The sequence below is a fragment of the Azospirillum sp. FG154 genome, from assembly GCF_057809575.1.
This window is the reverse complement of sequence record NZ_JBMDKF010000034.1, coordinates 1-54,747: the sequence shown is the minus strand read 5'-3', so window position 1 is coordinate 54,747 and position 54,747 is coordinate 1. Positions and strand designations below refer to the sequence as shown.

The window sequence follows — 54,747 nt, the reverse complement described above, 5'->3', positions numbered from 1 at the left end:
GGATTGCGCCGTCCGGCGCGCTCCGGCGTCGTCGCGTATGGAACAAGTGAACAGGGTCGTGAAAACCGTTTCACGGTGTTTCAAACGTTCCACTCGCCCGGCCCAACGGCCCGCGTGTGGAACAAGGGGCGGGGATGGCGCCGTCCGTCACGCCTCCGCCGCGCCATCCCCCGTTCCGCGCCCGCGCCGCACCAGCGCCGCCGCCTGGATCAGCACCTCCGGCCCGGCGCCGGGCAGATGGGCGTTCTCGCTGATGTGGCGGCGCCACGCCCGTGCGCCGGGCAGGCCCTGGAACAAGCCCAGCATATGGCGGCTGATAGCGGCCAACGGGGTTCCGCGTGTCCGCCGCGCCTCCTCGGCGTAATCGGCCATCGCCGTGACCACGGCGTGACGGTCGGGGCCGGGCAGGCCGCCAAACAGGCGGCGGTCGGCGTCGGCCAGCAGATAGGGGGTTTCGTAGGCCGCTCGCCCGATCATCACGCTGTCCAGCGCGGGCAGATGCGCCGCCGCCTCGTCCAAATTGCGGATGCCGCCGTTGATGGCGATGGTCAGATGCGGGTTTTCCTGCTTCAGCCGGTGGACCAGATCGTAACGCAGCGGCGGCACGTCGCGGTTTTCCTTGGGGCTGAGGCCCTTCAGCCAGGCCTTGCGGGCGTGAACGATGAAATGGTCGCAGCCGGTCGCTGACACCGTGCGGACGAAACGCTCCAGTGTCGGCCACTCCTCCATTTCGTCAATGGCGATGCGGGATTTGACGGTGACGGGGATGGACACGGCCTCGCGCATCGCGCCGATCAGGCGGGCGACCAGATCGGGTTCGGCCATCAGGCAGGCGCCGAAGCGGCCCGACTGCACCCGGTCGCTCGGGCAACCGACGTTCAGGTTCACCTCGTCATAGCCCCACTCCTCGGCGATGCGGGCGCAGGCGGCCAGATCCGCCGGGTCCGACCCGCCAAGCTGCAAGGCGACCGGATGCTCCGCCGCGTCGAAGCCAAGCAGCCGCTCCCGGTCGCCATGCAGCACCGCGCCGGTCGTCACCATTTCGGTGTAGAGCAGCGTGTTGCGCGACAGCAGGCGATGGAAATACCGACAATGGCGGTCAGTCCAGTCCATCATCGGGGCCACGGAAAGCGGAATGGCGGTCATGCTGGCGGTCGGTCCAAGGGCGTGAAGAAGGAAAGAAGCGCCTTCATCTGGACGATCCGGCGCGCGAAGTCCAGCGCGCCCGCCGCAATCCTGTCCCCACCGCAATCCTGTTCAAGACGGCGCGCGCAGCGGGCTGGTAGACTGACGGGCATGGACCAGCACGACGCCCTGACACGCGCCCCGCTGAGGGGGCGGGATTTCGCCCGGCTGTGGCGCGAGCGGCGCTTTGACGGCATGGAGTGCCTGAACGCGCGCTTTCACCATCACAGCTACGCCCCGCACACCCACGACACCTATGTGATCGGCGTCATCACCGCCGGAACCGAACTGTACCGCTGCCGGGGCGTGGAGCGGGTGGCGCGGGCCGGTCAGGTGGTGGTTCTCAACCCCGACGTTCTGCACGATGGCCGCCCGGCGGACAGCGGTTACGCCTACCGCATGTTCTACCCATCGGTCGGGCTGTTGGGACAGGCGGCGTCGGAGGCGCTGGGACGAACCGTCCAACCGACCTTCACCGACGCGGAGTTGGACGATCCGGCGCTGTTCGACGCCATCCGCTCCCTGCATCTGGGGCTGGAGGATACAGCGCGCGAGACTCTGCGCATCGACACCGACGCCCTGCGCGCGTTGGCCGCCGTGGCGCTGCGCCATGGCGATCTGACCGGCGGCCTGCCTCCGGTCGGGCGGGAGCCGTTGGCGGTGCGGCGCGCCCGCGATTTCCTCGACAGCCACCTCGACGCCCCGGTCGAACTCAGCGATCTGGCCGACGCGGTGGGGCTGAGCCGTTTTCACCTGCTGCGCGTCTTCCGCGCCGCCGTCGGAACCACGCCGCACGGCTATTTGACGGGGCGGCGGGTGCGGCGGGCGAAAGATCTGCTGGTCGGGCCGTTGCCGCTGGCCGACATCGCCATGGCCTGCGGCTTTTGCGATCAGGCGCATTTCAGCCGGGTGTTCAAGGCGCAGGTCGGCGTTTCCCCCGGCCAGTACCGACGCGGCAGCAATCCTGTGCAAGACGGGGTTGGCCCGGCGGCGTAGCGTGCCGGGCATGAGCACGATCACCCTTCCATCCCCGACGTCCGTCCCGCGCGAAGTCGCGCTCGGCGCCGTTCACGCTCTGCCGATTTTGGCGGGGGCCGTTCCCTTCGGGCTGTTGCTGGGCAGCCTCGCCGCCAAGGCCGGATTGACGCCGCTCGACATGGGGCTGATGAGCGGCGTCGTCTTTGCTGGAAGCTCGCAATTCGTCGCGGTGGAGCTGTGGGGCCATGGCGCGCCCGGTCTGGCCGTGGTCGCCAGCGTGCTGCTGGTCAATCTGCGCCATCTGCTGATGGGGGCGACTCTGGCCCCGCGCTTTCGTGGCGTGCCGCCGCTGCGCGCCGGTCTGGCGCTGTTCTTCATGACGGACGAGGTGTGGGCTCTGGCCCTGCGGCGCGGGCAGGGCTTGACCTTCGGCTATTGGTTCGGCGTCGGGTTGACGCTCTATGTCGGCTGGCTGAGCGCCACGGTGGCGGGGACGCTGGCCGGGGCGTTGGTGGCCGATCCCGCCGCCTGGGGTTTGGATTTCACCTTCATCGCCGTCTTCCTCTGCCTGCTGGCCGGGCTGTGGACCGGCGTCGGCTCCCTGCCGCCCTGGTTGGCGAGCGCGGGCGCGGCGCTGGCGGTCAACGCCCTGACGCCGGGCGGTCCCTGGCACATTCTGGCGGGCGCGGTCGCTGGCGGCGCGGTCGCCGCGTGGCGTGGAAAGGCGTCGTCGTGATGGATGGGATGATCTTTGATAGCGGGCTGCTGGCGGTGATCGTCGCGGCGGGTTTCCTGACCTGGTTGACGCGGGTCGGCGGGCCGTGGTTGATCGCCCGAATCCGGCTTGGCCCGGCGGCGAACGCGGCGTTGGAGGCCACGCCCGGCGCGGTGCTGGTCGCCTTGGTCGCCCCGGCGGCGCTGTCGCGCCCGTCCGACGCGTTGGCGACCTTGTTTGTTTGTCTGATTGCGCGGCGCGTGCCGATGGCCGTCGCGGTGGCGCTGGGGGTGGCGGCGGTGGTCGTGCTGCGGCGGGTGATGTAGCGCTTCGCAGCCTCGCCCCAGAAAAAATCGGGATGATGGGGGAATAGCGGCGGGGCGCCCCGCGTTGATGTCGATGTCCGGCGACCGCCAAGGCCGCCCCCAGCTCAGGGCATCGCGAACTCCCCATGAACACCCCGAAGAATCCGGTGCGGCGCGCCGCCATCGCCGCCGCCCTGTTGGCTGTGACCGCTGGCCATGCCGGCGTCTGGTCCTGGCGCAACGCGCCGACGGCGGTGGAGGCTGAACCCGGCCGCATCGAATCGGTGTCCTACTCCCCCTCGGGACGCGATTACGACCCGACCCATTCCCCAATCGTCGCGCGGGCCGATCTGGAAAAGGACATGAGCGCCATCGCCGGTTTCGCCGACGGGGTGCGCACCTACTCCACCCTCGGCTCGCAAGGCCAAGTGCCGGAGATCGCGGCGGCCAAGGGGCTGGACGTGACGCTCGGCGTGTGGCTGAGCCGCGACGCCGCCCGCAACGAGCAGGAGGTCGCCCGCGCCATCACGCTGGCGAAGAGCGTGCGCGGCGTCCGGCGGATCGTCGTCGGCAACGAAACCCTGCTGCGCGCCGATCTGACCGACGCCGAGCTTGCCGGATTCATCAAGCGGGTGCGCGCCGCCGTGCCGCGTTCGATCAAGGTCGGCACCGCCGACGTCTGGTCGGAGATGGTCAAGGCCAACGCCACCGTCGCCGCGTCGGACTTCATGGGCGTCCACGTCCTGCCCTATTGGGAGGGCGTGCCCGCCGACAAGGCGCTGACCTGGATTCGCGACCGGCTGGACAGCGTGCGCAAGGCCCATCCCGGCAAGAAGCTGTTCGTCGGCGAGGTCGGTTGGCCGTCGGGCGGGGAGAATTTCCACGACGCCTACCCGACGCCGCAGGCCCAGGCCGCCGTCGTGCGCGGCTTCGCGGCGGAAGCCGGGGCGCTGGGCATTGATTACAACGTGGTCGAGGCGTTTGACGGCGTGTGGAAATCCACCATCGAAGGTTCGCCCGGCCCAAGCTGGGGCGTGCTCGACGCCGACCGCGCGCCGAAATGGGCGATGTCCGGGTCGGTCGGCCCGTCCTATGGCGACCGCGTCGGCGCGGGCGTGGCGCTGGCGGTTGGTTTGGTTTTGTCGGCCCTCGCCGTCTTCCGGCGGCGCAGCAATGGGGCCTACGCGCTGGCGGCGGCGCTGGGCGGCAACGTCGTCGGTTTCGCCGTCGGCGGCGCGGTGGCGGCGGCCTATGGCGAGTATCTGACCTTTGGCGCGCTGACCACCTGGGGGTCGGCTTTCGCGCTGGGCGCGCTGATGATGGGCGTGGCCTTCGCCGATCTGGCCGACGTCGCCCGCCGCCTGCTGACCGGGCGCGCGCCGGAACTGCTGCCCCGCGCCCCGCGCGCCAGCGGTTGCGCGCCGATGGTCTCCATCCACGTCGCCGCCTGCCGCGAGCAGCCCGACGTTCTGGCCGCGACGCTGACCTCGCTCGCCCATCTCGACTACCCGAATTACGAGGTCGTCGTTCTGGTCAACAACACCGAAGAGGAGCGTCTGGTCCGCCCGGTGGAGGAGCTGTGCGCGGCGCTTGGTCCGACCTTCAAGTTCCACTGGTACAAAAAAATCTCCGGCTTCAAGGCGGGCGCGTTGAACGCGGCGCTGCGCCACACCGACCCGGCGGCCTCGGTCATCGCCGTGCTGGACGCTGATTACACCGTGTCGCGCGACTGGCTGTCGAAGCTGGTTCCGGTCTTCGCCGATCCGTCGGTGGGCATCGTCCAGGCCCCGCAGGAACACCGCGACGGCCACGAAACCGCGCTGAAAGCGGCGATGACCGCCGAATACCGGCCCTTCTTCGACGTCGGCATGCAGGATGGCGTGGCCAGCCAGGCCTTCATCTGCCACGGCACGATGATTATGCTGCGGCGCGCGGCGATGGAACGGGTGGGCGGCTGGTCGGAAGCGGGCATCTGCGAGGACACCGAGCTTGGCCTGCGCATCCTGTCGGCGGGCTACCGCGCCGCCTACACCGACGAACGGCTGGGCGAGGGGCTGGCGCCGGACAATTTCACCCAGTTCCGCAAGCAGCGCGACCGTTGGGTCTTCGGCTCCACCCAGATTGTCCGGGCGCATTGGCGGAAGTTCCTGCCCCAGGCCGTCGGCGGTGAAGCCGGGCTGTCGGCGGGGCAGAAGCTGGGCTATGTCGGCAACTGGATCCGCTGGTGGTCGGACGCGGTCGGCCTGATCGCCGCCGTCGCCGCTGTGACCTGGACCTTCGCCGCGCTGGTTCTGCCGCTGCATCTGCCGCCGGTGGCCGCGACCGCCGCCGTGTTGGGCGCGCTGGTCCTGCGCGCCGGGTCGAGCCTGCTGGCCGCCCGCTACGCTTCGGGCAACCGTTGGGGGGAGAGCGTCGGGGCCTGCGCCGTCGGCATGGCGCTGTCCACCACGGTGGCGCTGGCCGCGCTGCGCGGCGCGGTGCGGCGCAAGGACGCCTTCCGCGTCACCGCCAAGGGGGGCAAGCGCGGGCAAAGCCGCTTCTGCGCCCGTCCCGAAGCCATTCTGTCGGCGTCGCTGGTCGCCGCGTCGCTGACCGCCGCGCTGGTCAACCCGCTGGGCACGCTGTCGCTGCAACTCTGGGCCATCCTGCTCGCCGCAATGGCGGTTCCCAACCTGATGGCGGTTGGCTTCGCCATCCACGACACGCTGCCGGATCGCAAGCCGCGCGCCCTGTCGGTCCCCGTCCAGGCGGCGGAGCCAAGGCGGGAGGCCGCGAGGGCAATCGCAATCTGATACGTTGCAAAAGCGATGAGAGGCGGGGCGTCAATCCGCCTGTTCGTATCGTTACGGATACGGATACGGGATTGACGGTTCCTATTGTGCATCTATTCTGAGCGGGTTGTCTTTTTCGCGAATGCTCGCCTTTTGGGATTTTATTTGCGCGATAATGGTTGACCGCGGCAGCGAGGGATCGTACAAGGCGTAACCTTTGGGTGATTGCCGTTGAGACGATCCTTTTCACCATAAACACATGCAGCGTAACTCATGCCAATCCCGCTGAATCAGGCTCTTATCGAGGAGTTTGAAAAACTCCTTCGCAATAAGGGCATTCGTGATGTGTCTCGTTGGATTCTTCCAAACGATGATGTCCCATTTGACGAAGCCGTAGCGCTTGAAGCGTATGAAGCCTCTCTCGACGAAGAATTTAATGCCTCCCAGGAATGCATGAGCGATGTTGCAGCTAGTGAAGCGGCGGCAGAAGCCAGCAATTTAAACAAATCCGGCTCTGATTCGGTTTGAATAGCATGTTTGATTATACAGAAGATTTTATTGAATCAGCAGATGAAGTTGCAGAAAGCGCCCGAATTGCAAAGCGGGCGACATTTTTCTGTCAAGCATTTGATTCATATAATAAAAAACTTGTAACTTCTGGGTTGGACAGCGCGGTTATGAATAAGGCCTTGCTTCTCAACGCCGTGGAAAGTTATTTCATTGATGTGCGCCGGATCAAAAAATTCCATGGCATGGAACGCATAGATCGTTATAAGATCGCCAGCTACACCCTTAAATGGCTTTGCAACATTCGCCCCATTCAAGTTGGCGTTTTAGGAAATTTAAAGCCAAATCTTCAGAAGCATGGATTGTTGATTAATGCTGACTTTGCGTTGACCCAAGCCTTTGCGGTTGCTGGGGTGCGCAGTGTGATGATTGGCAAACGTTTGCGCAGCAGTCTTTTGTATTCAGCACATTACCGCGATTTTGACGGGGGTGTGATGGCTGTGACAATGCAGACATTAGCTGAGATGACGGCCATGAAATCTGCGCTTTCATCTGCTCAATCCGCTGTTGACTTGAATACTGGCGGCAACTGACCCAAATCAAAAAACATGTAGTAAGGTGAACTTCATTTCCCATCTAGTCAGTCGGGAAATGTAATGTTTTTTTGCGTTGTTCGCTGTAGGGCTTCGTGCTTACCATTTCAGACGCCCAGCGTGGATGAAGGGGGTAGGCCGTGCCTGACGCGAACCCGTCCGTTCCACAAGCCGACACGCTGTTGACCGATGACAGCCGGCGCCGCCTGGAAGGCTGGCTGGCCGCGCAGGCCGGCGCCTCCCGCGTCGCGGTGACGGCGGATGGGGCGTTGGGCGGCGCGGCCAACCGCGCCATCACGCTGGACGTCGCCGACGGGCCGCAGGCCGGGCGTCACGCCTGCGTGCTGCGGGCGGAATCGGCGGGGCGGGTGTCGGCCAGCATTGGCAAGCGGCGGGAGTTCGCCGCGCTGTCCGCCGCCTTCCACGCCGGGGTGACGGCGCCGGAGCCGCTGTTCGTCTGCGACGATCCGGCTGTTCTCGGTCCCGATTTTTTCATCATGCGGCGGGTGGACGGAATCGGCGCCGGTTTCGCCGTGGTCAAGGGCGACGCGCCGCAAGCGGATTTGGCCCGCGCCCTTGGTCGGCAGCTTGGCCGCCTGCACCGTCTTACCCCCGCCACGCCGGGGTTGGAAGCGCTGGCCCCGCCGCCCGATTGCCCGGCGCAAGAGGCCATCCACCAGTTCCGCGACTGGATCGGCGACGTCGCCCAGCGCGATCCGGTGCTGGCCTGGGGCTTGCGCTGGCTGCACGTCAACGCGCCGCTGCCGGGCGCTGTCGTGCTGTGCCATCGCGATTTCCGCACCGGCAATTATCTGGTCAAGGACGGCGCGCTGGCGGCGATCCTGGATTGGGAGTTCGCCGGGTTCAGCGACCCGATGGAGGATCTCGGCTGTTTCTGCGCCCGTTCCTGGCGCTTTCGCCGGATCAACCGCGAGGCGGGCGGCATCGCCGACCGGGCCGATTTTTACGCCGGGTATGAGGAAACGGCGGGCCGCAAGGTCGATCCCCAGCGGGTCGCCTATTGGGAAACCGCCGCCTATCTGCGCTGGGCCGCCATCGCCTTGCAGCATGGCCGCCGCCACAGCTCCGGCGCGGAACCCTCGCTGGAACTGGCCTTGACCGGGCGGATGCTGCCGGAGATCGAAATGGATCTGCTGCGCCACCTGAAATCCGCCGCCGCCCGCGCGGTGACGCCTGTGGAAAGGATCGGCTGATGCGCGCCGGACCCGACGCCTTCGCCCTGCTCGACATCGCCGCCGCGACCCTGCGCCGCGACGTGCTGCCCCATCTGCCGCCCGAAGGCCGCTACGCCGCGCTGATGGTCGCCAACGCGCTGGCGATCGCCGACCGCGAGCTGCGCGGGTTGGACGAGTCCGGGCGGGCGATGCTGCTGGCGCTCGCCCCGCTCTATGGCGAGGACGCCGACGCCGCCCTGTGCGGCGAGGAACTGGCGACGCGGGTGGACGCCCTGCAACACCGCCTGTGCATCGAAATCGCCACCGGGGCTTTCGACGGCGACGGCCAGGACACGCTGATGGCGTCGCTGGAGGCCATCGTCCGCGCGCGTCTGGCCATCGCCAACCCGAAGGCGGCGCAGGGGGCGTAACCGCCGTGCCGGGGGGGGCGGAGCCGATCCAAACCGGCGCGTCTGTCTTTCGGTCTTATTATGTCGCAGGGAAAACCCTAAAAGAAATTTTGCGAAAGCGCGCGCATGCTCTGACTCTGAGGAATATTTCTGGGAGGAAGTCATGGCTTTGCGCGCAATCGCGGTCGGTCTGGTCGCAATGTTTTTGTCAACCAACGCGCTGGCGCAGACTGTGGTGCGGTACAACGCACCGGAATCGAACCGCGACCCCCGGCACGAATACCCGCTTGCGGTGCTGGAACTGGCGCTGAAAAAGACCGAAGCGACCGATGGACCGTATCGGTTGCAGGCGGTGGACACCAAGGCGCCCGGGCCGCGACAGATTGAAATCCTGGAGGCGGGCGATACGTTCGACCTTATGGTCGCGTCAACGACCAAGGAGCGTGTGGATCGGCTGTTGCCGATTCACTTCCCGCTCGACAAGGGGCTGTTGGGCTACCGGGTCTTTCTGATCCGCAAAGAGGATGCGCCGCGTTTTGCGGCGGTCAAGACGTTGGATGATCTGCTGAAACTGTCGGTGGGGCAGGTGTTTTCCTGGGCCGACACTCAAATCCTGTCGGAGGCGGGCTTCACGGTCGAGAGAACGACCGGTTACGCCAACTCCTTCTCGATGCTGCAAGCCGGACGTTTTGTCGGGTTCCCGCGCGGGGCCAACGAAGCCTTTGCGGAGTTGGACAGCAACGGCGGTGAGGCCAGCGGGATCGAGGTTGAATCCACCATCGCGCTCTATTACCCGCTGACCCGGTATTTTTACGTCAACAAGAAGAACACGGCGCTGGCCGACCGTTTGATGCGCGGTTTGAAGACGGCGCAGGCGGATGGTTCCTTTGACGCCTTGTTCAACAGTCACCCGCAAATCAAGTCGGTGCTGGATCAGGTGCATTTTGAAAAGCGGAAAATCTTCCGCATCAAGAATCCGATTCTGCCCGATGGGGTGCCTCTCGACAACGCCGCCCTGTGGTTCACCCCGGTCGGCGCCTCGTAGCGGGCTGGGCGATGCATGTGTGGCAATGACCCGACCGAGGCCGTTTTGCGGGCGATGGCGCCGCATCGCTCGACAGACGGTCCCGGTCGGCCCATATAATCGGTTCCTGTTCCGTACCACCGACCCGGACCGATCCGCGCCATGGCCAACCCCGTCCTGTCCCCCATCCCCGCCAAGTCCTTCGCCAAGCTGGAGGCCGGAAAACAGTTCGTCATCGTGTCGGATTACGTCCCGGCGGGCGACCAGCCGCGCGCCATCGGCGAATTGACCGAGGGGTTGGGGAAGGGGGAACGGGATCAGGTGCTGTTGGGCGTCACCGGGTCGGGCAAGACCTTCACCATCGCGCATGTGATCCAGACGGTGCAGCGGCCAACCCTGGTGCTGGCGCCCAACAAGACGCTGGCCGCCCAGCTTTACGGGGAGATGAAGAGCTTCTTCCCCGACAACGCGGTGGAGTATTTCGTCTCTTACTACGACTATTACCAGCCGGAAGCCTACGTCGCCCGCACCGACACCTACATCGAGAAGGAATCCTCGATCAACGAGCAGATCGACCGGATGCGCCACGCCGCCACCCGGTCGCTGTTGGAGCGCGACGACGTCATCATCGTCGCCTCGGTGTCCTGCATCTACGGCATCGGGTCGGTCGAAACCTATTCGGAAATGACCTTCGACCTGCGCAAGGGCGAGGTGATTCCTCAGCATGACCTGCTGCGCAAGCTGACCGAGCTTCAGTACAAGCGCAACGACGCCGCCTTTGGCCGTGGCCTGTTCCGCGTGCGCGGCGACACGGTGGAGGTCTTCCCGGCCCACATGGAGGATCGCGCCTGGCGCATCTCCCTGTTCGGCGAGGAGATCGAGGCGATCCATGAGATCGACCCGCTGACCGGCGAAAAGCTGGCGGCGCTGGAGGCCGTGCGAATCTACCCCAACAGCCACCACGTCACGCCGAAACCGACGCTCAACCAGGCCATCGGCGAAATCAAGAAAGAGCTGAAGCTCCGGTTGGAGGAGTTCAACGCGCAGGGCAAGCTGTTGGAGGCGCAGCGGCTGGAGCAGCGCACCACCTTTGACATCGAAATGATGGCGGCGACCGGGGCCTGCGCCGGCATCGAAAACTACTCGCGCTTTCTGACCGGCCGCGCGCCGGGCGAGCCGCCGCCGACCCTGTTCGAGTATCTGCCCGACAACGCCCTGCTGATCGTCGATGAAAGCCACGTCATGGTGCCGCAGATCGGCGGCATGTACCGGGGCGACCGGATGCGCAAGGAAACGCTGGCCGAATACGGCTTTCGCCTGCCCAGCGCCAAGGACAACCGACCGCTGAAGTTCGAGGAATGGGAGGCGATGCGCCCGCAGACGGTCTTCGTCTCCGCCACCCCCGGTCCGTGGGAGTTGGAGCGCACCGGCGGCGTGTTCAGCGAGCAGTTGGTCCGCCCGACCGGCCTGATCGACCCGCCGGTCATCGTCCGTCCCACTGAGACCCAGGTCGATGATCTGATTGGCGAGTGCAAGGAGGTGGTGGCCAAGGGCTACCGCATCCTCGTCACCACGCTGACCAAGAAGATGGCGGAGGCGCTGACCGAATACATGCATGAATCCGGTTTGCGCGTCCGTTACATCCATTCCGACGTCGAAACCTTGGAGCGGATCGAGATCATCCGCGATCTGCGGTTGGGCGCTTACGACGTGCTGGTCGGCATCAACCTGTTGCGCGAGGGGTTGGACATCCCGGAATGCGCGCTGGTGGCGATCCTCGACGCCGACAAGGAAGGCTATCTGCGCTCAAAAACCTCGCTGATTCAGACCATCGGGCGGGCGGCGCGCAACGTCGAGGGCCGGGCGATCCTCTACGCCGACAAGATCACCGACAGCATGAAATACGCCATCGACGAGACGGCGCGGCGGCGCGAGAAGCAGACCGCCTACAATCTCGACCACGGCATCACGCCGGAATCGGTGAAGAAGGCCATCGGCGACATCATGGAAAGCGTGTACGAGCGCGGCGACCATGTGACGGTGAAAACCGGGTTGAACGCCACCGAACTGGTCGGCCACAATCTGAAAAGCGTCATCGCCGATCTGGAAAAGCGCATGCGCGCCGCCGCCGCCGATCTGGAGTTCGAGGAAGCCGCCCGTCTGCGCGACGAGCTGCGCCGGTTGGAGGCGATGGATCTCGGCCTGGAAGCCCCCGGCAGCATCGGCATCAGCAGCGCCCGCCAGGGCCGGGGCATCCCCGAAGGCGCGCCGAAAAAGCAGGGGCGTCGGCGCAAGGGGCCGTGAGATTGCAGGGGCTTTGCCCCCTCCCTCCCGCTTCGCGGGTCCCTCCCTCCCCCGCCTGCGGCGGTGGAGGGCAATCCGGCGCTGGCTCCCTCTCCCGCCGCAGGCGGGGGAGGGTTGGGGAGGGGGCCGGTTTTAAGAGAGCCGCCGCTCACTCCTGCCCGGACAGGTCCTCGATCAACGCCTTGGGCAGCTTGAAGACCACGTTTTCGGTCGCCGTGCGCAGTTCTTCCACCGTCACGTCGAACCGCGCGCGGGCGTCGTCGATGACCTCTTCGACCAGGATTTCCGGGGCGGACGCGCCCGCCGTGATGCCCAGGCGGCGGATGCCGTCCAGCGCCGTCCAATCAATATCGCTGGCCCGTTGCACCAGTTGCGCCGCCGGACAGCCATGGGTCTTCGCCACCTCGACCAGCCGTTTGGAGTTGGAGGAGTTCGGCGCGCCCAGCACCAGCAGCGCGTCCACCTTCGCCGCGATGGCCTTCACCGCCGCTTGGCGGTTGGTGGTGGCGTAGCAGATGTCTTCCTTCTTCGGCCCGGCGATGGCCGGGAAACGGGCCTGGAGCGCGGCCAGAATATCCGCCGTTTCGTCCACCGACAGGGTGGTTTGCGTGGCGAAGGCCAGATTGTCCGGGTCGGCCACCGCCAACGTCGCCACGTCGGCGACGGTTTCCACCAGAACCACCGCGCCGTCGGGCAATTGCCCCATGGTGCCGATGACCTCCGGGTGTCCGGCGTGGCCGATCAGCACGATCTGGCGGCCTTCGGTGTGGTGACGTTCGGCCTCGCGGTGGACCTTGCTGACCAGCGGGCAGGTGGCGTCGAGATAGAACAGGCCGCGCGCCTCCGCCGCCTGCGGCACCGATTTCGGCACGCCATGGGCGGAAAACACCACCGGCACGCCGTCCGGAACCTCTGACAACTCATCGACGAAAACGGCGCCCTTGGCTTCCAGGCTTTCGACGACGAAGCGGTTGTGCACGATCTCGTGCCGCACATAGACGGGCGGGCCGTAACGGTCCAGCGCCGTTTCGACGATCTGGATCGCCCGGTCCACACCGGCGCAGAAACCGCGCGGGGCGGCGAGAAGGATCGTCAGGGATGCCGGGTTGGTCATGTCGCTCTCGGGGCCGCCGTTGCAAAAACTGTCACAGGAAACAAAGCCGTCGCATGGCCTTGTGCCGGTTGCGCGGGATCTCTAAAGTCAAACCCACACTCTTTCGATCCAACCGATCAGGCCGAACCGATGGACCGCCGCCGCGACCCTAATACAGCGACCCCCTCTCTGAAAAGCCTGGGCCTGAAAAGCCCGGCCCGGAAAAGCCTGCGCGCGTTGGTCGTTTTGGCGACCGCCGCCGTTGGCTTGTCCGCCTGTTCCGGCCTGGGGTTGGCGCCGCCTTCTCCGGCGGAGTTGGCGCTCGCCTGCCCGAAGGTTTCCATCATCCGCGATTTGTCGGAAGTGACGGTGCTGCGCCCAGGCGGGCGCGACCTGACCGATCTGGAATCGCGCGCGGCGCTGGCCGATTTTTCGGGCAACTGCGAATACACCAACGCGGGCGTGACGGTGAACGTCAACCTCTTCCTGATCGCCGAGCGCGGCCCGGCGATGAAGGGCGACAACGCCAAGTACCAGTATTTCGTCGCCCTGGCCAAGCCGGACGACAGCGTCGTCTCCAAGGTGTATTTTGACACCGACGTGACCTTCCCCGCCGGTCAGCCGCGCGCGGGCAGCAAGGAAGAGCTGGCGCCGAAGATTCCCCTGCCCAAGGACGCCAACGCCAAGGATTGGAAGGTCTATCTGGGCTTCCAGTTGACGCCGGAACAATTGGCCTTCAACCGCGCCCAGTTGAAACGCTGACCGCCGCCGTTTTTCGCTTTTCGCCAACCACCCGTAGCCAACCGCCAAGGGAGTGTTGAATGGCCCAGCCCGTCGTCGCCGCCAAGGAACCCTTCACCGTCGAGATGGAGGCTGGCAAAACCTATTACTGGTGTCGCTGCGGCAAGAGCGCCAAGCAGCCCTTTTGCGACGGCAGCCACGCCGGAACCGGCTTTGAACCGATGAAGTTCGCCCCGGCCACCACGATGAAGGCCCGCTTCTGCGGCTGCAAGGCGACCAAGAAGCCGCCCTTTTGCGACGGCAGCCATTTGGATTTGAAGTAAGGTCAGACGGAGGGCGCCAGGATTGGGCGCCCTTCGCTCCGCCGCCGCCGACGGATGGGAAACCCGTTTGGCGCCGGTGTTTTGAGGTCTGCGGAGTCTTGTGGCGTGGATTCGATGAGCAGCGGTCGTTTGGGCGAACTGCGCCGCAAGGTCGGCAAGGCCCTGCGTCTGTTGCGGACACGGCGTTTCCGTCGGGGCCTGATGGTGGGCGCAGCGGCGGGCGTGGAGCATGAGCCGCTGTTGCGCGGGTTGAGCGTCCGTACGGTGGTGGATGTCGGCGCCAACAAGGGACAATTCGCGCTGTTGGCCCTGGAGCTGTTTCCCGACGCCAGGGTCCACGCGTTCGAGCCGTTGGCGGCCCCCTTCGCCCGTTTGGGCCAATGGGCGGCGGGTGAGCCGCGTCTGATCCGGCATCGGTTGGCCTTGGCCGAACAGGGGGGCGAACGGGTGATGCATGTGTCGGCCCGCGTCGATAGTTCATCCTTGCGCGCCATCACCGAACGGCAAACCGCGCAATTCCCCGGCACGCACCGCGTTGGCGAGGAGACGGTCACGGTGGCCCGGCTGGACCAAACCCTGACGGCGGCGGACCTGATTGGGCCAACCCTGTTGAAGATCGACGCGCAGGGGGGTGAACTGGACATCCTGCGCGGCGCGACGGGCCTTTTGCCTGAATTCACCTGGATTTACGCCGAATGCTCCTTCATCGAGCTGTATGAGGGGCAGGCCTTGGTCGAGGATGTGGAAACTTTCCTGGCCGAGGCCGGATTCCACCCCGTCGTCTATTGGCGACCGTCACGCGGCCCGGATGGCGGCCCGGTGCAAGCGGACATCTTGTTTGTTCGGACGACGTGAGGGGGCGGGGAACGTCCTCGCCATGGGGGGTGAGCGTGGCGGCGCTGGTCTGACCAAAGGAGAAGTCGCCACCGGAATTTTTAGGAGAGCAGCGATCCTGAAGAGTGTTTGAAATCACAAGCAGACCAAGAAGCCGCCCTTTTGCGGCAGCCACTTGAATTTGTGATTGAAATGAGACATCCCCCGCTTTGGCTTATTTTGAGGCGGGGGAAGCCCAAGGTTTCCTTTTTGAATTCAGTTCACGTTTAATTTATCAACTGCGCTGTCAAAAAAGTTGCGTATCCAGTTCCTTGGAAATACCCATTTGATCCATTGTTGTGAATGCCGAAAAGCTCAACATAATCAGTGCTTCCATTCAGATACACAATGTCGCTTCCCCCAGTGTACTGGTAGATGGATGATCCTGGGCAGGCGCAATTCCATGAAATTTGCGCGCCATTTTTGAAAAGAACGGACGCAATATTCGAGCCAGCATTGGCGAGTGTGCCAATTTGACCACGAATGGCATAGTGACCAGCAACATTTGGCTTGAACCATTTGTTGGTTGTGTCAAATCCACCCCCGATGTTGAAGTCAGTGGCGTTCAAGTTGACTTTTGTGAGCGTTCCAGTCGGAACGCCGGTCTGATCGACGCCGTTCAGGGTGGCGCGACAGATCACGGTGTTTTTTGGCGCGGGCGTCAGATCGGCCAATGCCCGCTCATCGACGATCACCGCGTTGGTGATCGCGTCGGTCGTCGCCTGAAGCATGGCGCGGGCGACCGGCAGCTTGCCGGTGGGAATGGCGGGCGGGGTCAGGCTGTTGGCGGCGCCGGTGACGATGGACGCGGCGCCGGTCGAACGGTCGATCACCACGCGGTCGATGCGGAAGCCGGAGGAGGGCGGGGCGAAGGGGCCGACATTCTGCGCGTTGACTTCGGTCAGGGTCGTGCCGCTCAGCAGAAAGCCGGGATCCAACGCCAGGGTCAGATTCGGCGTGACCTGGGCGTGCGGGGCGAAGGGGCCGACGATGCGCTGGGCCACGGCCCAATTCGTGGCGGATTGCGACAGGTCGGTCGGGTTGAAAGTCTGGACAGCCATGGAGGCGCTCCGTTCAAAAAATTGGTCGATGCGCGTGGAGGATGTGGCTGGCCAGCCGTTTGAAGCGCATGGACGAATGATCGCCGCTCATGGCCTTGCCGTAAAGATAAAAATCCTATAAATAGGAATATGAGGGTCTGGGCGTTTTCTGCGCGCGCCCGATCCCCCGATTGACAAACATGCCTATCCGCGACAGTGTGCGGGCGACACGCTGATGATCCCTCGCGGGAGAGATCGCCGTTGACGCCGCTTTCACCAAGGCGGGCTGACGGTGGCGCCGAAGGAGCAACCGCCCCCGGAAACTCTCAGGCAGCAAGGACCGCAAGGGGATAAGGCAACTCTGGAAAGCAGACGCGGCGCGCAGGCGCGGCGGCTCACCGAAGGAGTAAACCAGCCCGACAGGCTCCGCCGTCGGTTGGCGAATCTCTCAGGTCCAAGACAGAGGGGGCAAACTCTCGCGCCGAAGTCTCGGCGCGGGCGCGTCCCCTATGCCGGAGAGCCAGCGTGAGCCAAGACAGCGTGACCGAGACTGCTGAGACCATCAAAACCACCCCGTTGCACGCGCTGCACGTCGAACTGGGCGCCCGCATGGTGCCGTTCGCCGGGTATGACATGCCGGTGCAATACCCGCTGGGCATCCTGAAGGAGCACCAGCACACCCGCGAAAAGGCCGGTCTGTTCGACGTCTCCCACATGGGGCAGGTGCGTTTGAAGCCGATGGGTTCAAGCGGGGTCGATCCGGCGGCGGCGCTGGAGACTCTGGTTCCCGGCGACATCACGGGGCTGGCCCTGGGCCGCACCCGCTACACGCTGTTCCTGAACGAGCAGGGCGGCATCCTTGACGATCTGATGGTGACGAACGCGGGCGATCACCTGTTCCTGGTGGTCAACGCCGCCTGCAAGGAGCAGGACATCGCCCACATGCGGGCCAAGCTGGCCGGTCTGGTCGAGGTCGAACATCTCGACGATCTGGCCTTGCTCGCCCTGCAAGGGCCGCTGGCCGCCGAGGTGATGGCCCGTTTCGTGCCTGAGGCCGCCACGATGAAATTCATGAGCTGCCTGACCAGCCGCTTCAACGGCCTGCCGGTGACGCTGACCCGTTCGGGCTACACCGGCGAGGACGGCTACGAAATCTCCTGCGCCAACCAAGACGCCGAGGCCATCGCCCGCGCCCTGTTGGCGGAATCGGAGGTCGAGGCGATTGGCCTGGGCGCCCGCGACTCGCTGCGGCTGGAGGCGGGCCTCTGCCTCTACGGCCACGACATCGACGCTGCCACGACGCCGGTCGATGGCGCGCTGGAATGGACCCTGCCGAAACGCCGCCGCGCCGAGGGCGGTTTCCCCGGTCACGCCGTCATCGTCCAGCAATTGGCCGACGGCGCGTCGCGCCGCCGCGTCGGCATCCAGCCGGACGGTCGTCAACCGGCCCGCGAGCACACCGACATTCTCGACGCCGACGGCGCCAAGATCGGCGAGATCACCAGCGGCGGCTTCGGCCCGACCGCCGGAACGCCGGTCGCCATGGGCTATGTGGACCGCGCGCATTCCGCCATCGGCACGCCCGTCACTCTGATGGTGCGCGGCAAGCCGTTGCCCGCCCGCGTCGCCGCGCTGCCCTTCGTGGCGCAGCGCTATTACCGGGGCTGACCGCTTCCGGTTTCCGTCCAGGTTTCGCCGTTTAAAAATTCCGCTTTGAACAGGGGATCAGCATGACCGTGAAATACACCAAGGATCATGAATGGGTGCGCGTCGAGGGTGACGTCGCCACCATCGGCATCAGCAATTTCGCCCAGGGCCAGTTGGGCGACGTCGTGTTCGTCGAACTGCCCGAGGCGGGCCGCGTTCTGGAGCAGGGCAAGGAAGCCGCCGTCGTCGAGTCGGTCAAGGCCGCCAGCGACGTCTATTGCCCGGTGTCCGGCACGGTGATCGAAGCCAACCAGGCGCTGGTCGATGACCCGTCGCTCGCCAACAGCGCGCCGGAAGGTGACGGCTGGTTCTTCAAGGTCACGCTCAGCGATCCGTCGCAGCTTGACGCGCTGATGGACGAAGCCGCCTACGCGGCCTTCGTGGAGGAATCCCACTAACATGCGCTATTTGCCCCTGACCGAGGCCGACCGGCAATCCATGCTGGCGGCCACCCGCGCGGCGTCGGTGAACGATCTGTTCCGCGATGTTCCCGAGGCGGCCCGCCTGTCCGGCCCGATCGGGGGCCTGCCCAACCATATGGGCGAGCTTGAGGTCGAGCGTTATTTGGGCGCGATGGCGGCGAAGAATCTCGCCGCCGGGTCGGTCCCGAGCTTCCTGGGCGCCGGCGCTTACCGCCACCATGTCCCGGCGACGGTGGACCACATGGTCCAACGCGGCGAATTCCTGACCGCCTACACCCCCTATCAGCCGGAGGTGAGCCAGGGCACCTTGCAGGTTCTCTTCGAGTTCCAGACGCAAGTCTCCCTGTTGACCGGCATGGATGTCGCCAACGCGTCGATGTATGACGGCGCGACCGCCTGCGCCGAGGCCGTCATCATGGCCAACCGGGTGACGCGGCGCAAAAAGGCCGTCCTGTCGGGCGGTCTGCACCCGCATTACCGCGACACGACGACGACCGACGCCCGTTTCATCGGCTTTGACGCCGTGGCGCTGCCCGCCGACCCGACCGGAGTCGAGGATCTGGCGGCGCAGGTCGATGACAAGACCTCCTGCGTCGTCGTGCAGAATCCCAGCGTTTTCGGTCAAATTCGCGATTACTCCGATCTGGCCAAGGTCTGCCAGGCCAAGGGCGCGCTGTTGATCGTCGTGGTGACGGAGGCGCTGTCGCTTGGCCTGCTCACCCCGCCGGGCGAGATGGGGGCCGACATCGTCGCGGCGGAAGGCCAGTCCTTCGGCAACGCGCTGAATTTCGGCGGCCCCTATGTCGGGCTGTTCGCGGTGAAAGACAAATATGTCCGCCAAATGCCGGGCCGCTTGTGCGGCGAGACGGTGGACGCCGATGGCCGTCGCGGCTTCGTGCTGACCCTCTCGACCCGCGAGCAGCACATCCGCCGCGAAAAGGCGACCTCGAACATCTGCACCAACGCCGGTCTGTGCGCGCTGGCCTTCTCGATCCATGTCAGCCTGTTGGGCGAGGCCGGGATCACCCAGTTGGCGCAACTGAACCACGCCAAGGCGGTGCAACTGGCCGACAAGCTGGCGGCGGTTCCGGGCGTCAGCGTCGTCAACGACGGTTTCTTCAACGAATTCACCGTCAAGCTGCCGAAATCGGCCACGGCGGTGGTCGAGGCGCTGGCCGAACGCCGCATTCTGGGCGGCGTGCCGGTGTCGCGCCTGTATCCGGGCGCGATGGATGATTTGCTGCTGGTCGCCGTCACCGAGACCAACACCGAGTCCGACATGGACGCCTTCGCCACGGCGCTTGCTGAGGTTCTGTCATGAGCATGAATTCCCAGGGCCGTCCCTCGGCCATTCCCGCTGGCGGAACCGATTCCGTGACCGGCACCGTGACCGGCAACCGTGGCCTTCAGATCGAAGAGCCGCTGATTTTTGAACAGGACGCCGCCGGACGTTGCGGCGTCGATCTGCCCGACGTTCCCAAGGTGGCCGCGCGTCTGGGCGGGGTGAAGCCGCGCGCCAAGGTCGGTCTGCCCGGTCTGGCCGAGCCGCAGGTGGTTCGCCACTACACCCGCCTGTCGCAAAAGAACTACGCCATCGACAGCGGCCTGTACCCGCTCGGCTCCTGCACGATGAAGCACAACCCGCGCCTGAACGAAAAGATGGCGCGGCTGCCCGGCTTCGCCGACGTTCACCCGCTCCAGCCGGTCAGCACCGTGCAGGGCGCGCTGGAGCTGATGGACGCGCTGGCCCATTGGCTGAAGACCCTGACCGGCATGGCGGCGGTGACGCTGGCCCCGGCGGCGGGCGCCCATGGCGAGATGTGCGGCATCATGGCGATCCGCTCGGCGCATGAGGCCAAGGGCGACGCGGCCCGCACCAAGATCCTGGTGCCGGAAAGCGCCCATGGCACCAACCCGGCGACCGCCGCCGCCTGCGGCTATACGGTGGATTCGATTCCGGCGACCGCCGATGGCCGCGTCGATCTCGACGCGCTGAAGGCGAAGCTGGGGCCGGACGTCGCCGGTTTGATGCTGACCAACCCGAACACCTGCGGTCTGTTCGAGCGCGATATCATCGCGATTGGCGAGGCGGTGCACGCGGCGGGGGCCTATTTCTATTGCGACGGCGCCAACTTCAACGCCATCGTCGGGCGGGTCCGCCCGGCCGATCTTGGCGTCGACGCCATGCACATCAACCTGCACAAGACCTTCTCCACCCCGCATGGCGGCGGTGGTCCGGGGTCGGGTCCGGTGGTGTTTTCCGAGGCGCTGGCCCCCTATGTGCCGGTTCCCTACGTCACCCATGGGGCCAGCGGTTTCGATCTGGTCGAAAGCGCTGGGGACGGCCCGGCCTTTGGCCGGATGAAGGCGTTCCATGGCCAGATGGGCATGTTCACCCGCGCCCTGTCCTACATGCTCAGCCACGGGGCCGATGGGCTGTGGCAGGCGTCGGGCGACGCGGTGCTGAACGCCAACTATGTGATGGCCCGCCTGGACGACGTGATGACCGCGTCGTTCGAGGGGCCGTGCATGCACGAATGCCTGTTCGACGACCGTTTCCTGAAGGGCACCGGCGTCACCACGCTCGACATCGCCAAGGCGTTGATCGACGAGGGCTTCCACCCGATGACCATGTATTTCCCGCTGGTCGTCCATGGCGCCCTGCTGATCGAGCCGACGGAAACCGAAAGCAAGGCGAGCCTGGACCAGTTCATCGACGCGCTGCGCGCGTTGGCGGAACGGGCCAAGGGTGGCGACGTCGCCTATTTCCAGGGCGCGCCGCGTCTGACGCCGCGCCGTCGTCTGGACGAAACGGCGGCGGCCCGCAAGCCGATCCTGCGCTGGACCCCGCCGGTTGGGGCCGAGGCGCTGGCCGCCGAGTAACGGACGGCGGTTGAGACGAGGCCCGCTCCTCCCACATGGGAGGGCGGGCCTTTTTTGTGCCTGCGGCAATTTCGCAATTAAGAATCGTTCGCAATTATGGAGGTGGTGTTGTAGAGTGCGCTTCGCAACCAAGCGAAGGAGCGTGGACGATGTGCGAAACGGTTGGGGAAGGGCGTCCGTCGCCCTGGACGGTGATGGATCTGACGGCGGCGGAGCGCGCCCTGCTGACCGGCGTCCGCCAATGGTTCCGCGCCGGGACGGCGGGGGCGATGGCGTCGATGCGCATCGGTTTGAACATCGCCGGGGTGCCGAACACCGCGTTGTTGCCGTTGTTCGCGCTGCTGGGAACCTTCGCCGTCGCCAACGCAACCAAGCCGGAGGTGCGTTGCCCCGCCTGCGCGCGCGTCAGCGCCGATGAGGCGGCCATGCTTGACGCGCTGGCGGCGATCCAGGGCGGGGATTCGGAAACGGCGGCGCAACTGTTCGACCGCTGGCTGCCGGTGGTCGCCCTGTGCATGGCCACCGACGCGCTGCGGGAGTTGGCGGGAATCCTCGACGCCGCCCGCATCTATCTGCCGCGTCGCCGCCCGGCCCGTCTGGTCGCCATGGCGCTGGCGGCGGAGTGAGCTTGGAGCCAATCTTGAACCGGGGCGACGGCGGAGCGGGATGGAAAAGGGGCGCGCCTGATCGGACGCGCCCCTTTTTGGCAATTCAAAACGGCGTTGTGATTGGCTTATCCGGCGCGCACGCGGACCAGGAAACGGTCAACTTCGGCGCCCAGCGTCTGGGCTTGACGGGACAAATCCTTGGTGGCGTCCAGGACGTTGCGGGCTTCGACCCCGGCGTCGTTGGCCGAGCCGTTGACCCGCAGGATGGTCTCGCTGACCTCGCGGGTGCCAATGGACGCCTGCTGAACGTTGCGGGCGATTTCCGTGGTGGCTGCGCCCTGTTCTTCTATGGCGGTGGCGATGGAGGTTGAGATCTCGTTGATGCGGGAAATCGTGCCAGAGATGGAGCGGATGGCTCCGACGGCCTCCTGCGTGGCCCCTTGCACGGCGCCGATCTGGGCGTTGATTTCCTCGGTCGCCTTGGCGGTTTGGTTGGCCAAAGACTTGACCTCGCTGGCGACGACGGCGAAGCCCTTGCCCGCTTCACCGGCTCGGGCGGCCTCGATGGTGGCGTTCAGCGCCAACAGATTGGTTTGGCTGGCGATGTCGTGGATGAGCTTGACCACCTGACCGATCTTGCTGGCGGCGTCCGCCAGCCCCTGCACGGTGGCGTTGGTCCGTTCGGCCTCGGTCATCGCCGCTCCGGCGATGGCGGCGGATTGCGCCACCTGATGGCTGATTTCGCTGATGGACGCCGTCAACTCTTCCGCCGCCGCCGCGACGGTTTGGATGTTGACGGAGGCTTCCTCAGCGGCTGCGGCGACCTGGGTCGATTGCTCGCTCGTCGTCTCTGCGGAGCGGCTCATGCTTTGCGCCGTGCCTTGCAACTGGCTGGCGGCGGCGGCGACGGCCTGGACCACGCCCTTGACCTCACGCTCGAAGCTGTCGGCGGTCGAGCCAAGCTCGCGGGTGATGATCGCGGCGGTGTTGAGGTCGATGTAGACCGACGTCGCCAGATCCATGTCGAGGAAGATGGCCTTGTTGATCGACTGGAGCAGCAGGGCCAGCTTTTCCGGCTTCTTGCGGTAAACCTGCGCCGCCAGATCAATCAGCTTGTTCAGCGTGAAGCAATAGGCGCCAGTGTACCAGCGCGGCTCCAGGCCGATCCGTTGATGGGTTTGGCCGATTTTCAACACTTGATTGACGTAGGCGTCGTCGAAAGTGCCGGTAAAGACGTTGCGCAACCAGTGTTGTTTCTGAAGATCACGCGCCCGGCTGACCGTTGCCGGGCTGGATAAAAGAACGGAAACTTGAGGAACATTGCGCAGATACGAATAGAACTCGTCAAGAATTTGGTCGATCCGCTGTGCCAGAAAAGGTTGAAATTCGCGAAGAGCCGCTTTGGTTGGTTCGTCAATGCGCAAAAAGGCAATGCGTTCAGCGATTGTTTGTGGTTGAGCGGCGTTCGACATGGACGCATTCTCCAAGGGGCGATATCGGCAGCGTACAAAGAATTTATAGAAAATTCTACAAGTTCCACCGGGGTGGCCATGATGTGGATCTTAACGCAATTTTAAATACGTCACTTTGTCGCAGGGAACCTTTGGCTTGAACAAGCCGACAGGATGTCCGCCGGTTTCCATTATTGTTGAAAAAGAGCGCCGCCATCACGAGCGCCAAACCCGGTTGTTGATGAGCTTGGCGCCCGTGAAGGTGGCGCTGCGATCAGGCGGGAATTGCGGACCGGGTCGTTCGGCGCAACGCCTGCGCGGCCACCAGCACCGCTCTTTGCAATTTCTCGAACGCGCGAACCTCAATCTGCCGCACACGCTCGCGCGAGACGGAAAATTGCTGGCTGAGCGCCTCCAACGTCGAAGGCTCTTCCTTCAGGCGGCGCTCAAACAGGATGCGGCGTTCGCGGGGATCCAGCCGCTCCAACGCCTGGGCGACAAGGCGGCGACGCACCGCCAATTCGTTCGCGTCGGCCAGAACGGCGTCTTGCGTCGGCCGGGTGTCGGCCAACATCTCCAGCCAGTTGGAATCCCCTTCACCGGGGAGAGAGGCGTCGAGCGAACTGTCGCTGGCGGACAGGCGACGATTCATCTCCACCACGTCATTTTCCGAGACGCAGAGTTCGGTGGCGATGGCGGCCACGGTGTGGACGGACAAATCGCCCTGTTCCAATTCAGCCATCTGACTTTTCAGGCGGCGCAAATTGAAGAACAGCTTTTTTTGCGCGGCGGTCGTGCCCATCTTCACCAACGACCATGTGTGCAGGATGTATTCCTGAATGGCGGCGCGAATCCACCATGTGGCGTAGGTGGCGAAACGGAAGCCGCGCTGGGGATCGAATTTCTGAGCGGCCTGCATCAGCCCGACATTGCCTTCGGCCACCAGATCGACCATCGACAGGCCATAGCCGCCAAAGCCACGGGCGATCTTGATGACCAGGCGCAGATGGCTGCCGACCAGCCGGTCGAGCGCTTGCGGGGCGCCTTGTTCGCGCCAACTGACCGCCAGCTCACGCTCTTCTTCAGGGGCCAGGATCGGATAACGCCGTGACTCCTCAATGTAGCGGGCAAAACTGGAGCTTTCGCTGTTCAGAAATTTTTTCAGCACCCGATTGCCTCCTTCAACGCTCCACGGTTCGTGGGGGCCTGTCCTTTGAACAGTGGTCGGACGGGAAACGACCAATCTTTAAAATTTATTCCGCATTTCTGTTGTGGCCAGTGAGAATCTGGTCAAATCCCACATGCCGCACCAATGATGGTGGCGTCGCGCAGTGCGATCAAGTGTTTGATCGGAAAGAGAGTAAGGATTTTCGGCGTATGTCTGGGCGTTTTCTTCGCCCTGATGCGGTGAGTTTTTGAGTCCAGCGCTATGACCCTAGGCTTTTGGTCTATCGGCCATTCGTTCGGGCGCTTTGAGACCTTGGCGGTGATGGGATGCGTCAAAGCGCGCTTTTCCGGGCGGCTTCTGGGCTTTGAACGCGCCCCGCGTGATGTGAGCCGGAACGGGACAAGGGCGAGCAATAAGGCGGCGTTGTGGCGCTCATGGCCGGATTTTTGATCTATGACGATGCGGCGGGCGAAGATGGCGCGAAAAAGGCGCGTTCCCGGTTGGAACGCGCCTTTTTTAAAAGCAACATGCGCCGCCGCGCTCAGTCGATGATGGTGCGCTTGCGTCCCAGGCCGAGCTTGGTCGCCATTTCCGAACGGGCCTTGGCGTAGTTCGGAGCCACCATCGGGTATTCCGGCGGCAACGACCATTTGGCGCGGTATTCGTCCGGCGACAGATCGTAAACGGTCTTCAGATGCCGCTTGAGCATCTTCAGCTTCTTGCCGTCTTCCAGGCAGACGATGTATTCCGGCGTCACCGATTTCTTGATCGAGACGGCGGGAACCAGCTCTTGCTTGGCGGCGGCGGGCTTGTCGTCGCCCAGATTGCGGAACGCCGCCTGAACGTTGTGGATCAGCGAGGGCAAATCATGGACCGACACCGTGTTGTTGCCGACATAAGCGGCGACAACCTTGGCGGTCAGCGATTGCAGATCGGCGAATTCGATGGTCATGGCGTCACCCCGTGCGCGGTGTGTGGAGCGGATCAGCCGTTGACCGAATCGCGCAGTTGCTTGGCGGGCTTGAACTTCGGCGCCTTGGAGGCGGCGATGGCGACCACTTCGCCGGTGCGGGGGTTGCGGCCTTCACGGGCGGCGCGCTCGGCCACCTCGAAGATGCCGAAGCCGGCCAGACGCACGTCTTCGCCACGGCCCAGCGCGGAGCTGATGCCCTCGAACACCGCCTGAACGACCTTGGCCGCGTCGGCCTTCTTGATGCCGGCGTTGGTGGCGACGGTTTCGATCAGTTCGGCCTGGTTCATGCAAAACTCCATTGGGTCGGTTTGGTTTCGGTTTTTCGGAGTTATTGGCAGAACGGCCGCATTCGCACAAGGGCGAACACCACAAAGTCAACCCATGGCGCCCATTCCAGGCTTTTCTTCGCTTCGGATGGGCCAGCGGAGCGTTCCGTGGCGCAGGCCGTCGATTCAAATTTGCGTGTTACCGGCGTGAAACAACACGACTCGCGTTCCAGGCTGGGGCACTTGACGTGGGGACAAGCATGCCCATGTGCCAAGGGTTCGGGTCCGGGCCCCTCTGGCGACCGAGGCGTCGGTCGTGATGTCGGAACCTCTTGATTTCACCGCTCACGCAGCGCCATCAAGCGGGTTGTCTCCTATGGACACTCTCTACGCATCCTTTCTCGTGGATTTTCTCGGAAAACCCCTCTGGGTCTGGCTGGCCTTCCTTGGCGTCGTCGGGACGCTGCTGGCCCTCGACCTTGGGGTTCTCAACCGTCGCGACCATGACATCGGCGTGGCGGAAAGTCTGAAGCTGTCGGCCTTTTACATCGCCATCGCCCTGCTGTTCGGCGGCTGGGTCTGGTGGTCGTTGGGCGATGAGGCGGCGTTGCTGTATTACACGGGCTATTTCGTCGAAAAGAGCCTGTCGCTCGACAATGTGTTCGTCATATCCCTGATTTTCACTTATTTCGCGGTGCCGCGTTCCGTGCAGCATCGGGTGTTGTTCTGGGGCATTCTGGGAGTGGTCGTGCTGCGTGGTCTGATGATCGGCGCCGGCGCGGCGCTGATCGCGGAATTCCACTGGATCCTTTACCTGTTCGGCGCGTTCCTGCTGCTGACCGGCGTCAAGATGCTGGTGTCGGCGGACAGCGAGCCGGACATCGCCCACAACCCGGTTCTGGCCTTTCTCAAGCGGCGTTTGCCGGTGACGGACGGCTTCCACGGGCATCATTTCTTCGTCAAGCAGCCCGACGCGACGGGCCGAGGCGCGGCGCGTTGGATGGCGACGCCGCTGTTTCTGGCGTTGGTGATGGTCGAGCTGGCGGATCTGGTTTTTGCGGTGGACAGCGTTCCGGCGGTCTTCGCCATCACGACCGACCCCTATCTGGTCTACACCAGCAACATTTTTGCCGTTCTGGGGCTACGCGCCTTGTATTTCGCCTTGGCGGCGATGGTTCACCGTTTCCGCTACCTGAAGGTCGCGTTGGCCCTGGTGTTGGTTTTTATCGGCGCCAAGATTTTCTACGCGGAGTTCTTCGGCAAGCTTGATCCGCTGCTGTCGCTGGGCGTCACGCTGGGGTTGATCGGCGGCGGCGTGGTGGTCTCGCTGCTGAAGACACGTCACGAGGAACGGCAGACCCAGCCGGGCTGACGCCGGGCCAGTGTGGAGAACGGCGCGTTGGGGCCGATCAGAACCCCAACGCCCGCAACTCCGCGACGCTGTCCGCCGCGTTCTTGTGCAGGATGAAACGCCCGCCCGCCGCTTCCCACGGCGCGCGGGCCTTTTCGCGGTCATCGACCAGCAGCGTGCCGGGACCGCCATGCAGCGGCTTGTCGCGGGCCATGCAGGTGATGACCGGAACTTCGGGTCCCAGACGTTCGGCCACCCAGCGGGTCTTTTGCGGGGCGGCCCAGCCGCCTTGCGGCAGGCCGGTCAGAATGGTGGGGCGGTGGGGCGCGCAGAACGCCCACAGCGCCCGGCCATCCGGGGTGAAATCCAGCGAGCCGAAAAAGTCGGGGTGGCGGGCCAGAGCCCGCCACATCGTCGCCAAGGGCATCTCGTCCGGGCGTTTGCCTGTCACCGCGACGACGCCCCGGTCGAAATCGGCCAGAACGCCGTCCAGATCGAGGAACAGGACCGGACGGGTCATCGACGGTCTCGCTTCAGCCCAATTCCGCCCGCTCGCGGAACTCGTCGAGCGCCATCGGGTTCGCCAAGGCCTCCGTGTTCTTGATCGGGCGACCATGCACGGCGTCGCGCACCGCCAGTTCGGTGATCTTGCCGGAGCGGGTGCGCGGGATGTCCTTCACCTGCACGATTTTCGCCGGGACGTGACGGGGTGAGCAATTGTCCTTGATCCGCTTGCGGATGGCCTTTTCCAACGCCTCGTCCAGCGTCATGCCGTCGCGCAGAACGACGAACAGCACGACGCGGACGTCGCCGTCCCACTCCTGGCCGATGCAGACGGCCTCCATGATCTCCGGCAATTGTTCGACCTGCCGGTAGATCTCCGCCGTGCCGATGCGCACGCCGCCGGGGTTCAGCACCGCGTCGGAGCGGCCATAGATCACCCAGCCGCCATGTTCGGTCTGGCCGATGAAATCGCCATGCACCCAGATGTTGGGGAAACGATCAAAATAGGCGGCGCGGTATTTCGCCCCGTCGGGGTCGGCCCAGAAACCGATGGGCATGCTGGGGAAGGGGCGGGTGCAGACCAGCTCGCCCTTGTCGCCGCGCACGGCGTGGCCGTTGTCGTCGAACGCCTCAACCGCCATGCCCAGGCCGCGCGTCTGGATCTCGCCCACCCACACCGGGGCGACCGGGTTGCCCAGCACGAAGCAGGACATGATGTCGGTGCCGCCGCTGATCGAGGCGAGATGGACGTCCGCCTTGATCGAGCGGTAGACGAACTCGAAATTCTCCGGCATCAGCGGCGATCCGGTCGAGGTCAGGGTCCGCACGCTGGCCAGCGAATGGGTCTTGATCGGCTCCAGTCCGGATTTCTCCAACGACTGGATGAATTTCGCCGAGGTGCCGAACAGCGTGACCCGCTCCGCGTCGGCGTAATCGAACAGGATCTCGCCGGTCGGCGCGAAGGGCGAGCCGTCATACAGAATCAGCGTCACGCCGCTGGCCAACCCCGTGACCAGCCAATTCCACATCATCCAGCCGCAGGTGGTGAAGTAGAACAGCCGGTCGCCCGGCTTCAGATCGCAATGGAGCCGGTGCTCTTTGACGTGCTGAAGCAGGGTGCCGCCGGTTCCATGCACGATGCATTTCGGCTTTCCGGTGGTGCCGGACGAATAGAGAATGAACAGCGGATGGTCGAAGGCGACCCGCTCAAAGGTCGGTTCGCCCGCCGGGTGCGGGGCCATGAACGCGTGAAAGCCGATGGCGTTCGGCACGCTGGACAGATCCGGCGCGGCGTCCACATAGGGGACGACCACGGTGGCGCGGACGCTGGGCAGATCGGCCAGAACCTCGGCCAGCTTGGCGCGGATGTCGTGGCTCTTGCCGTTGTACCAATAGGCGTCGGGGGCGAAGACCACCTTCGGCTCGATCTGGCCGAAACGGTCGACGATGCCCTGAACGCCGAAATCGGGCGAGCAGGAGGACCAGACCGCGCCCAGGCTGGCGGCGGCGAGCATGGCCGCCAGCGTTTCCGGCATGTTCGGCATGATGGCGGCGACGCGGTCGCCCTTGCCCACCCCTTGCGCCTTCAACGCCTGCTGCAAGCGCGAGACGGTCGCCGTCAACTCGGCGGCTGACCAGCGGGTCTTCACCTTGTCCTCGCCCCAGAACACCAGCGCGTCGCCAGCGGGCAGGGTGGCGAGCATGTTTTCGGCGTAGCTCAGACTGGCTTCAGGGAACCAGCGGGCGCCGGGCATCTTGTCGCCGTCGAGCAGATCGACCGCCCCCAGATCGCCGGTCAGCCCGGCCCACTCCCACAAGAAGCGCCAGAATTGCTCCTTTTCGGCGATGGTCCAATTGTAGAGCGCCTCGTAATCATCCAGCCGCAAGCCGAAACGCGCGTTGGCCGCCGCCCGGAAGGCGGTCAGGTTGGCGTTGGCGACGCGCTCCTCGCTCGGGCGCCACAGCGGAGTGTCCATTCTCGTATCCCTCGGGTGTGTTGATTTGGTCTTGTCCGATTTGCTTGGTGCATCGGATTGCAGGGCAGCATAACGCAAGCCTTGGCCTTTTGTCTGTCCTTGGCTTGTTGCGGCGCGACCAGGATGGTTGGGCGATTTCAACGGGCTTTGGCCGTGGGGCGGCGGCGCAGGACGAACAACAGCCAGCCGACCGGCCCCAGCAGCAGCACCATCACCAGCCAACCGAGTCGCGGTCCAAAGGGGCAGCGGGATCCCGGCGGAGCGCGCCAACCGCCGCCGGGCGGGGCCAGGGCGACGTGCAGCAACGGCGCGCCGTAAAACAGCAGCGGGATCAGCCAGGCCAGCCACAGGGCGGCGTCGGTGGAATCGGTGGTCATGAACGGCAGGCTATCATGGGCGGGCCGCGCTTTGCGGCCTTTCGTCGCGAATGCCCGGTTGGCGGTCATGGTTGCCGCGCTGGAAACACGCGGCTTTGCCGCTTGCCGTCTTTGCCTGGATTATCTAGGGTCTTGGTCCAGACGGTCCGAAAGGCTTGGTCATGGCGCTGGAGATCGAGCGACGCTTTCTCGTCCGCAAGGACATCCGGCATCTGTGCCGGAACGGCGTCCGCATCACCCAAGGCTATCTGCCGCGCGAGGGGCAGAACACGGTGCGGGTCCGGCTGGCGGGGGACAAGGCGACCCTGACCATGAAAACCGCCAAAAAGGGAGCCAGCCGGGAAGAGCTTGAGTATCCCTTGCTGCCCGATTTCGCCCGCAAGCTGTTGGAGCATTCCTGCGAAGGCCGGGTGATCGAAAAGATCCGTTACTGGCATCGGCAAGACGGGCTGTGCTGGGAAATTGACGTGTTTGAAGGCGAAAACGCCGGTCTGGTGATTGCCGAGATCGAGTTGAGCGATCCCGACCAGCTTGTCCCGCTTCCCGATTGGATTGGCGCCGAGGTCACGAGCCTGCGCGCTTACGGCAATTCCGCCCTGTCGCGCCAGCCAATACGCCGCTGGGTCAACGCCGCCTGACAGGCGGCGCGGTCCAAACAAAAAGCCCTTCGCGCTGTGACGCGGAAGGGCTTTTTTGCGCGTTGGCGGTGGCGCGCTTTACGCTGTCCGCACCTTGTTCAGGAAACCTTGCACCTCGCCGCGCAGGCGGTCGGCTTGGTTGGCCAAGGTGCGGCTGGCTTGCAGCACGGCGTCGGCGGCCCCGCCGGTTTTGTTGGCGGCGGTGGTCACTTCGGCGATGTTCTGCATGACCTGCTGGGTGCCTTCGGCGGCCTGCTGGACGTTCTGGGCGATTTCCCGCGTCGCCATGCCCTGCTGTTCCATCGCTTGGGCGATGTCGGTGACGGTGCGGCTGATGGTGGTGACGGCGCTGGAGATGGTGCGGATCGCTTCCACCGCGCCGCCGGTGGCGGTTTGCATGTCGGCGACCTGGGCGGAGATCTCCTCCGTCGCCTTGGCGGTCTGACCGGCGAGATTCTTTACCTCCGTCGCGACGACGGCGAAGCCCTTGCCCGCCTCGCCCGCGCGGGCGGCTTCGATGGTGGCGTTCAGCGCCAACAGGTTGGTCTGTTCGGCGATTTCGCCGATCAAGCCGACGACCTGACCGATCCGTTCGGCGGCGTGCGACAGCCCTTCGACGATGCTGTTGGTCTGCACGGCCTTTTCCGCCGCGCCCACCGCCGCTTCGGAACTGGCGTTCAATTGGCGGGAGATTTCGGCGATGGAGGAGGAGAGTTCTTCCGCCGCCGCCGCGACGGTCTGCACGTTGGTCGTCGCCTGTTCCGACGCGGTGGCGACGGCGGTCGATTTCTTCGTGGTCAATTGCGCGTCGGACGACATTTCCTGCGCGTCGCGCCCAAGGGTGGAAGCCGATTCGGTCAAGGACACCACGACGCCCGACACCGCCTGTTCAAAGCCGTTGGCGAACTCATTCATCGTTCGACGTCGGTCGGCGTCGATCTGCTGACGCATCTCCTCCCGCTCGCGTTCCATCCGCTGCATCTCCAGGGCGTTGTCCTTGAAGATGGACAGGGCGCGCGACATCGCCCGCAATTCGTCCTTGCGGTCGGCGCCGGGGATCTCGAAAGTCAGATCGCCTTCGGCCAGACGGCTCATCGCCCCGGTCATGGCGTGCAGCGGGTGGGTGATGGCGCGGTCGATCACCCAGGCCATCAGGGCGCCGAGCACCAGGGCGACGGCCGAACCGATGGTGATGACCATGCCGGAGTTGGCGCGCCCGGCCTCGCGGTCGTTGCGCTGGAGCGTGACCAGGCGACCGACCAGATCGCTGACCGATCCGGCGGCCTTGGCCATCGCCGACAGGGAGTCCCGCTGCTTCTGGCTGGTCGCCACCAGGGCGGTGAATTCGGCGTCGAAGGCCTTCGCGGCTTCGGTGGCGGCGGCGATCAGGGCGCGCCCTTCCTTGTCCAGCAGCAGGGCGCCGGCCTTGCCCGCGCCGTCCAGGATGTCCTTCACGGCGTTGGCCACCGTGCTTCGCGAGTCGGAGGAGCCGCTCAACAGGAAGTCGCGTTGACCCAGCATCGCCGATTGCGCGCCCTGGACCAGCCGCATGGCCATGCCGCGCAGCAACACCGCTTCGTTCACCTCGCTCTGAGCGTAGGCTGACGCTTCGCGCAGGGCTGCCGACACCATCGTCTGGTTTTCCTGAAGCTCCAAAGCGTGGGCCTGGACATCGTGGGCGGCTTGATCGACGGCGGCGGCGCGCTCGGCGGGGATCGGTCCGCTGGCGTCCCGTGTGGCCTGGAAGGCGTTTTTGAAGGCGCGCGCGTTCTCGGCGATCCGCTTGGCCAGATCTTCGTCGTTGGTGCCGCTGACGTCCTTTTCGACCGCTTCGGCGGTTTCCACCAACTGGTCGATGGTGGCGGCGATCATGTCGGGCAGGCTGGCGTCGCTGGTGCGCCGATATTCGCTTTGCTGACGTCGGGCCTCTTGCACCCGCTCGATCATCTTGTTGGTGCGCTCGGTCGTTTCCAGGCTGTGATGGGCGGCGGTGTCGGCTTCTTTCTGGCTGACCATGTTCTGGTCATAGCGGTCCGACTGCTGCTTGCCGATCTGTTCGGCGATGTCCTTCAGGGCGCGGGCGCGGGTTTCCATGCTGGCGGTGCGCGCGTGCGCCTCGCCATCCAGGGTCACGAAATTGGAAAAGGCGACGCGGTAGCCGTCGATGCCCGCCAGGACGTCGTCCACCAGACGCAGGTTGACGCTGTCGGTCAAGGTCGCCTTGGTCTCCTGGGCTTCGTGCCGCAGGTTGTCGAGCATGCCGGGCACGTTGGCCGCCGCCTTGGCGTCGCGTTCCGTAACGAAACGCGCCTCCTCAATGCGGACCGACTTCAGGCGTGCGTCCAACTCTGCCGTGTGGGCGGCGAGATCGACGCGCTCGGCATAGGTGCGCAGGCTGTTCCAGCCGACGAACGCCACAGCAACGGTCAGAAGCAGCACGGTGGCGAAACCGAGCGCAATCCGTGTTCCGATCGTCATGGATTGTGGACTCCTCGCTGGCGAGTGTTGGTTTTCTTTGCTGTAAGCCCTTATTTGAACACAGAGGATTAATTTTCGCTTTGATTCAGGTCAGGGCCAATCCCTATTTCAGAAGCGGTCAACCATCCAGGGACGTGCGCCGCAATATAAGATATCAAGAATGTTGATAATCTTTTCTTCACCGTAAAGCAGACCCGTTTGTGAAAGTGTCCGGGCGCTGGCGTGTCCGGTGAACAGGCTGGAAAAGGCGGCAATTCCGAGGGTTGCGGAGGCCGTCTCGTCTTTCCCGCAAATTGCGATTACACCGCGACCGCCGACAACCTGAAGATGGAATTTGCCGCAATTCTCGGGAAACAAGGGATCATCTATAACCAACGTCAGTGACGTGTTTATGCCGTCCGGGTAGGCGCGGTTGGTCAGAGCCTGCCGAACATCCAGCACCCGCAGCAGCCACTCGTCCCGTCCGTCCATCTGGACGCCGACGTCACGGGCCATCAAGGCCAGAGGATCGTCGGGGCCGCCGCGCCAGACGATGCGGTCAGTTTGGGCGCGGTAGCTGGTCAGCAGCCGCGTCGCCAGGCGAATCGCCCGCCGGGTTGGCGCGCAGAGATCCGCCACCACCAGCCGCCGATCTTTGGGCGGCAGCAAGGCGACGTAACCCTCCGGTCCATCCGGGCCGTTCAGAAGAAACAGTTCGGCGGGTTCGCCGTCGGGGCAAAGCGCCAAAGTCCACAGGGCTTCGCTGCGCTCGCCCAAGCCGTTGTTGACGGCCAGCAGAGTGCGGCGAACGCGCGCCAGCGGCGTCGCGTCAAGCGGATCGGCGGGGCTGATCCAGCCGTCCATAGGGTCGCCCGCCACGCCAATGTCGGAGCCGTCGCCCAGCGCGGCGGGCGGGGCGCTCCAGTCGCAGCTCACTCCCCCTCGGCCAAAGCCCAACCGATGGTACAGCGGCAGGGTGGACGGGCAGAGAACCGCCAAAGCCGCGCCGCTGGACCGGCCCTCGTCGAGAACCGCGCGCATCAGAGCCGATCCGACGCCCTGTCCGCGCAGGGTTGGCTCCACGGCGACCATGGCGATGGCCTGCGTCGGCGCCGGTCGCCCGCCATACCATTGATCCATGCGCCACAGCGCCGCGCAGGCGGCCAGCGTGGTGGCGCCATGGCGCGTTTGGACATGCAGGCGGCGGATCGTCTCGACGCCGAACAGGGCGGCGTAGCGCTCGAACACCTCGCGCGGCAGGCCAAAGCCATGCCGGGTCAGCCGGGCGATCTCATCCAGCTCTTCGGCCCGTGCCGGGCCGTATCCTTGGAAGCGGGGCGTGACGGTTGGCTCCCGTGTGTTCGGCGGCTTGATGGAATCGCCGCTATGCGGGGTTTGGACGAAAACTGGCGAAAGTCTAAACCGAATCACGGGCGAAGGCAAAAGCAACCCCCAGCACGGCCTCAGGGGTCAGTCGCGCAACCGGTCCGACGCCCAGCGGGCGGAATCACGCACCAAGTCGCTGGGATCCTCCACCAGCGCGTCGGCCACCGGGCGCAGCCGCCGCGCGCCAGAGTTTCCCAGCCCGACCAGCGCGTTGCGCACGAAGCGGTCGCGCCCGATGCGCTTGATGGGGGAGCCGCTGAACACCTGCCGGAACCCGGAATCGTCCAATTGCGCCAGATCGGCCAGCCGGGGCGCGGTCAACTCGGCGCGCGGCAGAAAGGCGGCCTCGCGGGTGGGTTTGGCGAATTTGTTCCACGGGCAGGCGGCCAGACAATCGTCGCAGCCATAAATCCGGTTGCCCATCAGCGGTTTCAAATCGTCGGGGATCGGCCCCTTGTGTTCGATGGTCAGGTAGGAGACGCAACGCCGGGCGTCCAACTGGTAGGGCGCGGGGAAGGCGTCGGTTGGGCAGGCCGTTTGACAGCGGGCGCAGGAGCCGCAGCGGTCGCGCCCGGCCTCGTCGGCGGGAAGCTCCAGCGTCGTGTAAATCTCCGACAGGAACAGCCAGGAGCCGTGATCGCGCGACACCAGATTGGTGTGCTTGCCCTGCCAACCCAACCCGGCGCGTTCGGCCAGCGGCTTTTCCAGAACCGGGGCGGTGTCGACGAAGACCTTGAGTCCCGCCTTGGTCTGGTGGTGCAGCCAATGGCCGAGAGTCTTCAAGCGGCCTTTGATGAGGTCGTGGTAATCGCGGTTGCGGGCGTAGACGGAGACGATCCCCCGGTCAGGGTGATCCAGCAGGCGGCGCGGGTCGTCGTGGGGGGCGTAGCTTGTCCCAAGCGCGATGACGCTCCGCGCCTCGGGCCACAGGGCTTGCGGGTGGCCGCGCTGGTCGGCGCGGTCGGCCATCCAGCCCATGTCGCCGTACCGTCCCTCGGCCAGAAAGGCGGCGAGGCGGTCGCGCGCCTCCGGCCCCAGCGCGGCGGGGGCGAAGCCCACCGCGTCAAAGCCAAGCGACAGCGCCTTGTCGCGGATGCGGGCGCGCAGCCCCGCCGGGTCGAGCGGTTTCGGCTCAGCCCCGGCCACGGTAGCCTTGAACGTCCTGCGGCGGAATCCAGACGCCCTTCGGGGCCTCGCCGGTCTGGTAAAAGACGTCGATGGGCATGCCGCCGCGCGGGTACCAATAGCCGCCGATGCGCAGCCAGACCGGAGCCAGTTCGGCGACCAACCGCTTGGCGATGCCGACGGTGCAGGCTTCGTGAAAGGCGCCATGGTTGCGGAAGCTGGTCAGATAGAGCTTCAGCGACTTGCTTTCGACCAGCCAATCGCCCGGCACGTAATCAATCACCAGATGGGCGAAGTCGGGCTGGCCGGTGATCGGGCAAAGCGAGGTGAATTCCGGCGCGGTGAAGCGCACGACGTAACCATCGCCTGTGTTGGGGTTCGGCACCCGCTCCAACACCGCCTCGTCCGGGGATTTCGGCTGAACGGTGGCCCCGCCCAGCATGGTCAGGCCGGAATAGATGCTCTCACTCATCGGTCGTGTCCTGGATGGCGGGTTTCGGGTTGGCGGGCTTTTCCGCTTTCGGCGGGCGGTTCTGTTTTTGCGGCTTGGGCGGTTTGCCGAGCGGGTCGGCGGTCGCCTCCAGATCGCCTTCGGCCAAGCGGGCCTCCAGCGCGCTGGCGACCGCTTCAAACCGACCCTCGGCGATGGCTTGCCGCAGCTCCCGCATCAGATCCTGGTAGTAATGCAGGTTGTGCCAGGTCAGCAGCATCGGCCCCAGCATCTCGTTCGCCTTGAACAGATGATGGAGATAGCCCCGGCTGTATTTTTGACAAGCCGGGCAGCCGCATTCGGCGTCGAGCGGACGCTCGTCGTGGGCGTGGCGGGCGTTGCGGATGTTGATGGTCCCGCGCCGGACAAAGGCCTGTCCGGTGCGGCCCGAGCGGGTCGGCATCACGCAATCGAACATGTCCACGCCGCGCCGCACCGCGCCGATCAGGTCGCTGGGGCGGCCAACCCCCATCAGATAGCGCGGGCGCTGCTTCAGCATCGCCGGTTCGGTGAAGTCCAGCACCGTGAACATCGTCTCCTGCCCCTCGCCGACCGCCAGCCCGCCGATGGCGTAGCCGTCAAAGCCGATGTCGGACAGGGCGGCGACGCTTTCGGCCCGCAGTTCGGGATAGACGCTGCCCTGGACGATGCCGAACAGGCCATAGCCGGGGCGTTCGACGAAGGCGTCCTTGCTGCGCTTGGCCCAGCGCATCGACAGCTTCATCGAGGATTCGGCCTGCGCGGGCGTGGCGGGGAAGGGGGTGCACTCGTCCAGGCACATGGTGATGTTGCTGTCCAGCATGTGCTGGATCTGGATGGAGCGTTCCGGCGTCAGATGGTGACGGCTGCCGTCCAGGTGGGATTTGAAGGTCACGCCCTCTTCCGACATGGTGCGCAGGTCCGACAGGCTCATCACCTGGAAACCGCCGCTGTCGGTCAGGATCGGCTTGTTCCAATTCATGAAGCGGTGCAGGCCGCCCAATTGCGCCACCCGCTCCGCCGTTGGGCGCAGCATCAGATGATAGGTGTTGCCCAGCAGGATTTCCGCCCCGGTGGCGGCCACCGCGTCGGTGGTCATCGCCTTGACCGTGGCGGCGGTGCCGACCGGCATGAAGGCGGGGGTTTCGATGGAGCCGTGGGCGGTCGTCACCCGTCCGCGTCGCGCCCGCCCGTCGGTCGCGAGAAGCTCAAAGCCGATGCCGGTCATTGGTGATCCGTCCTGTGCAGCAGCGAGGCGTCGCCGTAGCTGAAAAAGCGATAATTCTGGTCGATGGCGTGGGCGTAGGCGTCGCGCATCCGCGCGAACCCGGCGAAGGCGCTGACCAGCATGAACAGGGTCGATTTGGGCAGGTGGAAGTTGGTCCACAGCAGATCGACGATGCGGAACCGATAGCCCGGCGTGATGAAGATGCTGGTGTCGCCGCTGAAGGGCGCCAACGTTCCATCCTCCCGCCCCGCCGTTTCCAGAATGCGCAGGGCCGTGGTGCCGACCGAGACGATCCGCCCGCCCGCCCGGCGCGCGGCGTTCACCGCTTCGGCGGTTTCCGGGGAAATCTCGCCCCATTCGCTGTGCATTTTGTGGTCGGCGACGTCGTCCACCTTCACCGGCAGGAAGGTGCCCGCCCCGACATGCAGCGTCACCGGCACGCGGCGCACACCGCGCGCGTCGAGCGCCGCCAGCAATTCCGGCGTGAAGTGCAGGCCGGCGGTGGGGGCGGCGACGGCCCCCTCGCGCGCGGCGAAAACGGTCTGGTAATCGGCGTTGTCGCCCTCGTCCGCCGTCCGGCGGATGTAGGGGGGCAGGGGCATGCGGCCATGCTGGTGCAGCGCCGCCATCAGGGCGGGGCCGCCGACGGAGAAGCGCAGGCGCACCTCCATCCCGTCCTTGGCGACCACCTCGGCGCTGAAATCATCGGCGATGGCGATGACGTCGCCGGGCTTCAGCCGTTTGCCGGGGCGGGCGAAGCTGGCCCATTCCCGGTCGCCCAACCGCTTGTGCAGGGTGATCTCCACCGCGACCTCGCCGCGCCGTCCGTCGAGCCGGGCTGGAATGACGCGGGTGTCGTTGACGACCATCAGGTCGTCCGGCTCCAGCAGGGTTGGCAGGTCGCGCACGACGCGGTCGTGCAAACGCGCGCCCACCTCAAGCAAACGGGCGGCGTCGCGGGGCCGGACGGGATGCTCGGCGATCCGGTCGGGCGGCAGGTCGAAATCGAAATCGGCGGTCTTCATGGAGGCCGCAGCTATAGACCGAACCGCCCGCCTTTGGGAAGGCGGCGCGTGGGGCGGGCGGGCGTCCTGCGCGCCGGGATCGCGCGCCGAAAAAATCCTGTTTCGGTGATGTGACGGACGCTTGACAGGCTTGGGCAAGAAGAGCAGGCTTTGTCTTACAGCAATGGCGCTGAGGTGAACAAAACGGCTTCCGAGTTCCTGGCGTTCCTGAGACGCCCCATCTTGAGAAAGTTGGATGAAACCGAAGCAAGGGAGGGTGAGTAAGATCATGACTCCACCGGCGCTTACTTGATGCTGACGAATTCCTCAGCTCTTTCAGTTCTCCCCATGTTCGCCTGATGGCGTGTTTATTGTGGGCTGTTGATGCCCGCATAGGAAAGCCCCGCGCTTCTCGCGGGGCTTTTCGTTTGTGGCGCGGGCGCCCATCGCGTGGCGGACGACCTTTTCTCTTGGCTCCTTGCGCCGATGATGGTGAATCACGGCGATGGGAACGAGGGGCGGGACATGAGCGAGCTTACGGACGTCGTCGTCATTGGCGGACCGACGGCGTCGGGCAAATCGGGGTTGGCGCTGGCGCTGGCCGAGGCGTTTGACGGAACCGTCGTCAACGCCGACAGCATGCAGCTTTACGCCGAGTTGGACGTCATCACCGCCCGCCCGCCCGCCGAGGATTTGGCGCGCGCTCCCCATCGGCTCTACGGCGTGTTGCCGGTGGCCGAACGCGGCTCGGCGGCGCGCTGGCGCGATCTGGCCTTGGCGGAGATCGCCGAGGCCAAGGCCGCCGGGCGTCTGCCGGTCGTCGTCGGCGGCACCGGCCTGTATCTGCGGGCGCTGACGCAGGGCTTGAGCGACGTTCCCGCCATCCCGGACGCGGTGCGCGCCGCCGCCCACGCCCGCTTGGCCGAACAGGGCGGCGCGGCGTTCCGCGCCGACCTGATCGCCCGCGACCCGGAGTCGGCCAAGCTCAACCCCGGCGACACCACCCGCCTGACCCGCGCCTGGGAGGTGCTGGAGGCGACCGGCCATCCGCTGTCGCACTGGCAAAGCCAGACGGCGCAGGGCGCGCCGGAGAATCTGCGCTTTTCCATTCTGCTGCTCGACCCGCCGCGCGCCGATCTCTACGGGCTGTGCGACCGCCGGTTCGTCCAGATGATGGAGCAGGGCGGGCTGGAGGAGGTTCGGCGTTTGGATGAACTGGCCCAAGCCCGCGATCTGCCCGCCGATCTTCCGGCCCTGAAGGCGCTGGGCGTGCCGGAGCTGCGCCGTCATCTGCGCGGCGAAATTGCCTTGGCCGACGCCGTCGCCCTTGCCCAACAATCGACCCGGCGCTATGCCAAGCGTCAGGTGACGTGGTTCCGTCACCAACTGGCGGAACGACCGCCCCATACGGCGCCGCATGGCTGCCATACGGTCGATTCGCTCTGTTCATTGGACCAACGGAGTGCAATTCTCCGCCTTCTGAAAACGCGTCTGCGCCGTTGATTTTGGCGCCCCTACCAGTCCAGGAGAATCGTCGTGTCGGTTGATTGGGGTCATGTGTTCGCAAGCCGCGTGGGCGGCATGACGGCGTCGGAAATCCGTGAGCTGTTGAAGCTGATCGACCGGCCGGAGATCATTTCCTTCGCGGGCGGCATTCCCGACCCGGACCTGTTCCCGACGTCCGCCCTGGCGCGCGCCTACCAGAAAATTTTCGAGTCCAACACCGGCGCGGGCGGCGCCCTGCAATATTCGATCACCGAAGGCTACACGCCGCTGCGCGAGTGGATTTCGGAGTATATGGGCCGCAACAACGTCAATGTCGGGTTGGACGGCGTGCTCGTCACCAACGGGTCGCAGCAGGTGTTGGAGTTCGTCGGCAAGCTGCTGATCGGCCCCGGCGACAAGATCGTGGTGACGCGCCCGACCTATCTCGGCGCGCTTCAGGCCTTTTCGCCCTATGAGCCGGTCTATCTCTCCATCCCGATGGAAGAGGAAGGCCCGGAACTGGCGGCGCTGGAAGCGGCCCTGGCGCAAAAGCCGAAATTCTTCTACCTCGTCCCCGATTTCCAGAATCCCAACGGCACGACCATTTCGCTGGCCCGCCGCGAGGCCATTCTGGATCTCTGCGCCGCCGCCGGCGTGCCGGTGATTGAGGACACCGCCTATTCCGAACTGCGCTATGACGGCGAGCAACTGCCCCTGATCGCGGCGCTGGACTGCGCCCGCAACGGCGGCAAGCTCACCAACGTCATCTATTGCGGCACCTTCTCCAAGACGATGGTTCCGGCCCTGCGCATCGGCTGGGTCAACGCCGCGCCCGAGGTCATCAACCGTCTGGTTCTGATGAAGCAGGCCGCCGATCTGCACGCCAGCACGATCAACCAGATGGTCATGCACGACGTGGTGTCGCAGCTTTTCGACAGCCACATCAAGGTGCTGAAGAGCCATTACAAGGAGCGCCGCGACGCCATGCTGGCGGCGCTGGAGGAGTTCGCTCCCCCCGGCGTCACCTGGACCAAGCCCGAAGGCGGCCTGTTCGTCTGGGTCGAGGCGCCGGAGAGCGTCAACGGCACCGCCCTGTTGGAACGCGCGATCAAGGAATCCAACGTCGCCTTCGTTCCCGGATCGGCCTTCCACGCCGACCGTTCGGGGCAGAACACGTTGCGTCTGGCCTTCTCCGTCACCAAGCCGGAGCGCATCCGCGAAGGCGTTCGCCGCCTGTGCGGGTTGCTGAAAGAATACACCTGAAGCGGGGCGGGGCGGTTCGCCGCTTCGCGCCTTTTTCCGGTCGATCCTTGAGACGACGGCGGTCATCCCTCAGCGGGTGGCCGCCGTTGGCGCATCGGCGCGACGGGCATGGTTTCCATTCGTGACGCCATTGCGCAACAATTGGAAAAACTGCGGCAAAAAAACTTGTCGATCATTCGCAAAATGAGTTGACCGCCGCGCGTTCTTTTGGCTAATTTGCCGCTCCCGCCCTTGGTCTTTGGGGCTAAGCCGTTGTTTTGACGGAATAGCCTTGTTGGGGGCGCGGCAGTCCCGGGGATACGGGCGCCCGAAGGAGAGGCGCCCCTTTGAGAAGGTCGTGAGCTATGCCTGAACAGAAGCTGACCGGCGCCCAGATCATCATCAAGGCTCTGAAGGATCAGGGCGTTGACACCATCTTCGGCTATCCCGGCGGCGCGGTGCTTCCCATTTACGACGCGCTGTTCCAGCAGAACGATCTTCGCCACATCCTCGTACGGCACGAACAAGCCGCCGTTCACGCGGCGGAAGGCTACGCGCGTTCGACCGGCAAGGTTGGCTGCGTGCTGGTGACGTCGGGTCCGGGCGCGACCAACGCCGTGACCGGCCTGCTGGACGCGCTTTGCGACAGCATTCCGCTGGTCTGCGTGTCGGGTCAGGTGCCGACCCATCTGATCGGCAACGACGCCTTTCAAGAGGCCGACACCACCGGCATCACCCGGCCTTGCACCAAGCACAATTATCTGGTGAAGGACGTCGACAACCTCGCCCGCACCATGCACGAGGCCTTCTACGTCGCCCGCAGCGGTCGCCCCGGCCCCGTGTTGATCGACGTGCCGAAGGACGTCCAGTTCGCCGACGGAATTTACGTTCCCCCGACCGAGGTCAAGCACAAGACCTACCGGCCGCAGATCAAACCGGAGATCGCCCGCGTCGAGGAGGCGATTGAGTTGATCGCCAGCGCCAAGCGCCCGGTCTTCTACACCGGCGGCGGCGTCATCAACGCCGGGCCGATGGCGGCCAAGCTGTTGACCCAGTTCGTCAAGACCACCGGCTTTCCGATCACCTCGACCCTGATGGGGTTGGGCGCCTTCCCGGCGTCGGACGCTCAGTGGCTTGGCATGTTGGGCATGCACGGCACGTACGAGGCGAATCTCGCCATGTACAATTGCGACGTGATGATAAACATCGGCGCCCGCTTTGACGACCGCGTGACCGGCAAGCTGTCGGAATTCGCCCCCGGCTCCAAGAAGATCCACGTCGACATCGATCCCAGCTCGATCAACAAGAACGTCGTCGTTGATATCCCCATCGTCGGTGACTGCGGCGCCGTTCTGGAAGCCATGCTGACCATGTGGAAGGCCCGCCAGAAGCGGGTCGATCAAGCGGCGCTGAAGGATTGGTGGAAGCAGATTGAGAGCTGGCGCGCTCGCAATTGCCTGAACTACAACCGCACGGAATCGGTCATCAAGCCGCAATACGCGCTGGAGCGTCTGCGCGAGGCGCTGCGCGGGAAAGACCATTACATCACGACGGAAGTCGGCCAGCACCAGATGTGGGCCGCCCAATTCCTGCCCTTCGACCAGCCCAACCGCTGGATGACCTCGGGCGGGCTTGGCACCATGGGGTACGGCCTGCCCGCCGCCATCGGCGCGCAGATCGCCCACCCCGAGGCCATCGTGGTGGACGTGTCGGGCGAGGCCAGCTTCCTGATGAACATGCAGGAAATCGGCACCGCCGTGCAGTACCGCGCCCCGGTCAAGGTGTTCATCCTGAACAACCAATATATGGGCATGGTGCGCCAGTGGCAGGAACTGCTGCACGGCTCGCGCTTCTCGCAGAGCTATTCGGAGGCGCTTCCCGATTTCGTCAAGCTGGCGGAGGCCTGGGGCTGCGTCGGCTTGCGCGCCACCACGGTGGCCGAGGTGGACGAGGTCATCGAAAAGATGCTGGCCGTCACCGACCGCCCCTGCATCGTCGACATCGCGGTCGATCCCAAGGAGAACTGCTTCCCGATGATCCCCGGCGGCAAGGCGCACAACGAGATCCTGCTTGGCCCGGAGGACAGCCCGTCGGCGGCGACGCCGGAAGACGGCATGGTCCTGGTCTAAAAACGGCTGACGGCGCGATTCTCGGGGGAGTTTGGGTATTATGGACGAGAGCAAGATCGAAAAGCACACCATCGCCGTGCTGGTGGACAATGAGCCGGGCGTGCTGGCGCGCGTCATCGGCCTGTTTTCCGGGCGTGGCTACAACATCGAAAGCCTGACGGTGGCGGAGGTCAACAACGCCGACCATCTGTCGCGCATCACGCTGGTGACGTCCGGCACCCGGATGATTATCGAGCAGATCAAGGCGCAGCTCAGCCGTCTGGTCCCTGTCCACCGGGTCCATGATTTGACCGACGAAGGCCCGTCGGTGGAACGCGAATTGGCGTTGGTCAAGGTGGCGGGAACCGGCGAAAAGCGCATCGAGGCGCTGCGTCTGGCCGACATCTTCAAGGCCACCGTGCTGGACGCGACGCTGACCTCCTTTGTCTTCGAGCTGACCGGCACCACCGAGCAGGTCGATGATTTTGTTGGGTTGATGGCCCAGTTGGGGCTGGTCGAAGCCAGCCGCACCGGCGTCGTCGCCATGTCCAAGGGCGCCAGCGGCTTCTGACGCCCGGGTCGGTTGGAACGGTTGCGGCGGCGAAAACGCAAGGAAGCTTCCTGGTTTCGCCGCGCAACCATGCGATTGTTTCGCTTGACGGACGGCTTTGCTCAATGGAGTAATCCGCCCGCAAGAGGACGCACACCCTCTTCATTTGCTGTGAATTCAAGGAACCATCACCATGCGCGTCTATTACGATCGTGATGCCGACGTCAACCTGATTAAGGGCAAGAAGGTCGTCATCGTCGGCTACGGCAGCCAGGGCCACGCTCACGCCCACAACCTGCGTGACAGCGGCGTCAAGGACGTGCGGATCGCTCTGCGTCCCGGCTCGGCCACCACGAAGAAGGCCGAAGCCGCTGGCTTCACCGTGATGGCGCCCGGCGAAGCCGCCGCGTGGGCCGACGTCGTGATGGTTCTGACCCCCGACGAACTCCAGGCCGACCTGTACAAGGACGATCTGGCCAAGAACATGAAGCAGGGCGCCGCGCTCGCCTTCGCCCATGGCCTGAACATCCATTTCAGCCTGATCGAGCCGCGCGCCGACCTCGACGTGTTCATGATCGCGCCGAAGGGTCCCGGCCACACCGTGCGCAGCGAATATCAGCGTGGCGGCGGGGTGCCGTCGCTGGTCGCCGTGCACCAGAACGCCTCGGGCAACGCGCTGGACATCGCCCTGTCCTACGCCTCGGCCAACGGCGGCGGTCGCGCGGGCATCATCGAGACCAGCTTCAAGGAAGAGTGCGAGACCGATCTGTTCGGCGAGCAGGTCGTCCTGTGCGGCGGTCTGACCGAACTCATCAAGGCTGGCTACGAGACGCTGGTCGAGGGCGGCTACGCCCCCGAGATGGCCTATTTCGAGTGCCTGCACGAAGTGAAGCTGATCGTCGACCTCATCTATGAGGGCGGCATGGCCAACATGCGCTACTCGATCTCCAACACCGCCGAGTATGGCGACTACCGCACCGGCCCGCGCATCATCACCGCCGAGACCAAGGCCGAGATGAAGCGCGTCCTGACCGACATTCAGGAAGGCCGTTTCGTCCGCGACTGGATGCAGGAATGCAAGGTCGGTCAGCCGTCCTTCAAGGCCATCCGCCGCCGCAACGCCGAGCATGAAATCGAAAAGGTCGGCGAGAAGCTGCGCGCCATGATGCCGTGGATCGCCGAGCGTCGCCTGGTCGACAAGTCGAAGAACTGATCGGCTGCAAGCCGCATTGGCGAACGGAAAAGCGCGCTCCGCAAGGAGCGCGCTTTTTTGTCGCCGGTATGGCGCTTCATCGAGGTGAAAATTCCACCACAAGAACCGGATATTGAACGTTTCCGATTTTGCGTAGCTCTGCGTTTCCAACCAAGGAGACACAGGACATGGCGATCTTGCGGGACAAAGTGGCGATTGTGACCGGCGCGTCGTCGGGAATTGGCCGGGCGACGGCGCTGCTGTTCGCCTCCGAAGGGGCGGCCGTGGTGGTGAACGCGCGAACCGGCGCGGCCCTGGATAAGGTGGTCGCCGCCATTGTGGACAAGGGCGGTCAGGCGCGGGCCGTGGCGGGAGATGTCGCCGACGAGGATACGCAGGCGGCGTTGGTGGAGACCGCGCAAACCGCGTATGGCGGGCTGGACGTGGCGTTCAACAACGCCGGTCTGGTCGGCGCGGTCAAACCGCTGGCCGAGATCACGTTGGAGGAGTGGCGGGACGTCTTGTCCGTCAACTTGACGGCGGCCTTTCTGGGCGCGCGCCATCAGGTTCCGGCGCTGCTTGAACGCGGCGGCGGCGCGCTGGTGTTCACCTCCAGCTTTGTCGGAACCAGCGTCGGCCTTCCTGGCATGGCCGCATACGCTGCGGCAAAAGCCGGACTTATGGGGTTGGTCAAAGGATTGACGGCGGATTACGCGGCCAAAGGCGTCCGGGCGAACGCCTTGCTGCCGGGCGGCGTGGACACCGCCATGGCTGGGGACACGGCGCAACGGGAGTGGGCGGCTGGGTTGCACGCGCTCAAGCGCATCGCTCGGCCCGAGGAAATCGCGCAAGCCGCCTTGTTCTTGGCAGGGCCGATGTCCAGCTTCGTGGCGGGGGCGGCCCTCTTCGTCGATGGTGGCAACGCCGCCGTCAAATAATCAGTCAAGCGTAAGAGGCGAGAGGGGGCGCCATCACCCTCTCGGTTGGCCTTTGACGCCGTTTGGCGGGTTTTCCGCGACAGACGCGCGGCCCGGGTCGCGCTTCTGGCATTCCAGCAGGATGTCGCGGGCGATGGGGGCCGCCACGGTGGAGCCGCCGCCGCCATGCTCGACGAAGACGGAGCAGGCGTAGCGCGGGGCCTGCACGGGCGCGAAGGCGACGAACAGGGCATGGTCGCGTTCGCGCCATGGAATATCTTCGTTCTTTTTCACGCCGGTGCTGCGTTCGGCCATTGAAATGCGGCGAACCTGGGCTGAGCCGGTCTTGCCCGCAAGCTCAAACCCTGGCTCAACAATGCGGGACTTGTAGGCGGTGCCGTTTGGCGCGTTGGAAACCTCGTACATGCCGCGCAGCACGAGGTCGAGATTTTCCTTTTTCACCCCCAGGCTGGGCCAACTGGTCTGTTCGCCGCTGACCGATTTGATTTGTCGGGTCAAATGCGGCTTGACCGCGTAACCGCCGTTGGCCAAGCGGCTGGTCATCACCGCCAGTTGCAACGGCGTCGCCAGCACATAACCCTGACCGATGGACGCGACCAGCGTTTCTCCCATGTCCCAGCCCTTGCCGTAGGTCGCCTTTTTCCAGGCGATGGACGGAATCACGCCGGGCCGTTCGTGCGGCAAATCCAGGCCTGTGCGACCACCCAGGCCAAAGCGCCGGGCCATGTCGGCGATGCGGTCCACGCCAACCCGGCGCGACACGTCGTAAAAGAAAACGTCGCAGGAATGGCGCAGGCCGCCAACGATGTCGACGGTGCCGTGACCACCTTTTTTCCAGCAATGGAAGCGGTGATCGCCCAACTCCATGTAGCCGGGGCAAAAGACGGAATGGTGATTGCTGATCGCGCCGGATTCCAGCCCGGCCAGCGCAACCATCATCTTGAAGGTGGAACCCGGCGGATACTGCCCAACCACCGCCTTGTTGTTCAACGGAGTCGCCGGATTGGACAGCAACTCCTCCCACAGTTCGGCGTTGATGCCCAGAGTGAACTGGTTGGGGTCGAAGCTGGGGTGGGAGCACAGCGCGTAGATGCCGCCGGTGTGAATGTCCATCACGACAGCGGACGCGCTTTGCTCCTGCGACAGGCGTTGCTGGACATAGCGCTGCATGCCCATGTCGATGGTCAGTTGGACTTCCCGACCCGACTGGCCTTCGTCGCGCGACAACTCGCGGATGACGCGACCGACCGCGTTGACCTCCAACTGGCTGGTTCCGGCGGTGCCGCGCAGAATCTTTTCGTGAAACTTTTCGATGCCCGCCTTGCCGATGCGAAAGCCGGGCAGGGACAGCACAGGATCGCTGTTGCCGCTCAACTCCGCTTCAGACACCGCGCCAACATAGCCCACGATGTGGGCCAGTGAGTCGGCCTGCGGATAGTGGCGGATTTCGCCAACCTCAATGGCCACGCCCGGCAGGTCGGGGGTGTTCATCTCGATGGTCGCGACCTGTTCCCACGACAGGTTTTCGCGCACGGTGACGGGAACGAAGCGGCGTTTGCGGTGCAATTCACGCAGCACGCGGCGGCGGTCGCTCTCGGTCAGCGGCACGATGCGGGAAATTTTGTCCAGCGTTTCCTGGATGTTGTGTGTCCGTTCCGACACGACGACGACGCGGTAATTCTGCTCGTTGACCGCCAGAGGCACGCCGAAACGGTCGACGATGTTGCCGCGCGAGGGGGCGATCAACCTCAGGCTGATGCGGTTCTCCTCCGCCAGCATGGTGTAGCGCGCCGATTCTATGACCTGAAGGTAATAGAGCCGCCCCACCAGCGCGGACAGGCCAGCCAGCTTCAACCCGCCCAACACCAGGGCGCGGCGGCTCAGCAATCGGGATCGGTCGGTGTCGCGGTCGATGGAACTCATGAAGCCCTGAGGGAAACCCCGTTACCCGTTGAGGAAGGCGCGGTGAACCCGGATCAGCAACCAGCCCAACGCCGGGAACATCGCCACCGTCAGCAGCCCTTGGAACAGGGCCGGTTTGAACGGCAGTATGGTCGCGCTCAACACCGAAAAAGCCAACCATTGCAGAAAGGCCGCGCCGATCATCACCATGGCGAAGCCGATCCACAGCAGAACGAAGGTGCTGGCCAGGAAGACCCGGCGCTGATTCATCACCGCCCATTGCGCCACGACCAGCATCAGAGCGTTGACGCCCAGCGGCCCGCCGATCAACAGATCCTGTAGCAGCCCGATCAGAAAGGCCACCCCCGGCCGCATCAGATCAGGTCTGTGGATCGTCCAGTAATAGACAGAAATCAGCGTCAGATCAGGCGCGATGGGGGCGTAAGCCGGGGCGGGGATACGGATCATGCCGACCAGCACCAGCATCACCGTAACGGCGAAGGGCGCAAGATTGCGCCCAGCTTTGTCCAGCCTTTGCCAAAAGGTTGCGGTCATCTCCACACGCTTGCGCCCATCGGTTCCCCGCCCACGCCCCTTACTTCCATTCAGGCGAGGAGTCGAACTCGGTGCCGGGCAGGCCAAAATCGACCAGGCGCAAATGCTCCACCCGCGACAGATTGGCGTTGGGCAACACGCGAACGCCGCCGCGCTCGCTGACCGAGGTCACGACGCCCACGGCCAGACCGGGCGGAAACAGCCCGCCATGACCCGAGGTGACGACGTGCTCGCCCACCTGTACGGGTGATTCCGGCGGGAGATACAGCAGCTTGGCTTGATCGGAGTTGTCTCCCGCCAAGACAGCGCGTTGGCGGGAGCTTTCCAGAATGACGGGGACTCGGGCGCTGATGTCGGTCAGCAGCAGAACCCGCGACGACCATTCGCCCACCTCGATCACCCGACCGATCAGGCCGGCTCCGGCCAAAGCGGCCTGTCCTTTTTTCACCCCCTCGCGCCGCCCCGCCATCACCACCAGGGTGCGGACAAAAGAGCTGCCGGGCGTGGCGATGACGCGGGCGGTGATGAAGCTGACCGACGGCTCGGGCGTGACGCGCAGCAGGGTGCGCAGGCTGGCGTTTTCCGATTCCAGCCGCAACGCCGCCTGTTTCCATTGCAGCAGCCGCGCGTTCTCCGCCTTCAGCCGCTGGTTTTCGTCAAAGGCGTTCTCGACCTCAGCCGCCGACTCGATGACGCGGGCGGCGGTGGCGGCGGGGCGGGAAATTGCGTCGAGGATTGGCGAAAAGGCGTCGGTCACGCGCGCGCGCGCGGTGTCCACCGACACGGATTCGATCTTGCCCACCATCATCAGGGCAATCGACGCCAAGACCAGAAGAAGAAAAGAAAATCGCTGCGCCAGTGCCCGCAAGGGGGCGGCAAGACGGACGACGGAGCCGGAGGAGCGAGGCTTCACAGGATATTCCCGTCCAGATACGGGGGAACTCCGATTCTCACGCCTTGCCTATGGCGAAAGAACCGGAGGCCTTCGAGACATACACCAATCAGTAGGCGCTGACCAAGACGTTTCGCAGGGTTTTCATTTCTTCCAGCGCGCGCCCCGTGCCCAGCGCGACGCAGGACAGCGGGTCGTCGGCGATCGACACCGGCAGGCCGGTGGCGTGGCGCAGAACGAAATCGAGGTTGCCAAGCAGCGCGCCGCCGCCGGTCAACACAATGCCCTTGTCGACGATGTCGGCGGCCAGTTCCGGCGCCGTGTGTTCCAGGGCGACCTTCACCGCTTCGACGATGGCGGAGACCGGCTCCGCCAGCGACTCGGCGATCTGCCGTTCGGAGATGATGAGTTCCTTGGGCACGCCGTTCATCAGGTCGCGGCCCTTGATCTCCAGAATGCGGCCTTCGCCGTCTTCCGGCGGGCAAGCCGATCCGATTTCTTTCTTGATCCGCTCCGCCGAGCCTTCGCCGACCAGCAGATTGTGGGTGCGGCGGATGTAGCCGATGATGGCCTCGTCCATCTTGTCGCCGCCGACGCGGACCGAACGCGAATAGACGATGCCGCCCAGCGACAGCACGGCCACCTCGGTGGTGCCGCCGCCGATGTCCACGACCATCGAGCCGGTCGGTTCCGTCACCGGCAGCCCGGCGCCGATCGCGGCGGCCATCGGCTCTTCGATGAGAAACACGCGGCGGGCGCCGGCGGCTTCCGCCGATTCCTGGATGGCCCGGCGCTCAACGGCGGTCGACCCCGACGGCACGCAGATGATGACCTGTGGGCTGGCGAAGCTGCGACGGTTGTGAACCTTGCGGATGAAATGCTTAATCATTTCCTCCGCCACCTCGAAATCGGCGATGACGCCGTCGCGCAGGGGACGGATGGCCTGGATGTTGCCTGGCGTGCGGCCCAGCATCATCTTCGCTTCGTCGCCAACGGCGAGAACCTGCTTCTTGCCGCGCACATTGGCGATGGCCACCACGGACGGCTCGTTCAACACGATGCCTCGCCCCTTGACATACACCAAGGTGTTGGCCGTCCCGAGGTCGATCGCCATGTCGGCGGACAATACGCCAAGCAGTTTGGAAAGCATGGAGTTGACGGACTCTTCAAAGCGGTTGAGACGGCCTTGTCAGCGGCATGGCATAGCATGTCCAGCGACGGTTCCATAGACGAATGCATCGGCACGCTCAAGCGCGGAGTGCGCCCGAACGCGAAACTCTCGCCGCCGCTCGCGACCTGACTGTAACGTCGGGCGGATACGACGGCGTTTTGGCGAGGCGAGGGGAAGCGCCAGCGGGTCATGCCGCAGGCCGCGAAGGCTCCCTTGTTCACCTCGGCCCTGTCTAGGCCGATTCATGCTGCGCCGCAACGGGATTGTGACGAAAAGCAACGGCGCAGGTGGGCGCTCAATGCTCTTCCGCGTTCTTGCTTGGGCCATGGCGGTGGCCTTCCAGCCGATCCATCAGGGCCAGCAGCACGCCCGACACGACGAAGGTCATGTGAACGATGACCAGCCACATCAACTCGTCATGCGCGACGTTGGGCAGGTTCATGAAAGCCTTGAGCAGATGGATGCCGGAGATGGCGACGATGGAGGCGATCAGCTTCAGCTTCAGCCCGCCGAAATCGACCTTGCCCATCCAGTCCGGGCGGTCTTCGTGGTTGGCGACGTCGATCTTCGAGACGAAATTCTCATAGCCGGAGAAAATCACCATCAGCATGAGATTTCCAGCCAGCGACAGATCAATCAGCGTCAACGCGGCCAGCAGAACGTCCTTTTCCGCCATGTCCAACACATGGGGGGCGATGTGGAGGACTTCCTGGATGAACTTTATCATCAACAGGCCCAACGCGATCACCAGCCCAAGATAAAAGGGCGCGAGCAGCCAGCGGCTGGCGAAAATAACCTGTTCAAAGCGGCGTTCGATCATGGCGAGCATCGTCGTCCGTGGTGTTCGGGTGCGGGACGCCTTGGTTTTGGCCGAAGCCCTGGCGCCCCATACCCCGCCTTGTGACAGTGCTGCGCTGCAAAATCAATCCTTCCAGACAGCCAACGCGGCCAACGACGGGGCTGCGCCGCGCAACGATCTGGTCAGGGCCGTCATGGTCCGGTAACGTTTCGGCGCTATGGTGCCGCTTGGTAAACATCCCGTTACCCGTCGCTTGGAAAGGTCCGCATTGATGACGAACTCCACCCCGCACATCGTGTCCGCGTTCGAGGACGCTCTGAAGCGGCTGAAGTCCGCCATCGTCCAAATGGCGGGCGCGGCGGAAACCCAGCTTGACCAGGCGCTGACCTGCCTGACTCAGCGCAACCCCGATCTGGCCCTGGAAATCGTCCGCGCCGACGCCCGGCTCGATTCCTTCGAGCATGAGATCGAGGCCCATTGCATGCGCCTGTTGGTGCTGCGCCAGCCGGTGGCCGACGATCTGCGCGAGGTGGTCGCGGCCCTGAAGATCGCCGCCAATCTGGAGCGGGTCGGCGACCACGCCGCCAATTCGGCCAAGCGCGCGGCGGCCATCGAGGTGTTTCCCGACACCGCCCCGCTGCTCGGCCTGCCCAATCTGGGGCGGCTGGTGCGCGAGCGGCTGACCAGCGTCATCGACGCCTATGTCGACAACGACGCGGCGGCGGCCATGCGGATTTGGAGCACGGACGACGAGGTGGACGCGCTCTACACCAGCCTGTGCGCCGAGATCGAACGGTCGGCGGAAGCCTCGCCCGGCCAATTCTCCGCCCACATGCATCTGATGATGATCGCCAAGAATCTGGAGCGCATCGGCGACCACGCCACCAACATCGCCGAGGTGGTGCATTACGTCAGCACCGGGCGGCCCCTGTTGGACGAGCGCCCGAAGGCCGACCGTTCGTGCGATCCCGCCCCCTGAACGGGTGGCGGGGTTGGTGATTTTCGGCAACGGCGGGCGGGCAAAAGCGAATCTTATATGACAGGACTATGGAAAAATTGTTTCGACGGGTTCACGCTGTCGAAACATTCCATCCTGTTTTTGATTGATCGCCCGCCATGACCGACGCCCTGATCCGCCTGTACGACGCCATTCTTGAGCGCAAGGACATGGACCCCGCCGAATCCAAGACCGCGCGGTTGATCGCCGCCGGGCCGAAGAAGATCGCCAAAAAGGTCGGGGAGGAGGCGGTCGAGGTGGCGCTCGACGCCATGAACGAGGACCGCCAGGGCGTCATCAACGAAAGCGCCGACCTGCTCTACAATCTGTCGGTCCTGTGGGCGACCCTGAACATCCGACCGAACGACGTGTTCGACGAGATCCGGCGGCGGGAAGAGCTGTACGGCATCGCCGAAAAGCTGCCCAAATTGGCTGGCGCGGGCAAATAACCCTCCTGTCTCTCTGTCAACGCACCCCCAACTGAGTCAACACCGGCAGCCGCCGGGCGGTGAAGATCGCGTGGCGGCGGCGCAGTTCGGCGAGGTTGTCCTCCGCGCCGTCAAAATAGCGACCGTCGCGGCCAAGACGCGCGCCGTCGGCGGAAAGATGGGTCCAGGCGCGCTCCGCCGGATCTTCGCCATGACGGGCGGCCAGCAGGAACAGCGCCTCGATCCGCGACGCCGCCACCCCCGATCCCAGCAGCGGCGCGGCCAGATGGCCGGGCGCGTCGTCGAAACGGTGACGCTCCAGCACCGCCGCGTTGAAGCGGTCGGCCTGCGCCTGCCGCTCGCCGGTCGCGTCTTCGGCCAGGGCGGGGGCGACGAGGCCCAGGCTGGTCAGCAGAACCAGGGCGCGGACCACCGCGTCGTCCCCCTGCGCGGCCAGCGCCGGGCGGGCGAGCAGCGCGCCCACGCTCTGCGGCCCTTCGGCCAGCGCCTCGGCCAAGGGGCCGTGGACGGCGCGGGGGAAGGGCAGGCGGCCGACGGGGGTGGAGGCGCTGTCCGGCAGATCGTCGGCGGGGACCAGCAGGGCGAAGCGGCTGGCGCGCAGCCGGGCGCGGCGTTCGGCGGCGCTCAGGCGCTCGCCGCCCTTGATGAACAGGTCGCGGCGGAAGCTGCGGTTGGTCAGGATGTCGCGCAGGGTTTCCGCCTGGGCGGGGTCGCCCGCCTCCGCCGCCAGGGCTTGCGCGGCGGGGGAGAGGGTGAGGTCGTCCAACTGCTCCATCGGCACGGCGGCCCCGGCGAACTCCAGCTTGGCGGCGGCCAGCTCGCGGACGACGTCGGCGTGGTAAAAGGCGGTCCAGTCGCGGTTCAGATACTCGTGCGCGATGTAGTTGGCCGATTTGCCGCGCAACGACTCGATGCGCTCCACCACCCCCTCGACCCCGGCGAACCAGCCGCCGCCCTGCGCGGCCAGCCGCGCGGCGAACTCCACCGCCCGCTCGATCCGCTCGGGCAGCGGGCCGACGTCGGCGGCGCAGCGTTCGACCAGCACCCGGCGCAACGGCATGTGGGCCAGCGTGCCGGGCAGGGCGTTGTAGCTGACGAAGGCGATGCTGCCGGGGGCCAGACGGCGGCGCAGCAGATCGACCAGAATGGCCCGGTTGTCGGCGCTGACCCACGACCACACGCCGTGCAGGGCGGCGACGTCCAGCGGCGGCCCGTCGCGCCGGGCGTGCTCGGCGAAGCTGTCCTCCAGGAACAGGGCGTTGGTCAGCCCGCCATCCCCGGCCAGCCGCCGGGCGCCCGCGATGTGGGCGGGGTTGAAGTCCATCGCCTCGAACCGGGCCTGCGGGTTGGCTCCGGCCAGAACCGCGCTGGTCAGCCCATGGCCGCAACCCAGCTCCGCCATGGTGAAACGCCCGTCGCGCAGCGCGTCGGGCGGGCGCCAGCCCCGCAGCGTCAGGGCGAAGGACAGCAGGGCGGGCGACCAGTCCCGGTAAAAGGCGCGGATGTAGTCGATCCCGCCGACATACCCATCCGTCCAACCGCTCGCCCCATCGCCCGCCAAAACGCCCATGCCCCCGCGCCCCCCGTCATCCCGCGCCGCCGCTGACGCCCGTTTCGCTGCGACGGTGTAGCCGCCGCCGCCCCGTTCCACAAGCGACCGCGCCGCCCGGTGGGGAGGGGGCGAATGGAACGTTTGAAACAGGATGAAACAGTTTTCGCCGCGCTGTTCACTTGTTCCATTCGCCCCTCCGCACAGGGCGGCTCTCCCGGAGGGATCCCCGCGAAACCACCGTCGTTCGAGTCCTACAGCGGTCGGCCCGGCGGGGCAACGAACCTGCGAAAATCCAGGCGTTTGGCGGGGTTGGAGCCAGCGGAACAGCCCGTCCCGCGCCCGCGCGGCGTCCTTCGGCGCCGCGCGTCCCGCGACCGACGGCGAGCCATCGCCGTGTGAGCGACCGTGGAACAGGCCCCGGCCCGGCGGGAGGCCGGTGTTTCATTGGCGGGGGCGCCGCCGCCGCCGCGCGGGCGGGGAGGGGGCGGGCCGACGCGGCTACGGTCCATCGCCCGCCCGCGACGGGCCGCCGGAAAAAATCCGCCGGACGCTGAATTTTGCTATCGACAGCCCCGGACGGCTTCGCTATAAACCGCGCCACACCGGGCGGGCTTCACCGCTGGCCCGGGATGATGACCAGTCGGTTGGGCGCGCGGCGACGCAAACCCGGCGGTTGGTGATCCTCAAGAGATGGGCGCATAGCTCAGTTGGTAGAGCAGCTGACTCTTAATCAGCGGGCCCAAGGTTCGAGTCCTTGTGCGCCCACCATTTCTTGACAGCCGTGTGGTTCCGGCTGGGTTCGCGGGTGATCGCGGCCAAACGAACGACGCAGATGGGCGCATAGCTCAGTTGGTAGAGCAGCTGACTCTTAATCAGCGGGCCCAA

At 65.2% G+C, this 54,747-nt stretch carries 51 protein-coding genes, 1 tRNA gene and 1 riboswitch; of the genes, 30 read left to right on the top strand and 22 right to left on the bottom strand.

The window, feature by feature from the left end:
- Positions 1-147: 147 nt before the first annotated feature.
- Positions 148-1,146 (bottom strand): tRNA dihydrouridine(20/20a) synthase DusA, encoded by a 999-nt coding sequence (dusA, locus tag ACODS4_RS25695; protein ID WP_488868509.1) that lies wholly within the window; start codon positions 1,144-1,146, stop codon positions 148-150.
- Positions 1,147-1,296: 150 nt separating this feature from the next.
- On the opposite strand from dusA, the gene ACODS4_RS25690 reads away from it, so the two are divergent.
- From ACODS4_RS25690 to uvrB, 10 genes are all read left to right on the top strand, one after another.
- Positions 1,297-2,181, top strand: a complete 885-nt coding sequence (locus ACODS4_RS25690) for an AraC family ligand binding domain-containing protein (RefSeq protein ID WP_488868508.1) — start codon at positions 1,297-1,299, stop codon at positions 2,179-2,181.
- A gap of 10 nt (positions 2,182-2,191) precedes the next feature.
- On the top strand, positions 2,192-2,899 hold the full coding sequence (locus tag ACODS4_RS25685) for an AzlC family ABC transporter permease (protein ID WP_488868507.1): 708 nt from the start codon (positions 2,192-2,194) through the stop codon (positions 2,897-2,899).
- Positions 2,900-2,907: 8 nt separating this feature from the next.
- On the top strand, positions 2,908-3,204 hold the full coding sequence (locus tag ACODS4_RS25680) for an AzlD domain-containing protein (RefSeq protein WP_488868506.1): 297 nt from the start codon (positions 2,908-2,910) through the stop codon (positions 3,202-3,204).
- 125 nt (positions 3,205-3,329) lie between these two features.
- Positions 3,330-5,975: a glycosyltransferase gene (locus tag ACODS4_RS25675; protein ID WP_488868505.1), complete on the top strand. Its 2,646-nt coding sequence runs from the start codon at positions 3,330-3,332 to the stop codon at positions 5,973-5,975.
- A gap of 252 nt (positions 5,976-6,227) precedes the next feature.
- A complete protein-coding gene (locus ACODS4_RS25670) occupies positions 6,228-6,482 on the top strand; it encodes a hypothetical protein (protein WP_488868504.1) in 255 nt (84 codons plus the stop codon).
- Between the two features lie 5 nt (positions 6,483-6,487).
- Positions 6,488-7,054, top strand: a complete 567-nt coding sequence (locus tag ACODS4_RS25665; protein WP_488868503.1) for a hypothetical protein — start codon at positions 6,488-6,490, stop codon at positions 7,052-7,054.
- Positions 7,055-7,194: 140 nt separating this feature from the next.
- A complete protein-coding gene (locus tag ACODS4_RS25660) occupies positions 7,195-8,268 on the top strand; it encodes a phosphotransferase family protein (protein WP_488868502.1) in 1,074 nt (357 codons plus the stop codon).
- Positions 8,268-8,660 (top strand): DUF6285 domain-containing protein, encoded by a 393-nt coding sequence (locus ACODS4_RS25655; RefSeq protein WP_488868501.1) that lies wholly within the window; start codon positions 8,268-8,270, stop codon positions 8,658-8,660. The genes ACODS4_RS25660 and ACODS4_RS25655 overlap by 1 nt, the downstream gene beginning before the upstream one ends.
- A 142-nt stretch (positions 8,661-8,802) precedes the next feature.
- Entirely contained in the window at positions 8,803-9,684 is an 882-nt protein-coding gene (locus ACODS4_RS25650) for a hypothetical protein (protein WP_488868500.1), read from the top strand.
- 141 nt (positions 9,685-9,825) lie between these two features.
- A complete protein-coding gene (gene uvrB / locus ACODS4_RS25645; protein ID WP_488868499.1) occupies positions 9,826-11,967 on the top strand; it encodes an excinuclease ABC subunit UvrB in 2,142 nt (713 codons plus the stop codon).
- A 148-nt stretch (positions 11,968-12,115) separates the two neighbouring features.
- Here the strand turns inward: uvrB and ispH are convergent, their stop codons facing one another.
- Positions 12,116-13,081: a 4-hydroxy-3-methylbut-2-enyl diphosphate reductase gene (gene ispH / locus ACODS4_RS25640; protein WP_488868498.1), complete on the bottom strand. Its 966-nt coding sequence runs from the start codon at positions 13,079-13,081 to the stop codon at positions 12,116-12,118.
- Between the two features lie 129 nt (positions 13,082-13,210).
- Between ispH and ACODS4_RS25635 the strand changes: the two genes are divergently transcribed.
- The 3 genes from ACODS4_RS25635 to ACODS4_RS25625 all read left to right on the top strand — a co-directional run bounded on the left by ACODS4_RS25635 (position 13,211) and on the right by ACODS4_RS25625 (position 14,979).
- Entirely contained in the window at positions 13,211-13,822 is a 612-nt protein-coding gene (locus ACODS4_RS25635) for a hypothetical protein (protein WP_488868497.1), read from the top strand.
- Positions 13,823-13,881: 59 nt separating this feature from the next.
- Positions 13,882-14,124 (top strand): CDGSH iron-sulfur domain-containing protein, encoded by a 243-nt coding sequence (locus tag ACODS4_RS25630; RefSeq protein ID WP_298370732.1) that lies wholly within the window; start codon positions 13,882-13,884, stop codon positions 14,122-14,124.
- 114 nt (positions 14,125-14,238) lie between these two features.
- Complete coding sequence (locus tag ACODS4_RS25625; RefSeq protein ID WP_488868496.1) at positions 14,239-14,979, top strand: FkbM family methyltransferase; 741 nt, start codon at positions 14,239-14,241, stop codon at positions 14,977-14,979.
- 245 nt (positions 14,980-15,224) lie between these two features.
- Here the strand turns inward: ACODS4_RS25625 and ACODS4_RS25620 are convergent, their stop codons facing one another.
- Positions 15,225-16,058 carry a hypothetical protein gene (locus ACODS4_RS25620; protein ID WP_488868495.1) on the bottom strand — a complete coding sequence of 278 codons (834 nt, stop codon included), beginning with the start codon at positions 16,056-16,058 and terminating at the stop codon, positions 15,225-15,227.
- Positions 16,059-16,273: 215 nt separating this feature from the next.
- Positions 16,274-16,390, top strand: a riboswitch (glycine riboswitch).
- A 187-nt stretch (positions 16,391-16,577) separates the two neighbouring features.
- Here ACODS4_RS25620 and gcvT point away from each other — a divergent pair.
- The 5 genes from gcvT (at position 16,578) to ACODS4_RS25595 (ending at position 21,675) form a co-directional block, all read left to right on the top strand.
- Complete coding sequence (gene gcvT, locus ACODS4_RS25615) at positions 16,578-17,705, top strand: glycine cleavage system aminomethyltransferase GcvT (protein WP_488868511.1); 1,128 nt, start codon at positions 16,578-16,580, stop codon at positions 17,703-17,705.
- Positions 17,706-17,767: 62 nt separating this feature from the next.
- On the top strand, positions 17,768-18,142 hold the full coding sequence (gene gcvH / locus ACODS4_RS25610) for a glycine cleavage system protein GcvH (protein WP_488868494.1): 375 nt from the start codon (positions 17,768-17,770) through the stop codon (positions 18,140-18,142).
- Between the two features lies 1 nt (position 18,143).
- Complete coding sequence (gcvPA, locus tag ACODS4_RS25605) at positions 18,144-19,487, top strand: aminomethyl-transferring glycine dehydrogenase subunit GcvPA (RefSeq protein ID WP_488868493.1); 1,344 nt, start codon at positions 18,144-18,146, stop codon at positions 19,485-19,487.
- Positions 19,484-21,049: an aminomethyl-transferring glycine dehydrogenase subunit GcvPB gene (gcvPB, locus tag ACODS4_RS25600; RefSeq protein ID WP_488868492.1), complete on the top strand. Its 1,566-nt coding sequence runs from the start codon at positions 19,484-19,486 to the stop codon at positions 21,047-21,049. The genes gcvPA and gcvPB overlap by 4 nt, the downstream gene beginning before the upstream one ends.
- Before the next feature lie 149 nt (positions 21,050-21,198).
- A complete protein-coding gene (locus tag ACODS4_RS25595) occupies positions 21,199-21,675 on the top strand; it encodes a hypothetical protein (protein ID WP_488868491.1) in 477 nt (158 codons plus the stop codon).
- A gap of 107 nt (positions 21,676-21,782) precedes the next feature.
- Here the strand turns inward: ACODS4_RS25595 and ACODS4_RS25590 are convergent, their stop codons facing one another.
- The 4 genes from ACODS4_RS25590 to ACODS4_RS25575 form a co-directional block, all read right to left on the bottom strand.
- Positions 21,783-23,129 carry a protoglobin domain-containing protein gene (locus ACODS4_RS25590; RefSeq protein ID WP_488868490.1) on the bottom strand — a complete coding sequence of 449 codons (1,347 nt, stop codon included), beginning with the start codon at positions 23,127-23,129 and terminating at the stop codon, positions 21,783-21,785.
- A 253-nt stretch (positions 23,130-23,382) separates the two neighbouring features.
- A complete protein-coding gene (rpoH, locus tag ACODS4_RS25585) occupies positions 23,383-24,276 on the bottom strand; it encodes an RNA polymerase sigma factor RpoH (RefSeq protein ID WP_488868489.1) in 894 nt (297 codons plus the stop codon).
- Between the two features lie 541 nt (positions 24,277-24,817).
- Positions 24,818-25,228 carry a Ros/MucR family transcriptional regulator gene (locus ACODS4_RS25580; RefSeq protein WP_488868488.1) on the bottom strand — a complete coding sequence of 137 codons (411 nt, stop codon included), beginning with the start codon at positions 25,226-25,228 and terminating at the stop codon, positions 24,818-24,820.
- A 32-nt stretch (positions 25,229-25,260) separates the two neighbouring features.
- Positions 25,261-25,536, bottom strand: coding sequence for an HU family DNA-binding protein (locus tag ACODS4_RS25575; protein WP_085556605.1), 276 nt, complete (start codon positions 25,534-25,536; stop codon positions 25,261-25,263).
- A 355-nt stretch (positions 25,537-25,891) separates the two neighbouring features.
- Here ACODS4_RS25575 and ACODS4_RS25570 point away from each other — a divergent pair, with 355 nt between their 5' ends.
- Positions 25,892-26,887, top strand: coding sequence for a TerC family protein (locus ACODS4_RS25570; RefSeq protein WP_488868487.1), 996 nt, complete (start codon positions 25,892-25,894; stop codon positions 26,885-26,887).
- A 37-nt stretch (positions 26,888-26,924) separates the two neighbouring features.
- On the opposite strand, the gene ACODS4_RS25565 is transcribed toward ACODS4_RS25570, so the two are convergent.
- The 3 genes from ACODS4_RS25565 to ACODS4_RS25555 form a co-directional block, all read right to left on the bottom strand.
- On the bottom strand, positions 26,925-27,386 hold the full coding sequence (locus tag ACODS4_RS25565; RefSeq protein WP_488868486.1) for a hypothetical protein: 462 nt from the start codon (positions 27,384-27,386) through the stop codon (positions 26,925-26,927).
- A 13-nt stretch (positions 27,387-27,399) separates the two neighbouring features.
- Positions 27,400-29,346 carry an acetoacetate--CoA ligase gene (locus ACODS4_RS25560; protein ID WP_488868485.1) on the bottom strand — a complete coding sequence of 649 codons (1,947 nt, stop codon included), beginning with the start codon at positions 29,344-29,346 and terminating at the stop codon, positions 27,400-27,402.
- 137 nt (positions 29,347-29,483) lie between these two features.
- Positions 29,484-29,723 carry a hypothetical protein gene (locus ACODS4_RS25555; protein ID WP_488868484.1) on the bottom strand — a complete coding sequence of 80 codons (240 nt, stop codon included), beginning with the start codon at positions 29,721-29,723 and terminating at the stop codon, positions 29,484-29,486.
- 161 nt (positions 29,724-29,884) lie between these two features.
- Between ACODS4_RS25555 and ACODS4_RS25550 the strand changes: the two genes are divergently transcribed.
- The gene (locus tag ACODS4_RS25550) at positions 29,885-30,361 is read left to right on the top strand and encodes a CYTH domain-containing protein (protein WP_488868483.1); all 477 of its coding nucleotides are present in this window, start codon (positions 29,885-29,887) and stop codon (positions 30,359-30,361) included.
- 78 nt (positions 30,362-30,439) lie between these two features.
- Here the strand turns inward: ACODS4_RS25550 and ACODS4_RS25545 are convergent, their stop codons facing one another.
- The 6 genes from ACODS4_RS25545 to queA form a co-directional block, all read right to left on the bottom strand.
- A complete protein-coding gene (locus tag ACODS4_RS25545; RefSeq protein ID WP_488868482.1) occupies positions 30,440-32,839 on the bottom strand; it encodes a methyl-accepting chemotaxis protein in 2,400 nt (799 codons plus the stop codon).
- A gap of 108 nt (positions 32,840-32,947) precedes the next feature.
- Positions 32,948-34,249, bottom strand: a complete 1,302-nt coding sequence (locus ACODS4_RS25540; RefSeq protein WP_488868481.1) for a GNAT family N-acetyltransferase — start codon at positions 34,247-34,249, stop codon at positions 32,948-32,950.
- Positions 34,250-34,288: 39 nt separating this feature from the next.
- Entirely contained in the window at positions 34,289-35,350 is a 1,062-nt protein-coding gene (gene queG / locus ACODS4_RS25535) for a tRNA epoxyqueuosine(34) reductase QueG (RefSeq protein ID WP_488868480.1), read from the bottom strand.
- On the bottom strand, positions 35,337-35,801 hold the full coding sequence (queF, locus tag ACODS4_RS25530; protein WP_488868479.1) for a preQ(1) synthase: 465 nt from the start codon (positions 35,799-35,801) through the stop codon (positions 35,337-35,339). The genes queG and queF overlap by 14 nt, the downstream gene beginning before the upstream one ends.
- On the bottom strand, positions 35,794-37,026 hold the full coding sequence (gene tgt / locus ACODS4_RS25525) for a tRNA guanosine(34) transglycosylase Tgt (RefSeq protein WP_488868478.1): 1,233 nt from the start codon (positions 37,024-37,026) through the stop codon (positions 35,794-35,796). The genes queF and tgt overlap by 8 nt, the downstream gene beginning before the upstream one ends.
- The gene (gene queA, locus ACODS4_RS25520; RefSeq protein ID WP_488868477.1) at positions 37,023-38,051 is read right to left on the bottom strand and encodes a tRNA preQ1(34) S-adenosylmethionine ribosyltransferase-isomerase QueA; all 1,029 of its coding nucleotides are present in this window, start codon (positions 38,049-38,051) and stop codon (positions 37,023-37,025) included. The genes tgt and queA overlap by 4 nt, the downstream gene beginning before the upstream one ends.
- A 504-nt stretch (positions 38,052-38,555) precedes the next feature.
- Between queA and miaA the strand changes: the two genes are divergently transcribed.
- From miaA to ACODS4_RS25490, 6 genes are all read left to right on the top strand, one after another.
- Positions 38,556-39,533: a tRNA (adenosine(37)-N6)-dimethylallyltransferase MiaA gene (gene miaA, locus ACODS4_RS25515; RefSeq protein WP_488868476.1), complete on the top strand. Its 978-nt coding sequence runs from the start codon at positions 38,556-38,558 to the stop codon at positions 39,531-39,533.
- 33 nt (positions 39,534-39,566) lie between these two features.
- Complete coding sequence (locus tag ACODS4_RS25510; protein ID WP_488868475.1) at positions 39,567-40,778, top strand: aminotransferase-like domain-containing protein; 1,212 nt, start codon at positions 39,567-39,569, stop codon at positions 40,776-40,778.
- Positions 40,779-41,122: 344 nt separating this feature from the next.
- Positions 41,123-42,886, top strand: coding sequence for an acetolactate synthase 3 large subunit (locus ACODS4_RS25505; RefSeq protein WP_488868474.1), 1,764 nt, complete (start codon positions 41,123-41,125; stop codon positions 42,884-42,886).
- A 40-nt stretch (positions 42,887-42,926) separates the two neighbouring features.
- Positions 42,927-43,436: an acetolactate synthase small subunit gene (gene ilvN, locus ACODS4_RS25500; protein WP_298370655.1), complete on the top strand. Its 510-nt coding sequence runs from the start codon at positions 42,927-42,929 to the stop codon at positions 43,434-43,436.
- A gap of 172 nt (positions 43,437-43,608) precedes the next feature.
- On the top strand, positions 43,609-44,628 hold the full coding sequence (gene ilvC, locus ACODS4_RS25495) for a ketol-acid reductoisomerase (protein WP_298370652.1): 1,020 nt from the start codon (positions 43,609-43,611) through the stop codon (positions 44,626-44,628).
- Between the two features lie 167 nt (positions 44,629-44,795).
- Entirely contained in the window at positions 44,796-45,545 is a 750-nt protein-coding gene (locus ACODS4_RS25490; RefSeq protein ID WP_488868473.1) for an SDR family oxidoreductase, read from the top strand.
- 33 nt (positions 45,546-45,578) lie between these two features.
- On the opposite strand, the gene mrdA is transcribed toward ACODS4_RS25490, so the two are convergent.
- From mrdA to ACODS4_RS25465, 5 genes are all read right to left on the bottom strand, one after another.
- Positions 45,579-47,468 carry a penicillin-binding protein 2 gene (gene mrdA, locus ACODS4_RS25485; protein ID WP_488868472.1) on the bottom strand — a complete coding sequence of 630 codons (1,890 nt, stop codon included), beginning with the start codon at positions 47,466-47,468 and terminating at the stop codon, positions 45,579-45,581.
- A 21-nt stretch (positions 47,469-47,489) separates the two neighbouring features.
- Positions 47,490-48,002: a rod shape-determining protein MreD gene (gene mreD, locus ACODS4_RS25480; RefSeq protein WP_488868471.1), complete on the bottom strand. Its 513-nt coding sequence runs from the start codon at positions 48,000-48,002 to the stop codon at positions 47,490-47,492.
- A 40-nt stretch (positions 48,003-48,042) separates the two neighbouring features.
- On the bottom strand, positions 48,043-48,915 hold the full coding sequence (mreC, locus tag ACODS4_RS25475; RefSeq protein WP_488868470.1) for a rod shape-determining protein MreC: 873 nt from the start codon (positions 48,913-48,915) through the stop codon (positions 48,043-48,045).
- Positions 48,916-49,003: 88 nt separating this feature from the next.
- Positions 49,004-50,044 (bottom strand): rod shape-determining protein, encoded by a 1,041-nt coding sequence (locus ACODS4_RS25470; protein WP_014240000.1) that lies wholly within the window; start codon positions 50,042-50,044, stop codon positions 49,004-49,006.
- A 316-nt stretch (positions 50,045-50,360) separates the two neighbouring features.
- Positions 50,361-50,885, bottom strand: coding sequence for a TIGR00645 family protein (locus tag ACODS4_RS25465; protein ID WP_488868510.1), 525 nt, complete (start codon positions 50,883-50,885; stop codon positions 50,361-50,363).
- Between ACODS4_RS25465 and ACODS4_RS25460 the strand changes: the two genes are divergently transcribed.
- The 3 genes from ACODS4_RS25460 (at position 50,884) to hisE (ending at position 52,310) form a co-directional block, all read left to right on the top strand.
- Entirely contained in the window at positions 50,884-51,069 is a 186-nt protein-coding gene (locus ACODS4_RS25460; RefSeq protein WP_488868469.1) for a hypothetical protein, read from the top strand. The two genes, ACODS4_RS25465 and ACODS4_RS25460, sit on opposite strands and share 2 nt — an antisense overlap.
- A gap of 66 nt (positions 51,070-51,135) precedes the next feature.
- Positions 51,136-51,843, top strand: a complete 708-nt coding sequence (phoU, locus tag ACODS4_RS25455) for a phosphate signaling complex protein PhoU (protein ID WP_119830604.1) — start codon at positions 51,136-51,138, stop codon at positions 51,841-51,843.
- Positions 51,844-51,980: 137 nt separating this feature from the next.
- Complete coding sequence (gene hisE / locus ACODS4_RS25450; protein WP_488868468.1) at positions 51,981-52,310, top strand: phosphoribosyl-ATP diphosphatase; 330 nt, start codon at positions 51,981-51,983, stop codon at positions 52,308-52,310.
- A gap of 16 nt (positions 52,311-52,326) precedes the next feature.
- Here the strand turns inward: hisE and ACODS4_RS25445 are convergent, their stop codons facing one another.
- Positions 52,327-53,880 carry a class I SAM-dependent methyltransferase gene (locus ACODS4_RS25445; protein WP_488868467.1) on the bottom strand — a complete coding sequence of 518 codons (1,554 nt, stop codon included), beginning with the start codon at positions 53,878-53,880 and terminating at the stop codon, positions 52,327-52,329.
- A gap of 674 nt (positions 53,881-54,554) precedes the next feature.
- On the opposite strand from ACODS4_RS25445, the gene ACODS4_RS25440 reads away from it, so the two are divergent.
- Positions 54,555-54,630: transfer RNA gene (locus ACODS4_RS25440), tRNA-Lys, on the top strand.
- Positions 54,631-54,747 lie beyond the last annotated feature (117 nt).

Excerpts from the sequence above, each read along its gene's own strand:
- mreD (WP_488868471.1), bottom strand. The coding sequence starts at position 48,002 with ATGACCGCAACCTTTTGGCAAAGGCTGGACAAAGCTGGGCGCAATCTT.
- ACODS4_RS25555 (WP_488868484.1), bottom strand. The coding sequence starts at position 29,723 with ATGACCACCGATTCCACCGACGCCGCCCTGTGGCTGGCCTGGCTGATC.
- miaA (WP_488868476.1), top strand. The coding sequence starts at position 38,556 with ATGAGCGAGCTTACGGACGTCGTCGTCATTGGCGGACCGACGGCGTCG.
- ACODS4_RS25575 (WP_085556605.1), bottom strand. The coding sequence starts at position 25,536 with ATGAACCAGGCCGAACTGATCGAAACCGTCGCCACCAACGCCGGCATC.
- ilvC (WP_298370652.1), top strand. The coding sequence starts at position 43,609 with ATGCGCGTCTATTACGATCGTGATGCCGACGTCAACCTGATTAAGGGC.
- dusA (WP_488868509.1), bottom strand. The coding sequence starts at position 1,146 with ATGACCGCCATTCCGCTTTCCGTGGCCCCGATGATGGACTGGACTGAC.
- mrdA (WP_488868472.1), bottom strand. The coding sequence starts at position 47,468 with ATGAGTTCCATCGACCGCGACACCGACCGATCCCGATTGCTGAGCCGC.
- ACODS4_RS25630 (WP_298370732.1), top strand. The coding sequence starts at position 13,882 with ATGGCCCAGCCCGTCGTCGCCGCCAAGGAACCCTTCACCGTCGAGATG.
- gcvPB (WP_488868492.1), top strand. The coding sequence starts at position 19,484 with ATGAGCATGAATTCCCAGGGCCGTCCCTCGGCCATTCCCGCTGGCGGA.
- uvrB (WP_488868499.1), top strand. The coding sequence starts at position 9,826 with ATGGCCAACCCCGTCCTGTCCCCCATCCCCGCCAAGTCCTTCGCCAAG.
- ACODS4_RS25670 (WP_488868504.1), top strand. The coding sequence starts at position 6,228 with ATGCCAATCCCGCTGAATCAGGCTCTTATCGAGGAGTTTGAAAAACTC.
- gcvH (WP_488868494.1), top strand. The coding sequence starts at position 17,768 with ATGACCGTGAAATACACCAAGGATCATGAATGGGTGCGCGTCGAGGGT.
- ACODS4_RS25620 (WP_488868495.1), bottom strand. The coding sequence starts at position 16,058 with ATGGCTGTCCAGACTTTCAACCCGACCGACCTGTCGCAATCCGCCACG.
- ACODS4_RS25505 (WP_488868474.1), top strand. The coding sequence starts at position 41,123 with ATGCCTGAACAGAAGCTGACCGGCGCCCAGATCATCATCAAGGCTCTG.
- ACODS4_RS25470 (WP_014240000.1), bottom strand. The coding sequence starts at position 50,044 with ATGCTTTCCAAACTGCTTGGCGTATTGTCCGCCGACATGGCGATCGAC.
- ACODS4_RS25690 (WP_488868508.1), top strand. The coding sequence starts at position 1,297 with ATGGACCAGCACGACGCCCTGACACGCGCCCCGCTGAGGGGGCGGGAT.
- ACODS4_RS25675 (WP_488868505.1), top strand. The coding sequence starts at position 3,330 with ATGAACACCCCGAAGAATCCGGTGCGGCGCGCCGCCATCGCCGCCGCC.
- ilvN (WP_298370655.1), top strand. The coding sequence starts at position 42,927 with ATGGACGAGAGCAAGATCGAAAAGCACACCATCGCCGTGCTGGTGGAC.
- ACODS4_RS25445 (WP_488868467.1), bottom strand. The coding sequence starts at position 53,880 with ATGGGCGTTTTGGCGGGCGATGGGGCGAGCGGTTGGACGGATGGGTAT.
- ACODS4_RS25565 (WP_488868486.1), bottom strand. The coding sequence starts at position 27,386 with ATGACCCGTCCGGTCCTGTTCCTCGATCTGGACGGCGTTCTGGCCGAT.
- hisE (WP_488868468.1), top strand. The coding sequence starts at position 51,981 with ATGACCGACGCCCTGATCCGCCTGTACGACGCCATTCTTGAGCGCAAG.
- ACODS4_RS25460 (WP_488868469.1), top strand. The coding sequence starts at position 50,884 with ATGGCGAGCATCGTCGTCCGTGGTGTTCGGGTGCGGGACGCCTTGGTT.
- ACODS4_RS25650 (WP_488868500.1), top strand. The coding sequence starts at position 8,803 with ATGGCTTTGCGCGCAATCGCGGTCGGTCTGGTCGCAATGTTTTTGTCA.
- ACODS4_RS25635 (WP_488868497.1), top strand. The coding sequence starts at position 13,211 with ATGGACCGCCGCCGCGACCCTAATACAGCGACCCCCTCTCTGAAAAGC.
- ACODS4_RS25685 (WP_488868507.1), top strand. The coding sequence starts at position 2,192 with ATGAGCACGATCACCCTTCCATCCCCGACGTCCGTCCCGCGCGAAGTC.
- ACODS4_RS25590 (WP_488868490.1), bottom strand. The coding sequence starts at position 23,129 with ATGTCGAACGCCGCTCAACCACAAACAATCGCTGAACGCATTGCCTTT.
- ACODS4_RS25545 (WP_488868482.1), bottom strand. The coding sequence starts at position 32,839 with ATGACGATCGGAACACGGATTGCGCTCGGTTTCGCCACCGTGCTGCTT.
- ACODS4_RS25665 (WP_488868503.1), top strand. The coding sequence starts at position 6,488 with ATGTTTGATTATACAGAAGATTTTATTGAATCAGCAGATGAAGTTGCA.
- ispH (WP_488868498.1), bottom strand. The coding sequence starts at position 13,081 with ATGACCAACCCGGCATCCCTGACGATCCTTCTCGCCGCCCCGCGCGGT.
- phoU (WP_119830604.1), top strand. The coding sequence starts at position 51,136 with ATGACGAACTCCACCCCGCACATCGTGTCCGCGTTCGAGGACGCTCTG.
- gcvPA (WP_488868493.1), top strand. The coding sequence starts at position 18,144 with ATGCGCTATTTGCCCCTGACCGAGGCCGACCGGCAATCCATGCTGGCG.
- ACODS4_RS25680 (WP_488868506.1), top strand. The coding sequence starts at position 2,908 with ATGATCTTTGATAGCGGGCTGCTGGCGGTGATCGTCGCGGCGGGTTTC.
- queF (WP_488868479.1), bottom strand. The coding sequence starts at position 35,801 with ATGAGTGAGAGCATCTATTCCGGCCTGACCATGCTGGGCGGGGCCACC.
- ACODS4_RS25490 (WP_488868473.1), top strand. The coding sequence starts at position 44,796 with ATGGCGATCTTGCGGGACAAAGTGGCGATTGTGACCGGCGCGTCGTCG.
- tgt (WP_488868478.1), bottom strand. The coding sequence starts at position 37,026 with ATGACCGGCATCGGCTTTGAGCTTCTCGCGACCGACGGGCGGGCGCGA.
- queA (WP_488868477.1), bottom strand. The coding sequence starts at position 38,051 with ATGAAGACCGCCGATTTCGATTTCGACCTGCCGCCCGACCGGATCGCC.
- ACODS4_RS25595 (WP_488868491.1), top strand. The coding sequence starts at position 21,199 with ATGTGCGAAACGGTTGGGGAAGGGCGTCCGTCGCCCTGGACGGTGATG.
- ACODS4_RS25465 (WP_488868510.1), bottom strand. The coding sequence starts at position 50,885 with ATGATCGAACGCCGCTTTGAACAGGTTATTTTCGCCAGCCGCTGGCTG.
- ACODS4_RS25625 (WP_488868496.1), top strand. The coding sequence starts at position 14,239 with ATGAGCAGCGGTCGTTTGGGCGAACTGCGCCGCAAGGTCGGCAAGGCC.
- ACODS4_RS25550 (WP_488868483.1), top strand. The coding sequence starts at position 29,885 with ATGGCGCTGGAGATCGAGCGACGCTTTCTCGTCCGCAAGGACATCCGG.
- ACODS4_RS25580 (WP_488868488.1), bottom strand. The coding sequence starts at position 25,228 with ATGACCATCGAATTCGCCGATCTGCAATCGCTGACCGCCAAGGTTGTC.
- ACODS4_RS25570 (WP_488868487.1), top strand. The coding sequence starts at position 25,892 with ATGGACACTCTCTACGCATCCTTTCTCGTGGATTTTCTCGGAAAACCC.
- ACODS4_RS25655 (WP_488868501.1), top strand. The coding sequence starts at position 8,268 with ATGCGCGCCGGACCCGACGCCTTCGCCCTGCTCGACATCGCCGCCGCG.
- ACODS4_RS25560 (WP_488868485.1), bottom strand. The coding sequence starts at position 29,346 with ATGGACACTCCGCTGTGGCGCCCGAGCGAGGAGCGCGTCGCCAACGCC.